We start from the raw sequence: 57,671 nt of genomic DNA, 5'->3' as shown, positions 1-57,671 counted from the left end.
AACTCGTTTATCTGGGCAAGCGTATAGACGCGATGATTATTCTCCAGCCGACCGGGAATCGGACCGCGTCCTTCGCTCGACATGAGCTTCAGGGTGGAATCGGGTATGGACGTCAGCTTGGAGACTTCGTTCGTAAGGAAGGGCCTCAAGCTCTTCTCCGACTTCGGAGGATACATGCGGGTGCGAAGCTGCTGCAATTGCTGTGACAGAAGGCCTGCGTGACGCATGATCTTTCCACCCGCGTCTTCCTTCTGACTGATCGTTGCTTCTACGTTTTTCGCTATCGCCATATTGCCCCCTTGGCGGGCATCCTTCGGTTTGCCGACTGTTGCCCGCCAAAGATACAACACGATTCTTGCCGCACGTCCAGTCGTTTAGAGTTAACAACGCCTTAACAGACCGCTCTTTCGAAACAGGGTTCGGTTAGCCAAAATCGAAATTTAACATTTGTTTTTATGTATTTAGAGAATAACTCTATAGGGAATCGATACCAGTTTGTTCGAGGGCTGATTATCCAGAACAACGATCTTCGGAAATACGTTCAGCGCGCTGTAGCTTTGTCCAGATGCACGCGACTCAGAGGTAGCTCAGTTTGTCTGAGCAGTTTTGCGGGGGCTTAAATAATAGTCACCTCTGTCATGCTGCGGCGTGTTATGCATCGTCCGAGGGGCGCTACGATGAAGTCGTTCTTTTTCATCACAAGATTGGCGGCGGCGTCGATGGGCTCACGCCGCCAAGCACTCTTTTGGTCAGATAGCCACCGAATGAAAAGCCTCACGCTCTACGGAACATTGTTTTCGCGGCTTTTCCGACATCCCGCCCAATTCGCCATTTTCGTATTCCCATTCCCAATCATTCGGAAACGGGGAGACGTTCTAGATGGAGGTGTCATGCGGCCTGCGATCGCAGTGCAGAAGTGTATCAAGCTGAGAAGAGCCTCTCGCCAAGCGTGAACACAGGTTTTGCCATTGCAGCCAAGGTATCTTCAATGTCAAGACGTATGCTTTCCCATAAGGGGTACTTATCGATGGTTGATCATCCAACTCAAAACCGTACCATGTGAAGAACTCTAATATCTCTATAGAGTTCTCATAAGAAATCATTTACCATGATTTCAATGGCTTACGATCTCGCGAGAATCAGCATGAGTGCACTGATGCGACCGGCTTTCGACGCCGGTGTCGCCTTGACGCGTCTCGATGAGCGCGTCGCCCGTTCACCCGTCGGCGCAGGCTGGATCGAACGCCAAAATTTCGCCGATGCCTGCGCCTCGCTGTGGATCGACGGCGAACTGGTCCATCTCGAAGACCTCGTTCTCCACGACGCCACTCGGGACATTCGCACACCCACCCATGAACTCACCATCGCTCGTGACGTCCTGCGCAGCCGCCGGCGGATCGCCGCGCAGCTGCCGGAGTGGGCTTTGTCCGCGGAGGGTAGCCGAACCTTGCGACAAACGTCGGACATCAATTCGGTGGGCGCCGACGTGGGGGAGCCGACCGGCGTCATCCGGCGCGCAGTCGCGGCAAATGCGGAAGGGGAGGGGGAAAGCAGTGACGAAGCCGAAGGGCTTCCCGGCGTCGATTATGCCTCCATTGATGCGGTGCTGGCGCGATCGGAGGCGGCGATCGAGGAGGCAAAACGTCCCGGCCGAGCCGGCGGAGGTCCCGCCGAAAAGGATCCAATGATTTATGATCTCGACTGGGACGAGGATGCCCGGCTCGACGAATGGCGCATCGTGCTGCGCCAGGCCGAACACCTACCGGCGGTGCTGCAGGCGATCGTCGCCCTCGATGCCTGGAACGAACTGTCGGTCCTGCAGCATGCGCCCTGGCTCGGCCGACTATTTGCTGCGTCGATCCTAAGGGAAGCCGGCATCACCACCGGCGCCCATCTCGCCGCCATCAATCTCGGTCTGAAAACCATTCCGGTCGATCGGCGCCGGCATCGCGATCGAGAAACCCGGCTGCTCGCCATCGCCCGCGGGCTGATCGCGGCCGCCGAGATCGGACTGAAAGAACATGACCGGCTGGCGTTGGCTCGAACACTGATGGAGCGAAAGCTGGAAGGGCGCCGGACATCTTCAAAACTGCCGGAACTGGTTGAGTTGGTGATGGCCAAACCGCTGGTGTCGGCAAAAATGGTGGCGAAGACGCTCGATGTGACGCCGCAGGCGGCGCGGCGGATCGTTTTGGAGCTTGGGCTGCGGGAGATGACCGGGAGGGGGAGGTTTCGGGCGTGGGGTGTAGTTTAGGCAGCTCAATTCTCTGTGGCCTCGCCCTCAAATCGGTCGCCGTCGCTGCCAGTGTGCTGGGCCAAGGTAAGGAAGAAGCCGCTATCCGCGTCATCAATTTGCTGGCTGGTGCCTGCGACGATCGCAGGCCATTCGGCAAGCTGTTTTTCTGGCCACATGTTTGTTGGCGCGCCGATCCGGGATGATCGAAATCCCTTTCGTTAAGGAGCTTTTCGACCGCCTCGGAATTCGTTCGGACGACGGCTTTGCCTCGATCCGTGATCTGGTCGATTCTGTCATGCAGTACAGGCGTGCAGCACGCCGTCGCGCTGGCGGGACGCGACTTGCATCGATCTGCAGACCGGCAAGGTAAGTGACAATAAAATTTGAGGAAGGGGCTACAGGCAGGCGCAAGGAGTCCCTAAGATCTATGCTTCACCCCAGCAGCACTTTGAGAGCCTTAGGGGCATCCGACGAACCAGGAGGCTGTACCATTGAGCATCGATATCACCCCGCAAGAGGCGATGAAACGCCTGGAACAGCACTTCGGCTCGCGTGAAGGTGTCCTAACGCACCAACTGACAACGTTGTCGACCTCCGGGCAGCCTGTCGACATCACGTTCTATCGACGCAAGCCGCTCGTGGATGTTCGGGTCAGCACCAAGCTAGGAGCCGCTCGACTCTATGGGCTGGAAAGCCGCCTTCCGAGGCTCTTGAGGAGCATCGAGTTTTCCAACGGTGCCATCGCCGGCCTCAGTGAGATCTGGACGGTGAACCCCATGCCGATGGAGGGATTCACCCGAGAGGAATTGGACTCAGTCGATCTTGCTCAAGCAGAGGAGCGCATGGGACCTGGTGGCGAAACGTTGAGGAAGATGATCCGCAAGACGTATCACTGCAAGAGCAGGGCCGAGGTCGACTATTACCTACGCCGCTGGATCGCGTCCTAGCGAGGCCGCGACGTTCACGGCGCCAAAATTTCACCTTGATTTCGGTCGAGCTGATCGCGGATCCGTTGCGGCATCTGCCATTGTGGCGGCGGCGGGTTTTGCTTCAACTCTGCTATGAGGCGCCGCTGATTTTGCAGTTCCTGTTGGCCCCGCTGATCGAGGCCGCTCTCGTAGGGGAGCAGGCGAGCCATCTCGGCTTCTGCTTCATCAAAAGCGCCGCAGTAAGCGAGAACCACAGCATACTGGCTACGGACCGGAATGACGCGACCCGCGAGCTTTAAGCCAAGGATTGTCGGCATCAGGTTTCTCTCGATGACGTCTCGCGCACCGATGTAGTCATGCCGTTCAACGAAGTCATCCACCAACTCCTGACCGACCCTGACAAATGAGTCCAATGAATGCGCCATCGAATAGAATTTGAGCGCGTGGACGTGAGCAAGGCCGGGATGATTTCCTGTCGCCTTAATTGCCTTCGCTTGTAGGTCCAGCGCGTCGGCTAGATGCTTGAGATCATCGGTATGGCTCTCATCGCCCTTCAGCAGCGGGAAAATTTTGTCCGGGTTGTTTCCCATCACGTCGCCAAGCCTAAGACCAAGCAGATCATAATATTCAACGATCAAATCGAGAGTCGCGGTGACGCAATCATCCACGAATCCCAGTTCGAAAAGCGCATGCGCGTAATTGTACTTCGCCACGCGGAGGTGCTGCGGGGTTTGTGGCAGAACGCGGCTCAGCTCGGCCATCGTTGCCCTGACGGCGAGGATATCCTTGGCGCGAGCGGCGAAAATCATACGCTTCATGCCGACGGCGAGACGTTCCGACAATCCGAGACTGTTCCGGCGAACGAGCTCGTCCATGCGATCGAGCTTGGCGCGAATGCCCGCGTCATCGCCCTCCTTGAAATGCGCAAAGGCCAGCCCGTCTAAAGCCCAGAAACGGTCCTCCGCTGGGACCTCGTCTGATTCCGCAACCTGATTGAGATATCCGGTGATCTCCTCCATGTAGCCCAACTCATGGAAGATTTCGTCTGTCGCCATTTCGACGAGCGGCTTGATATTGCTCAGCGCGACGAACATGCGGAGCAGTAGGAAGACGCGCTGACGATCGTGGCCTCTGGGGAGCGCCATCATAAGTAGATCGCGGATCGCTTCCTGCGCTTTCTTAACCGTATCCGCTCCGCAACGATCGAGGTGAGCACGACCCAACGGCCTCATGGCGTCGTGGACTTTGAAGCGATCCACGCCGAAAATTTGAATCGCGCCGGTGAGGCGCAGTCGTCGGAATGCGGTGGCAGCGGCGGACTTCTCCAAAGCGAAAGTCCCCTTGAGAACATCGCTGGCTTCGGATTGATTGAGCGGAACGTCGCTGAGGCTGAGCGCAGCGAGGACTTGACGTTCATCGTCACCGTAACTCTCGAACAACTCGGCCAGGATCAGCTCCTGGGCGGTTTCGACAATGTGCGTGCGTTCCTCAAGGGCGGCACAGAGCCGAATGACCTCTCCATCATAGTTGTTGGCGGCGATCTTCAGCGCGTTCTGCGTATAGAGCGGTAGCCCAGCCGTAAGCTTGAGCAGGCGCTCGTAGCTCGAATAATCACCGCGGCATCCGTGTGATGAGCCTTCGGCTGCCGCAGTTTCATTGGTCCAGCCCAAAAGTGGTTCCGCTTGAACGCCCAACGTCGCTTCAATACGAGCGACAGCAGCGTTCGGTTGCGCCAACAGGACGAAGTGTAGGTGGGGAGAGGCTTCGACCAGCGAAACCAGGTCGGCTGCGGGCACGCGATGTGCGTTGTCCAGCACCAAGGTGGCGGTAAGATTGGTCTCCGCGAGGTGACGCCCGATAGCGAAGAGGATTTCCGTGCCCGTCGCTCCGGGCAGCAGAATTTCGCCTAGCTTGCCGCTGGTCTTCCCGAATAGGCGCGCCGCGAGCTCACGAGCGACAGCACTGGCCAAGGCTGGCCCGGAAATGTCGGCGACGTCGTAGTACGCCAGCCTATCGCTCGTGTGCAGGGCGGTCTGCGAAACCCAGGAGGTCTTGCCGGCTCCAGAGAAGCCGGTGACCAGTCGAACGCGGCGCTCGGTAACGAGCGGAGGTTCTTTGTCTTGTGGTCGGTATTGAAGAGGCGGCGCCGGAAAGTCCTGCAGTTGAATCACCAACTGCTCAAAGAGCTCCGACAGCTCCTGCACGATAAAGGTATGGTTGGGGTTCGGTTCGATCCCCGCCGCGGCCGCCATTATCCTGCCCGCGAGCTTCCAGACAAGCGTTTCCGGAGCCAGAATTGAAAAAGGCAAAGTGCTCGCTGCCGCGCGGCAAGCCCCGAATCCATCCGAGACATTGTTCCATGGCGCGGGCAGCGCTTCCTCCGTCGCGGACAATTTGCCCGGCCAAAGCAGCACAACATCAGAGGGCCAAGCTTCGCTTTTGAGGCGATCCGCTAGCTGGGGACCTGGGGCAGTGTTGGATACGATCACGAACTCGGCCCTGCCGCTCCTTCGGCCCTCCGCATGCTCAGTGCGAATGGCATCGAACCGTGACAGAGCACCGTCTATGTCGCTGAAAATAAGGTGTGAGCTTCTTGTTTTGACCTGCGCATACACGCGCTTGTCCGAAAACACGAGTTCCACGTCTTCGTCATTCTCTACCACGATGTGGGTGACGCCGGTGGCGCCTGCTTGAAACAGGCAGGCCACGGCATAGAGATGTTGGTAGAGGAAGCCGCGATGGACGGCTTCGATACGCGCAAGCTGGCGGCTGTCCAGATTGAAATTTTCGATCTCGGTCGCGCTCGCCATGTGTTTCAGATGTTCCCGGCTAGGTAAAATATAATGCTTGGTAATTCTCTATCGCTGATTGCGAAGAGAGATGCAAATCATAGACAGTACTATCCATGACGCGACTGATTCGGACACGATGAAATCAAGCAGACAGTTGCGCAGAATGGCAGCGGGAACGACAATGCACCCAACGCATGCTCAACGACAGCGGGAAACCCTCGAACAACGATTTGAGTTGGATGAAGCCTTCCTGTCTTCCCCAAATACTGCTGCGCTCAAATCAGCCGTGATACGCGCCAAAGATCGCCGGAATGGCGACCCCGTTGTTCTCAAGTATTGGTCGAAGACCGGAACCGCGGTTGACTCAGATCTGCGAGAACTTTGGCGGCACGAAATGCGTCAAAGTGAGCGCGTTAGATCTTTCCCTCGCGCAGATGAAGTTATTGTCGATGTATCAGGCTCGGGAGAGTGTGACGACGCATTCTACATCATCATGCCGAGCGATGTTGCGCCTCTCGAATACGCCTCGCAGTTTCTTCGTTCCGACCACTGGTTACGTGGGCTACATGGAGCACGGCAACGGTCCTTCCTCTGGAAGAACTTGCGCCGTCTGGCGGAAGCCCTTGGGGCGGTGCATGGCCAAGGTTTGGTTCACGGGCGAATAGACCCCAGAGCTATCTACTCTACTGGTGCCGCTACCAAACCAGACTTCCGGCTCGGCGGTTTCGAGTTTTGTCTTCGAGTTGCGGAGCTCAATAGAGCGCCCCTGAAAGTGATCGCGAAAAGTCGTCCGGTCGGTTCGGTTATTTTCTCCTTCCTCGATGACTGGCGTGCTCTTGGCAATGTCGTTGCAGATCTGGTCGGCCTAACGGCGGGATCCCTTGCAGAGGAAGAGGTGCAGTTCATCGCAGGTCGAACGAAGATAGACCTTCGGCCATCTGAAATTGACCTGATAAGATTATTGTTTGAGCCGGAACGGAATCGCATTCTGGATGCTGTAACAGTTACGGGTCGAATTGACGCCATTCTCAACGAATTGGATGCAGAGGTATTTGCCGGGAATGGGCGCTATGTGCTGGCCCTTCGGCTTGGACAAACAAGTCGCCTCTCGGCAACATTGCATGCAGCCTCTGGTGATGCGTTCGACACCGACGATGCTGATTCTCAGGTCGATTTTGTTCGAGCCGATCTCGAAACGGGCGCCACGTTGACACGCACGCCGAGAGGCGATCTCCTGCTGATGACCGAGAGCCTGGTTTATGATCTTCAGCCATTGCGCGTTGCTGGAACTGATGAAACTTGGAACATAGCTTCTTGTAACAACGCCCGTTTCAGGGACGACGTCATTCTTGGCCGCCGCGAAACGATTGACCTTCCAGAGCACCGGGTCGAGATCATCCGGTTTGCGGCTGCGACGGGACGTTTGAATGAATTGCGCTCTGATGCTCTTGATTGGAGTGCTGCGTTCGAGATAGCCGCCGATGATGATCCCGGGCTCGTTGTCCGACGTGGCCTACTTCTCGCACAGATTGCCGAAGCGCTGTTTAAGGTCGCCGAAATCGCTCCAGTTGAGTTGGTGGGGCAGCGGCAGCAGGGAAACAAGCGGATCGTCGAGATTGCAGCGAGTGATTCAGAGCACCGGCTGCGTCTTTCCGAGGCGCTGAGCGTGGATGAACCACATAAGCTCTTGCGACGGTCGTTCGACCGGGAGGAGGCCGACGTTGATGCGGAATGGCAGCTAACTGAAGCGGCCGGCCTTGGGATGACGGTTCGAGCCGCTGCCAACGTTCGGTTCATCCGTCCAGTACAGAAGAACAACCGAAGGCTTTACGAATTCCAAGTTCTCGACGGTGTCCTTCCCCCCAATGCTCAACTCCATCTGCGTAGGGTTGATGAGACAGGCACAGAGCAAGTGCTTCGACGGCGGCTCAGGATGCTGACGGTGCTTTCGACACAGTCGGAACTTGCCAATATGATTCTTGATCCGCGGGCGAGGCTGCGGTCCTATGAGGACGATCCTCTTATCGAGGACGAGCACTTCGGCAAGCTGGACAAGTCGAAGCAGGACGCGTTGCGCTCGATTTGGTCAACCGGTCCGGCACAGTTGGTCGTTGGTCCTCCCGGTGTTGGGAAAACCAGGCTGGTCACAGAAGTGGTACGGAGAGCTTTAGCTGGAGATCCCACGATCCGCCTTCTCCTGAGCGCTCAGGCGCATCAGGCCTTGGATCACCTTGCGGCGTCAGTCCAGAAAATGTTGAAAAAGAATGGATTGACCGACGATGTAATTTTGGTTCGATCGAAAGCGGATAACGGCGCTGACCTTTCAGGAGCGCAAACCCCTGATCGGGCAAAGGCGTATCTGAAGGAGCTAAATGACAGCCCGCTCCTTAGGCGCGCGCCGCGCGCCATTCAGCAATCATTGCGTGAGCTTACCGCAGCTGCTGATGTCACAGGAAATCTACGGACAAAGCTCTCAGCGACTACCTTGCGCGAGCGGCGTTCATTCGAAGCACTCGTCCTTGAATCAGCGAACATCCTGTTCTCGACCACAAACTCGGGGGACCTCGCGCGATTGATCGAGGACGGCGTTCAGTTCGACTGGACGATCGTGGAAGAGGCTGCAAAGGCGACTGGACCTGAACTTCTCGCTCCGCAATTGCTTTCTATGAGGCGGTTGCTGATCGGGGATCATAACCAACTCCCGCCCTTCGATACGGACCGGATCGCGGCGTTCCTCGAGGACCAAACGCGAGTGAAGCGGGCTTTGGCAGAAAGTGATGCACTCATCGGCAACATATTCCGCGATTTCGGTTTGGATGATCTCCGGGATGCGATCGAGGACGATGCGGTGCTCAGCGAGGTCAGCGCTTCGGCGCGTCGCATGTTGTTATTGTTTGAGAGCTTGGTGACCAACGAGCTCGATCGGCAAAGGCGATCTGACCAGCGCCGGCGGCGTGTGGCGACGGAGCTCCTGGAGCAACACCGGATGCACCCAGCCATCGCAACCGTAATTTCGCAATGCTTCTACAAAGGCACGCTCGACACATCAAAAGAGCGCGAAAAAGAATTCTACAGCGAGGCGCCACCATTTGTGATTACGGACGAGCGGCTGCCCGCATCTCCGATTGTTTTCATAGACCTTCCTTACGTTCAACGAGAGGCGGGCGCCGAAGAACAGCGCCCCACCTATCACAATCCAGCGGAGCTGCAGGTCGTGCTCTCTGCCTTAGGAATGCTTAGAGCGGCTCCAACAAAACCGACCGAGCCTGCGACCCTGGCCGTTCTTTCGCCCTACAACGAGCAGGTCGAACGGCTGGGGCGTGCGATCGAGGATGGCTTGCAAAGCAAATTGACGAGCCTGATTGACTTCAAACCGGGAACAAACGCGCCAGGTTTTGAAAGCACAGTCGATTCGTTTCAGGGCAGCGAAGCCGACGTCGTCGTTGTTTCTTTGGTCAGGAACAACGACCATGTGGGGCGAGCTGCGCTCGGAATCTTACGTGATCGGCGCCGCATGAACGTTTTGATGAGCCGAGCCAAATGGAAACTCATTATTGTCGGCAGCATGGAATTCCTGCGCGTGCAGGGGCGTCGGTATCGTCGTCACGACAAAGATGATCGAACCGCTCCAGCTTTTCTGGCGAAAATGTCGGAGGTCTTCGACCAGTTGGCGAAAGAGACGCTTCCGGACGGGAAAACGCCTAAGTTCACTGCGGTGCCTTGGGACTCGTTCAGAACGGACGAAACGTCATGAGCGACAAGAGCGCCGTGCGTGTCGCGGTACCGGTAAAGCTAGCGCGTCTCAGGGTATGGGTCGACAAAGGTCGTCATTGGAGCGGCGTCGACCGCCTTATACTATGGGCGCTTACGGTCGAGCCTACTACCGCCGGTGAGCTTGCCAAAGTTGCCTGCATCCCGGCGCGATTGATTACGGAAATCATCCTTCGCATGATGCGGTATGGATGGGTGGAGTTGGCGGCTGCGCCTAGGGGCGCTTCATTCCGGGCCACCGAGGCAGGTCGTGAAGCTGTTGAGACATTCGAGACATTGCCGCCAGTCACGCGCCGAGTAGCTCGTAGGATTTCCTTTTCGATGGAGCCATTCGCATGGACAGCATATGGACTGCGCGATCTGAAACCGTACCGCCCTGCCGAGCTTGAGGTAATTGAGCGTGAGCACGATGTCCGGCGTCTAGTGATCGACGGGGGATGGGGGCGATTGTCTAGCTTGGAGCTTTATGCTGCCGCAGATCAGGTCGTTGCTGACGACGAGGAACTGTCCAGTATCGACTACAGCGCATCGGATGCCATCGACCAGTTTGCGCTATTTACCGTGATTGGCAAAAGGATCAAAGGGTTGCCACCTGATCCGCCGGAATCGCTTGTTGCGGCAATCAATCGGGCAGCAAGCGAGAAAAAGTCCGGCACGGCGATGACGATTAAGCCGCTGCAGCGGGCGGGAGCAGCAACCACAAGCAATGGCCGTATTCGTACCGTCGCACTCGAGCCGGATGACATTGTCTTGAGCGGAAAGGACCACAGAGATCGTCTTGTGGAAATTCTTCGGCAGGCGCGCTCCAGGGTGATCATGCACTCGACGTTCTTGCGCGAGGACGCATTTATCGAGCTACAAGAGGAATTCGCGAGGGCCGCGAAACGTGGCGTCGGGATTGACATCTTTTGGGGGGCAGATCGCAACGAACGAGATCGCCTTGCCAATCTCGAGGCTGCGATCGCGATCAACCACCGGATTACAGCGGACAATGCGTTGCGGGGTCGAGCAAGGGTACATTTGTACACGACCCGCTCGCATGCCAAGTTGTTGATCGCGGACGCCACAGGACGCGCGCCAGGTGACTATGTCGCCGTCGTCGGATCATGCAACTGGCTGTACAGCGGATTCAATCGCGTAGAGACGTCGATCGTTCTACGGCATCCTCTCGCCGTGGCCCGAGTAGCTCAGGAGTTTGCCGAACTTGTCTTTGGTATCACCACGAGTTCCGACACCGCGTCCGATTTGACTGCATTGGCTCGTACGCTTCGGACGCACCCTGCAGCCGATGGTGAAGCAGAGCTACAACTCCTCAGAGGGGACGAACATGCCGAGTTCATGCGTCTTGCACGTGAGACGGCCGACCAGATGATTATGGTCGGTGGCGACCGGCTCGGATTGGCGGCGGAAGCTCGCACGATTATTCCGATGATGGCCGCCGCTAAGCGGTCAGTCAAAGGGGTAATTTGCTACTCCAAGCCTTCTGGCCCGGTCACGCACAGAGACGCAAAGGACCTCGCGAGCATCGCGCACAAGGCTGACGTACGGCTCGTACAGATCGAAGATCGCGAGTTGCACGGGAAATTTCTTCTCTGGGATAACGATCATCTAGTGATCACGAGCCTGAATTGGTCTTCTGCAGACACCCGCTCAGACGCACCTCTGGGCGAAATCGGCGTCTACATTAAGAGTCCGGGGATCGCGGCGGATGTGCGGCGCCGGTTGATCGAGGGATGGCCATCTGTCGATCCGCTGACCCCCGTCACTAGATCACGAAAAAGAAGAGGCAAACGGAGGAAACGATCCTCACAGCGAAAATAAAACTTTTCGGGGCACCCTATTGGACCGAGTTCAATGAGTCCTTCGGACGATCGAGATTTTCACGTCGGTTCACCTCTGCTTTGTCTTCGACTGTGTTGTCCATCTTGTATTATTCGGTGGCAAGCGGGGTGAACATACTAAGCCTGAATCAGGTGATTGGGAGGGAATTTGAATAATCCGGGTGGGGCTGAGGGCCCGAAGCAGACATTTAGGTTCATTCGTGGTGGCGATGCCGATGATCGCGAATATGATTGGGGTGAGGGCTCTGAAATCGTTCGCAAGGCTCTGTCGGAGTCGTTGAACGCGAAAAATGTTGCATTCCTGCTTGGAGCGGGGTGCTCGTCGTTGCGTATAGACAATGCCGAGGTTGGTATTCCGACCATGGCGCCGCTTGCCGCGGAATTTACGAAGGTGCACGAGCAGGATGTAGTGGGGCTCCCTACCAATGCTGAGCGCAAGGCGCTCGTTGAGCAGCTAGGCATCGACATCGGCGCGGAGGAATATGCGCGCAATCTCGAACGCCTGATGGAGTTGCTTCACAGTCTGCGCTTTTCGCTGGGGCGAAGCTCGCTTGACGTATCGAAAAAGCAACTGATCATTGTCGAGTCGATCATCAAGAAGGTCCAGGCATTTCTTTGGGCCAAATGCACCAAAGGGGCTTTCGCCAAAGGCGATCGTGCCGTCCTGAACCTGTATGAGACCTTCTACCGCAAGCTCGTTCTCCGTGATCGCTCATTGCCTCGGCCCTGGGTGTTCACGACCAACTACGATCTTTTCAACGAGACAGCGATGGACAGGCTTGGCCTGCCATATGCAAACGGGTTCTCCGGCGTTGTCGAGCGCCGCTTTAACCCTGCGACATTCCGGTATGCACTGGCCGAACAACTCGATCTGACCAGCCGCAAATGGTCAGCGGTCGACGGTTTCGTCTATCTTTGCAAAATCCACGGCTCGATCAGCTGGACAGAGGATGATCACGGTCTATTCCCGATCAGGGAAGCCGCAGCGTCTGAAGAGCCTGGTAAGGTGATGATCTACCCCACGCCGGCGAAGCAGAATGCCAGCCTCGGATCGCCATACGCCGACCTTTTCCGGGAATTCCAGTCACGCGTCGTTCGCGAGCAGAGTGTTCTATTCACGATGGGATATGCGTTCGGTGACGAGCACATCAACAATATTATCTACCAGGCACTGACGATTCCGACATTCAGGCTGGTGATCTTTGTCGATCCCACTCTTGGGGGTGACATCGCCAAGCTGAAAGCCCTGAACGATCCCCGGATCTGGATCATCGGCGGCGAAGGCCCGGAAGCCGGGCGCAAGGCGCATTACTTCGACACCATTATCGAGCAGTTCCTTCCACAGCGGCCGAGCGAGCGCATTGACGATGCTGTGCGAAAGGTTCTGGAGGCGATGGCGCCTCCTCCAAAGAAGAAGGAGGAGGGGGAACAATGAGCCGCGACGATCGTAAACGGGCAATCGGCAAGGTGGTCTCGGTTGCGGCCGACAAATTTGTCGTCGAGATGCATGCCGGCACCGACAACTTCACGGTCGTCGGTTTCGATGATGTCCACTATGTGGCTCGCCTCGGTTCATTCTTGATGATCCCGGTGCAGACGGAATACGTCGTTGCCGAGGTGGTCGGGCTACGCGAGCGTGATGTAGGAAATTCCGACCGACACGCCGGTGATATGGACAAGGCGTCATCGGCAAAATTCCTGGATGTCGTGCCTGTCGGGATGCTTCCTCAAAAGCCGGGAGAGAAATTTCGGTTCGGTGTGTCCATATTTCCGTCCCTTTATGCCGATGCGCTCTATGCCTTGGATGCCGAGCTTGATCGGGTGTTCGAAACGGATGTTCCAAGCGAGCCTGCACCCAAGAGAGGCGAACTGCCGGCTATTCCTCCAGAGGCGACCCGGTTCCGCGCTTTGACGATCGGCCGATCCGTCATTTTCGACGGCTACGATGTGAAGGTTCGGATCGATGAGTTCTTTGGAGGCCACACAGCCGTCCTCGGAAATACGGGCAGCGGCAAATCTTGCACGGTCGCGTCCGTGCTTCAGTCGCTGTTCGATAAACCCGACGAGCATCACGCTCGTGGTGCAACGTTCGTGGTGTTCGACGTCAACGGGGAGTACGCCAACGCGCTAACTCCTTTGGCGAACGGTAGTGGGATTGGGGTTTCCCATATGATTCTTGACGGAACCGCTGCTGAGGGACGTTTCCGGTTACCCCACTGGTTTCTTGAGCAGTCGGAGTGGGAGTTGCTTTTGCAAGCGAGCGAACGCACCCAGGTGCCAATTCTGCGCATGGCGCTTGGTCTCTCCACGCTGTTTTCGGGGGGGAATGCCCAGGAACTCAATGGGATCAAGAATCACATCCTCGCGACGTGCCTCAGCCAGATTTTGCGTGACGACTCAGGGAGCCCGTCGAAGCACGATCGGATGGTTGGCCTTCTTCAGCGCTTCAAAACCCAGCAGATCAACAACCCGACGATTGCCCAATTCATCAAGATCAATTTTGGGCAGATGGCTAATCCGCAAGGGCTGACAAACTATCTGCTCGGTGGAGCGCAAGGTGGAGGGTTTATAATAGATGGGTTGAAGATGCCGGCTTATGCGTCTCTTCCATTTGAGTTTTCCGCCCTCGGTGAAGCGCTGGATCTCGCAATCCTTTATGAGGAGGCGCACGGGAACCGGCAGATTCGGGATTACTGCTCGCAAATGCTCACCAGGTTCAAATCGCTCGAAGAACGGACAGAGTATGCTTTCCTTCGACATGAGCTGCAGGGCGGTGGTGATGTTCCGTCTATGGGGACCTTTCTGTCGCGACTGCTCGGCCTGTCGCAGAATGGAGCGGGATGGCTAAAGCAAAATCAGATCGTGATCATCGACATGAACGCGGTCGAAGATGAAGTGGTGGAACTTGTGGCCTCGGTCTTGGCGCGGATGTCTTTTCGGCTTCTCCGGCAGGCAGACCCGCGAAATCGGTTCCCAGTGCACCTGCTGCTGGAAGAGGCGCACCGCTATGTTGCATCTACGCCGTCGCGCTATGCGATCGATGCCAGCCGTGTCTTCGAGCGCATAGCGAAGGAGGGACGAAAATATGGTCTTTTCCTCCTAGTCGCATCTCAGCGACCGAGTGAGCTGTCGAAAACAGTGCTTTCGCAATGCTCGAATTTTGTGATTCACCGAATCCAGAACCCGGACGATCTCTCGCATATTCGACAGATGACGCCGTTCATCTCAGACGCCGTCCTGAAACGCCTTCCGTCGCTGCCAAAGCAGCATGCCCTGGTTTTTGGAACCTCCGTCAATCTTCCAACGACGTTTAAGGTCCGCGATGCAGTTCCGCTTCCAGCGAGCGACGATGCAAAAATCCGTGATCTGTGGTTCCACGAACAGGGACGTTCGGCCCAGGTTCGCATCGCTGTGCCACCTGTCCAGAATGTTGGTGCGGGGGGCGTATTCGATTGATGATCGATGCCTCAAATCTGGAAGAGTTAGCGGCGGCGATAGAGGCCAGCTCCGACTACCGGGTACTACGGCGCCTTCGCCCGCGCGGGCCGGTGGAAGGATACGACGTTGCCGAGACACGCGTGGGCTTGATGGTCGACGTCGAGACGACAGGCCTCGATCCCGATCTGGACGAGATTATCGAGTTGGCAATGGTGCCTTTTCGGTATGCGCTGGACGGCACTGTTGTGGAGGTGCAAGAACCCTTCGACCGTCTCCGCGAGCCGACGAAGACGATATCGCCTGAAATCACCGCGTTGACCGGTATTTCTACCGCCATGGTTTCCGGCAAGTCCATTGATCCAGATGAGGTTGCCGCTTTTGCTGCATCGGCTGCTGTGGTGATCGCTCACAATGCCGCGTTTGATCGGCGTTTTCTGGAACGCTTCAGCCCAGTGTTTTCAACCAAACCATGGGCCTGTTCCATGTCGGAGATCGACTGGGCAGCTGAGGGGTTCGAAGGCACCAAGCTCTCGTACCTCGCGATGGCCCTGGGTTTCTTTTACGATCGGCATCGCGCCGCAAATGACTGCCTTGCCGCCATTGAGATCCTCGCACGAGAACTGCCGAGGGCGCGCACCCCGGCCCTCGTAAGGCTGCTTGATCGTGCACGTCTACCAACCTGGCGGATATGGGCCGAAAACTCGCCATTCGAATTCAAAGATCTCTTGAAGGCGCGGGGATATCGATGGAACGGCGAGGGGAACGGGAAGCCGCGATCTTGGTATTTCGATGTTGCTGACGCTGAAAAGGATGCCGAAATATCCTACCTTCTGCATGAAATATATCGATACGAAGCAGATATTAGAACTGTTCGTGTCACTGCTTACGATCGTTTTTCTAGCAGAGTCTAGGCGATGAATCTTCTCGATTTCATATTAACATGGGCATTCCCTGATGAGTCTGAGCGCGAATTGGCAGTGAGCTAAATCTATTTTTGTTGGGGGCATTTGTGACTAATCCAGCCGTGAGGCTTTCTCAGTTGCACGCTTGGCGTCACGAAACCGAATTGCGCAGTTTACAGCCTCGGCTCGATGCTTATTGGGCAGTCGATAGTAATAGGCCGGACGGTACCGACGCAGAGCGGGAAAACTATTACCGGCAGGTGGTGGCGCCTCACGAAGACGCCTTTCTCGCCGATTTCCCTCAAGGCGTGCCGGAAAGAACCGCCTGGGAGGTTATCTTGCGCGAGGGGAATTGGCGCTCCGTGCTCAAGAGTTGGCGCCACGGTGGGCAACAGATATTTAAGTTTGCGCCCGACTTGTTGGCAATGCTGGCCGATACTGACGTGAATGAGTTGCCCGTCCAGAACCTGCGAATGCCGTACGATACGTTCTATGTCGCTCTTGCACCGGGGCATTTTTTGCCCAACTACAATCGCGACTGGGTGGTCGATGGGTTCTATGTCACGGCTGAAATTTGCCTGGTTGACTCTCTCCGGTTGAGGCCCCGTCCTCCGAACGAACTGATAGCTGAGCAGAGAAAGCAATGGGCGGATCTTGAGCGAATCCCAGGCGCTCTGGAGAGTCTGCGTAAGGACGACTCCGAAAGTTTTGCAAGCTTTGATAGTTACATTGCGAAGCTGTTGGCCGAAAATGCAGCTGCCCAACAGCTTTACGACCGTTACCTGCTAGATCCCGATGCGGCGATGGATGAAATCGCTGCAAAGGTGGATATCCCCGGTTCGGGCGAGTGGCGCTCATATTTGATGTTCACGGTGAATTTCACGTTCCGTCGGCGTGATCTTCCTCCGGCGTCGCTTTCATTGACCGATCTTTTGGGCCAGCCAACGCTCCGTGCGCACTACGATTTTGTCTCGCACCGCAATACGGTTGCAGATGGCATCGAACGCGGTCGTCGATCGGCAATTCCAATGGATACCTTTCGAGAAGAAGACGGGCATCCTGATGATCTTCGCAACGTGATTTCCGACCCAACAGTTCTGGAGGAGGTCACGCGACTGGTGTTCAACCTCGTCTGCTATTTGAATTATCCCGAGCGCGATCAGGAAAAACGACTAAGCGATCCGCGGGTCCACGAAAAGGTAACGCGGGCGAAAGGCAAAGCAAGAAAATTGGCCGAAGCGCGAGCACGCCAGGACGGTTGTCGCTGGATTAATTTCTGCGGCTATCGAACGTCATTCGATAGGCGAAAGATGCTCGGCACTTCGGCCGTTGGCCATTGGCGCCGGGGACACTGGCGGAATCAACGGTTTGGGAAGGCGCTGACAGAAAGCAGGTTGCTTTGGATTCGGCCAACGATGGTTGGGGCCGACAAAGATATCATTGATAGCCGTCCGACGGTTTACGAGGTGTCCCAATAGCGGGCGCCTCGGTCGCTAAGCGGTGGCCTTTTGCTGTGTAGGGCCGATCGGGTGCGGAGCTGCTCGAACGCCACGACAAGCGCCGCAAGGAGAGGTTTGTTGGTTCAATCCGCCTTTACCGGGATGCAATAATTAGAATGCGGTCGATGGGGATGGTTTGTCGCGATGGCAGGGAAGCAGTTCAAGAGGACACTTAAACGAGCCATCGACCTGGAGACGATGCTTACGATTTCAAGCGATGCCTTGATGGGGATGCCCAAAGACGACTACCAGGTTGTCAGGCGGCTTGCGACCAGAGCCCGGCTGGATCGTCGACCGCGTTATGTTTGCGGCTTGTGCGGGCATGCGGTCTACGCTCCACGTGAAGGTCGAACCGGACAGCCTTACTGGAAGCATCATCCGGGTGGTCCTGAAGACTGCTTATGGTGGACCGGGACGCCATCCGGTGTGGACGTAGTCAGTGCGCGGCAGTTTGACGGCGCTCAAGAGAGTCCGTTGCATGCGAAGATCAAAAACATCGTTGCTGAACTCCTCTCAGAGGATCGCCGGACCAAGCCGGAAAGCGTGGTCGTCGATGCATACCTCATCACCGAAGGGGGCCGTCGGCGCCCGGATGTGCGCGCAGTTTATGATGAAGCGCCAATTGTCGTCGAAGTTCAACTCGCGACGACCCAGATTCCGATCATCATCCAGCGTGAAGATTTCTATGATAGCGAGGCGTATCGGCTCCTGTGGCTGACGTGGAATTTTGAGCCGCCGGCGACAAACGGACGACTTCTCAGTTCATTCGAAGACATTTTTTATTCGCACAATAAGAACCTGTTCTCGATGGATAACGAGACCGTTCAGCTCTCACGGCAACGGAACGAGGTCATTCTTCGCGCTTTCTGGGTCCGGGAGAATTTGTGGCAATCCAAGCTCGTCGGTCTTCATGAATTGAATTGGCTTTCGAGCGGCCGCGCTTTTGCCGTGGCACCTGAGACCCGTTGGCACGAGGACTTCTTAGCTCGTTGGCGTGCGGCAACTGGTGGCCATGGGACTCCGAGGCCCGAACGAGGGACGCTTCTTGCTGAACTGGCTGAAAAGCTATCGCTCATCGATGTCGACGACCGCACACTCGAGGAGGCTGATATCGACTCCTTGATCAATTGTTTGCTCTCCCTGCTTGACGGCTACCCGGTAGGGTCCCGTCAGAAGAACCTTATGGAGGTGTTGAATACATTTCTCAACGTGGAGCGGAGGCATCGGTTTGCGCGCCTCATCCGGCGATTTGCCGAGCTTGTGGATAGGAGAGACATTCTGGAAACAAAGAGCGTCCAGAGCAAGCTGGCGGTTGCGCTCAAGGCGGCGCAGGACGATCCACAAAGCTTGACGGGGCGTATTGCTCTGGCGCTCTTTCCAGAAGCGTTCGCCTCGAGGCACAAATCGATGGAGCAAAGGTGACTTCGATTCCTCGGTGAGGCGTTGATCCGTAAGCGGGGCGCCACCTTCGTCCACGCCACCAGATCGGTGATACCGGTTTCATCCTCGAGCGTGATGGACATAACGTCCCCGGAAACGCCGGGACGCTACCGAATGAGTACGGTGCGGCAGGTACACAACTACGCTAGTTTGATGCAGGAGCACGATGGTATACTAGATCTGTGAAAACGATATAGATGCCGCCGTTGTCAATCAGATTGATCTCATGTTCCGAACTATGTTCGCTGAACTTCAGCAACAGGCATTCGATGACGATTGGGCGGAGGACTTCCCCCCCGCCAGGTGAGTTCTCATTGGCAATCGACACTGGTAACTTTTCCCCAAACGATCTAAATATATTGAAGCACTTGGGGCCTAAATCTAATTCGTCTCTTACGTAAGGCGCAAATTGAGCTTGTCCTTCAACGCCTGCGGTCCCACGCAAACAGCCTCAATTTGCTCATCCGAAAACGAAAGTGTTTTCAGGAAATGAAGCTGGAGCAGCGCCTCCATCTTCTCGCAAAGCACATATAGCTGCATTCCATCAGCCGACTTGTGCTCCGATTTAGGGTCATAGTGCGTCAGGTAGTTTCGGGTGTCCACTATCAACCGGACAAGACGCTTTCTGTCTGCATCGCTTCCAAACCGATCCTTGAATGGTTCGAGAATCCGCTTCAGTCGGTTTGCAAGGCTGATCTCATTGGCGAAAGCCAGCTTCTGTCCAATCCACTCCTTGTGCGCGTCAGGAGCGGCCTTAATCAGAAGGTCCTTCAAGGCGCCGAAATCGGCGGGGGCCATCGCGGTTTCAGTCGAGGTTCGACGGTGCAGCGTTTCAACAGCCTGGGCGAGAGAAAGAAAACGTCCCTCCAGAAAAGTTTGTGACCCTGCTCTCGTTGAAAAATAGAGGTGCAAGACCGGCAGGATTACATCGTACAACTCGAACCAACTGGCGAATATCTTCTGGGAATTACCCTGAAGATCGAGGTAGCGATACAACATCCGGAAGCTGTCAATTTTGGGCGTCTTATCGAGGTGGTTTTTCGAACGGTAGTACAAGTCCATCTTGGCTGGTTTGGTTTTACCCTCGCCAATCGGTTCCGTGATGCCTTTATTGATCGCCCAGACTTCCGTCACCGACACCGTGGTGTCGACGGCGAAGGATACAAACTCTCGAAGCTTAGTAACGATGTTTGTAAAGAAGCTGGGCTTCTGCGGTTCCCGGGCTGATATTTTCAGATAAGCCGAGGCATTTATCTCTGCATGCTTCACGTCGGTCATGGACGGCATGGTGTGTCCGAAGCCAACGGACAACGTGAAATCATCGCCTTCATATAGGGTAATCGGCTCGGGGCGACGGTACTCGACCGAGTAAACGAGTGGGGTATTAATTAACGACAGGGAAAGCCCTGAAACACGAAGCCACTCCTCGAAGCCTTGGACAGAGGTGTACTGCTCGTCGAAAAGGATATCCTCATCGGCGTCGAATGCCACACCCAAAATTGCCCAGGATGCTTCGACTTTCGACTTGATGACACCGCCGAAACCGTAAGGCAGCTTGCGATAGAAGCAGTGCTCAAGAGTGAGCATGCCTTCCTTCTCAATCTGGCCGACCACGCGTCCGATGGTCATCGTCTCGTCCATAAGGTCCTCGACGGACCCGGTCGGGCCGGAAAAACTCCCAAGGATTTCGAGATGAACCTTTCCGGCTTCTGAAATCGTCAACGTTCCCGGTGCTCTGTAGTCCTCCTTGCCGGGAAGCCAAAAGAAGCCTGATCGTACCAAAGGCTCTTTAATGCGCATAAAACCCCTCTTCGAAAGCCTTTGGTCGAAGCACAGCCAACGGATAAGCCTGTTCGCCCCCGATCAACTTCAATGGCAGCCAATATAGGAAGCGCTCTTAGCGATTGCACCCCTATCAAAAAAGGAGGGCCGTCTCTGGGGTGAGACGCGAGCCAGTTCCTTCTTCAGCTGCCTGATCTCCTCAGCCTCGTCGTTGCAGGTACCTGCAGCGATATCAATGTCTGGAAGCGCTTCTTTGTCGTTCATGCCCTATCTTATTCTGATAAAAAGTATTCACAAACAATGGGCGGCCATGTGTCAAATCACGACGCATAGCAGGCACGACCGAATATAGGCGCTGATCCCACCCTGAGAGGGGATCAAGATCCTGCAACTACTATATAATCTGGCACCAAGTGAAAATCGGAATAGCAGGGTCTCAGGTTCACATCCCTTCAAGGCGAAGAAGACGTCAGCTATCGATACCATCCTGATGCCTGCCGCACAGAAGACATCGCGCCGGCGGTGGCGTCATATCGCCTCTGCACCGGTCGAAATCAAAGCAAGTCAAGCGGTTTTTCCGTCTCGAGCATTGCTCAGCTCCCCTGACCGGCTTCAGCGGTCGCCAAACCTTTCGCCCTTGCAGGCAAAACGTGTCTGCCCGAACTAAACGTGGAGCCTTGCTGTCGATTTGCGCGGGATCAAAGTTGGGGCTGACACGAGAATTTGGTTTTCGCGGACAACAGTTGTATGCGTGAGCAAGTCGAGTGCGTTGGCCGCGATCTGATCAAAGGGAACGCGCAGTGTTGTGAGTGGTGTCGAGAGATGGCTGACGATCGGGATATCGTTGTAGCCGACCAGGGAGACGTCATCCGGCACAGAGAGCCCCATCTTGTTCAATGCCGAGAGAGCGCCGATCGCCGTATTGTCGTTGACGGCAAAAATTGCAGTCGGTGGATTGCCAAGTGCCATGAGCTTCGCGACCGCTTCTGCTCCCGACTGGATACTGAATGTCGACGGGATGATCAGGCCGGGATCGATTGCAATTGATGCCTCTTCAAGGGCCTGCCTGTATCCGTCGACGCGTCCGGTCGCGCTGGATGCATAGTCTGGACCCGCAATCAAGCCTATCCGCTCATGGCCCAAATCCAGTAAATGACGCGTCGCAAGATAACCACCGAGCCGATCATCGCCCACGGCAGAGAGGCTGTGACGATCCGTTCTCAGCGCCAGTACAAAGGGGACACCCCGTTCTCTTAGTTCATCGGGGAAACTATCGTCATCGCGCGCGGTGGATAATATTAATCCATCCACACCTCGATTGAGAAGCGACTCCGCTGCCAAGCGGTCCGCCTGTGGTTTATCCTCGGTCGTCGCAACGATAGCAAACCGTCCGGTCCGGGCGCAGGCTTTGACGATTGCCTCATACAGCATCGCCATGACGGTATCCGTTAACCGCGGAACGATGACGCCGATCGTCATCGTGCTACCGCGCCGTAGGCTGGCAGCTGAAACATCCTTCACATAACCGAGTTCCGCGGCAATCTTGCGCACACGCTCGGCAGTTTCGCTGTCGGACCGCGGCAGTCGCTCATCGAGGATGCGCGAGACAGTCGATTTCGACACTCCCGCCGCAGCGGCAACACTGTGAACAGTCACACGCGGTTGTCGAGGACGCTCTTTTGATTCCATTGTCTTTTTTCCATTCCACGTCTGTTGCCGGGCGCACGCCGAGTACATTGCACGAAAAAGCGGTTGACTCCAGAACAATTTAGATCGATAACGGGAACGTTCCCATTAACGATCCCGTCTGCTGGTCAATTAAGGACAGCAGCTGATAAGGAGGAGAAATCAGATGCAACCCATGGATCTTCGCGGCCTCAGCCCGGCACCCGTCACCGCTTTCACGCGTGATGGTGAGGTCGACTACGCAGCCAATGCAAAAATCGCCAAGTGGCTTGCCTCGATGGATGGCGTAAAGAGCCTCGTCATTCTCGGCCATGCCGGCGAAGGCACGTTCCTGACTGAAGACGAGCGCCTGGAACTCATCCGCGTTTACGTGGACGCTGTTGGCGGTTCGCTGCCCATCATCGCCGGTATTACCGGGGAAGGTACGCGGGTGGCTGCAGTAGAAGCCAAGAAGTGCAAGGCTGCCGGTGCCACCGGCGCGCTCGTTTATCCTAACCACGGCTGGCTTCGCTTCGGTTTCCAGAAGGGTGCACCACAGGACCGTTACAAGGCGATCTGGGAAGAATCAGGCCTGCAGGAAATCCTGTTCCAGTATCCGGATGTGACCAAGGCGTCCTATGACCTGGATACGCAGCTGGCAATCGCCACCCAGCCCGGTGTCGTGGCGACGAAAAACGGCGTGCGCAATATGAAGCGCTGGTATGTCGAAATCCCCGAGCTGAAGAAGGCCAATCCGAACCTGCAGGTCCTCAGCTGCCACGACGAATGGCTTCTGCCAACGATGTTCGATGTCGACGGTCTACTCGTCGGCTATGGCAATATCGCGCCCGAGCTTCTGATCGATCTGATCAAGGCGGGCAAGGCACAGGACTATCCGCAAGCGCGCAAGATCTTCGAACAATTGCTGCCGGTGACCCGTGCGGTCTACCACCGTGGTTCACATATGGAAGGCACTGTCGCCCTGAAACTCGGCCTCGTACACCGTGGGGTTCTCGATCATGCGACGATCCGCGAGCCTTTGAAGAACCTCGGCGAAAAGGCGGAGCAGGAAATCTTTGCTGCCTTCGAGGCAGCCGGCATCGGCCGCGTCGAGCAGCTGCTGGCCGCTGAATGATCTTTTGCCGCCCCCTGCATGCGCTCGGGGCGGCAAGCCAAAGGGGCGGGCCTGAGCAAAGCAGCAGGTCCGCACCGGAACAAGTTTATCTCTGACAGGAACGCCGAAACATCGTAGCAACAACGCAGGGAGCGTATCCGTAGCCGGGAGCGAGAAAGGCGACGGGTCGAGGAGGAAATCATGAATATCATGCAGCCACAGATGGCTGACGCGACGGCTGTTGCCGATCCGCAGGCCGACATCAGCGCCCGACTGGAGCGCCTTCCTATCACAAGAGAAGTTTTTTGGGCGCGTAACATCGTTGGAGCGGCGACGTTCTTCGACGGTTATACGGTGATCGCCATAGCCTACGCGATGCCTGTTCTGGTCCGCGAGTGGGGGCTCACTCCATCTCAGACAGGAATGATCCTGTCGATGGGATATCTGGGGCAACTCATCGGCGCCATCCTGTTTGGCTGGCTCGCGGAAAAGATCGGTCGACTCAAAGTCCTGTTGTTCACCATTCTCCTGTTCGTCAGCATGGATGTTGCCTGCCTCTTTGCCGCGGGCGCGGGCATGATGATGGCGTTCCGCTTCGTGCAGGGGATAGGCACCGGCGGCGAAGTGCCCGTCGCCAGCGCCTACATCAACGAGTTGATCGGGTCGAAAGGTCGCGGTCGCTTTTTCCTGCTCTACGAAGTCATGTTCCTGCTCGGGCTCGTCGGCGCTGGTCTGATCGGCTACTTCATGGTTCCGGTTTATGGCTGGAAAGCAATGTTTGTCGTCGGTCTGGTACCTGCCATCCTGATGATCCCGTTGCGCTGGTTCCTGAAAGAATCTCCCCGCTGGCTGGCGGCGACCGGGCGGTATGACGAGGCCAACGCCATCGTGACACGTATGGAAGAAAGCGCTCGAGCCTCGGGAAAAGAGCTTCCCGAACCTCGGATCATCACAACATCCGTCAAGCGTAAGTCCGATTGGAGGGAACTCTTCCAGGGGATATACCTGAAGCGCACACTATCGATCTGGGCGATGTGGTTCTGCGCCTACATGGTGGCGAACGGGACGATTACGTGGCTGCCGACGCTCTATCGCCAGACTTTCAATCTGCCGCTTGAAACAAGCATTCTGTATGGTTTCATGACGTCAGCAGCGGGCGTTGTGGCCGCCGTCATTTGCGCATTGCTGATCGATCGGGTGGGCCGTAAGCGGTGGTATACGGGTGCGCTGCTTCTTGCTCCGGTACCTCTCGTCATTCTCGCGTGGCTTGGTGCAACATCGCCGATGCAGGTCCTGATCCTGGCGGGCCTTGCCTACGCCATCGTGCAGACGGTGACCTTCTCGCTGTATCTGTATTCGGCGGAAATCTACCCGACGCGCTTGCGGGCTATCGGCACAGGGACGGGCAGCGCCTGGCTTCGTCTCGGCTCCTCCGCCGGCCCGATGCTTGTAGGCTTCTTGATGTCCTCCATGGGCATCCAGTATGTGTTCGCGACGTTTGCCGTCATTCTGGTCACTGGTGCCGTTGTGACAATGCTGTTTGCGGTGGAGACCAAAGGCAAGGTTCTCGAAGAACTGTCTCCGTAAGAGAAAAACGGCCCGATATTAGCTGGATTCTGACCGTCCCTTGGTTCGCCAGGGACGGTTTCTGCTTGAATCGTTGTGGGTTCACATCTTTTCAAGGCCAAGGCCAAGGCCAAGGCCAAGGCCTAGAGGAGGATAGCAACTATTGTGTCCTTGCAACGGATGCGCGTTCAACAATCTGCGTTTGCAAGACCACATTGCGGGCTGTTTTCCTGTTGCCATTCAGTCGTTCCATGAGCAGTTTCGCCGCCGCTTCGCCGAGTTGATACACTGGCTGGCGAATGACAGTCACGGGCGGGGACGTCACGCTGGTCCAGTCCGCATCGTGAAACGAAACAAGTGACAGATCATCCGGAATAGAAAGTCCGATCACCCGGCACGTTTTGAACACTTCGAGCCCGATGACGCTGTCCGACGCGATGATTGCCGTCGGACGCTGCTCCGATTGGAGCATTTCGGTTACGATGCGGTGCGTAGCCTCTGGTGTTGTCGCACCAACGCGCACCCAATCGCTCATTTCCGGCAAACCCGCCTCTTGACCTGCGTGGAAAAAACCTTCGATGCGCCGTCGCACCGAGCCGGTATCGATGTCGGCCAGAGTGCGAAAAACATGGTTTGAGGTGTCGCAGGCTGTAAGATAGGCGATGCGGCGGTGGCCAAGTGTGATCAACTGGCGGGTAATACTCTCCGCCGCATTCTGGTCGTCGGCGATGACAGTGTCTACGTCCAGCGCCTCGCCGCACCGGTCGAGTAACGCGAGTGGCAAGCCGGACCGGATGGCTTCCCTGAGGTGATCGACATCGTTCTCCTTGGCAGGGGAGACAATCAAGCCATCGACGCGTTTGGCAAGCAATGTACGAATCGCGGCCTTCTCCGCCGTCGCGTCCTCGCCCGAATTGATGAGAATGACGGTAAAGCCCGCCTGCCGGGCGATATCCGTGATGCCGCGTACCGCGAGGCTGAAGAAGGGGTTCTCGATATCCCCCACTACGACGCCGATTGTGCCGGAGCGGCCCGTCGTCATGCTGCGGGCAAGCTCATTGGGGCGATAATCAAGGGAACTTGCGGCAGCTGTGACAGCCTCGCGCACCCTGTCGCTGACAGTTCCGTAGCCGCCCAGCACGCGTGCAGCCGTTGCCTTCGAGACGCCGGCCCTGCGTGCGACGTCAGCCACGGTGACGGAAGGGGTTTTAGAGAGGCTTTTATCCATAAACGGTAGCCTTACAAGAGAACTTGACGAGTGGCAAATGCGAAGATAACAATTGCCAATAATCAAAGAGACCGGTCTCTTTATTATTGAGACCGGTCTCAATAACAGAAAAAGACTTCCGACATGCGAACTGCATGGGCCGGGCAGGCGACGTCGTGTCGCTTTCCGGATGGGACCTGTGCGCCTTGAATACATCGCAGACAACGACACCAGAGGAGACGAAACCAATGCGATTTACCGAAGCCTTCACTTCCCCCTTTGCCAGAATCCGCGCCACCGCCATCGCGGTCACGCTTGGTGTCCTCGCAGGCGCAACGACCCCGGCGCTTGCCGACAATCCACTTGGCCTCATTGATCCCACCACCATCAGTGTCGGAACGATGGGTGACGCCAAGCCCTATGCCTTTACCACTGCCGACGGTAACTTTACCGGTTTCGACATCGAGCTTTTCCTCAACGTTGCCGGACGCCTCGGCTTCAGGAAGGAGCAGGTTGTCTTCACCGGTCAGGAATTCTCGGCGCTGATGCCGTCGGTCGCCAACGGCCGCTTCGATGTTGCGGCCGCCGCAATTGGCACGACGGCCAAGCGCAAGGAAACCGTTGATTTCTCCGATGGTTATCTTGCAGGTTTCCTCAGCGTGCTGACTTCGGAGCCTGGCATCACCGATGCAGCAGGCCTCAAGGGCAAGCGTCTCGGCGTCGTGCAGGGCACGCTGCAGGAAATCTATGCAGAGAAGAACTTTGCCGGCACCGATCTCGTCAAGTTCCCGGACAACAACTCAGCCGTTTCTGCGCTCAACAACGGCACGGTCGACGCCCATTTCCTCGATTTCGAGGCGGCAAAGGACTATTCCGCCCGTTACCCGGCGCTGAAGGTCGCGGTCAATATTCCGAGCTTCGATGCGCCTGCCGGCTTCGTCATCCGCAAGGGGAACGATGCATTGCGCGAGGCGCTCGACAAGGGCCTGAAAGAGGCCATGCAGGACGGCACCTGGAAGAAGCTTCATGAAAAATGGTTCCCCGGCACACCGATGCCGGCGGCATATCTTCCCAAGCAGTGATGCCGCCTTCCGGTCCGGCCTTCACCGGTCGGGCCGGCCTTTCTTTCAAGGGATATCCTGATGAACTGGCTTGAAAACCTGCGCCGCAGCTTCCTCGACTGGAATGCCATGGCCGAAGTGCTGCCGACCATGATCACGGTCGGCCTGAAGAATACGCTGATCCTGGCTGCGACCTCGACGGTGCTTGGCGTCGCCATCGGCATGATGCTCGCCATCATGGGCATTTCCCGCTCGCCATGGCTGCGCATTCCCGCACGTTTCTATACCGATATTTTCCGCGGCCTGCCGGCCATCGTCACAATCCTCCTCATCGGTCAGGGCTTTGCCCGCATCGGCCGCGAACTCTTCGGCCCGTCGCCTTATCCACTCGGCATTCTGGCGCTCAGCCTGATTGCCGGCGCCTATATTGGCGAAATTTTCCGGTCCGGCATCCAGAGTGTCGATCGCGGCCAGATGGAGGCGTGTCGTGCACTGTCCATGAGCTACGGTCAGGGCATGCGCCTCATTGTCGTGCCGCAGGGCGTGCGCCGTGTGCTGCCGGCCCTCGTCAACCAGTTCATCGGCAACGTCAAGGATTCGAGCCTTGTCTATTTCCTCGGGCTTCTGGCCTCCGAACGCGAGATCTTCCGCGTAGGACAGGACCAGGCGGTGGTGACGGGCAATCTTTCACCATTGTTGCTGGCGGGCGTGTTTTATCTCATCGTCACCGTACCGCTCACCCATGTCGTCAATGCGATCGACAATCGCTTGCGGATGGGCAAGCAGCGTCCCTCCGTCATCACCAGTGGGCTGGAAGAGGTCAGTGAACTCGACAGTGCGGCCCGCGCCTCCGGTGTCGCCTTCAAGGGTGGCAGCCTTGATGTGCGCCGTCTCGGCATGGCCTACGGCGACCTCGATGTGCTGAAGGGTGTCGACCTTTCAGTAAAGCCGGGCAGCGTCACCTGCATCATCGGCCCGTCCGGTTCCGGCAAATCCACCCTGTTGCGTGGGCTCAACCGTCTGGTCGAGCCGAAGAGTGGCGATATTCTCATCGATGGTGAAAGCATTCTCGCCATGAAGCCGGAAACGCTGCGCCGCAGGGTCGGCATGGTCTTCCAGCATTTCAACCTCTTTCCGGATCACACGGCACTGGAAAACGTCATGCTGTCGCTGACGAAGATCAAGGGCCTACCGGCAGCCGAGGCCGAGCGCATCGCCAAGGCAAGGCTTGCCGATGTTGGTCTTGCAAGCCGCCAGCATCATCGTCCAGGCGGTCTTTCCGGCGGGCAGCAGCAGCGCGTCGCCATTGCCCGTGCGCTTGCCATGGAGCCGGAAGTTATCCTCTTCGATGAGGTGACGAGTGCGCTCGATCCGGAATTGGTCAAGGGCGTGCTCAACCTGATGGCCGAACTCGGCACGCGTGGCATGACCATGGTCGTCGTCACGCATGAAATGGGATTTGCCCGCCGGGTCGCCGATCAGGTCGTCTTCATGGACGAGGGGCGCGTGGTGGAAGCCGGCACGCCGGAGGCGATATTCGATACCCCGCAGAGCCCGCGCCTTCAGCGCTTCCTTGCGGAAGTGCTCTGAGCGTCGGGAGGAGAAAAAGATGACACGAACGATACGATGGGGCGTACTCGGTTGCGCAGGAATTGCCGCAAAGGCGGTCATTCCCGCCATCCAGTCAAGCCGTCTGGGGCGCGTTGTCGCAATTGCCTCGCGTGATGCCGCCAAGGCGAAGGAGATGGCGGCCCGCTTCGGCATAGCCAGGTCCTATGGCAACTATGAGGATTTGCTTGCCGATCCGGAAATAGATGCAATCTACAACCCTTTGCCCAATCATCTGCATGTGCCCATGACGATCAAGGCGCTGGAGCAGGGCAAACCCGTTCTCTGCGAGAAGCCGATCGCGCTTGATGCCGCGCAGGCGGTGGAACTGGCGACTGCACAGAAGGCGGCGGACCTGCCCGTCGCCGAAGCCTTCATGGTTCGCCACCATCCGCAATGGAAGAAAGCACGTGCGTTGATCGCGGAGGGGCGCCTTGGTGAGGTCAGGGCCATCCAGACGATCTTTTCCTATTATCTCGATGATCCCGGAAATGTGCGTAACCAGGCCGATATCGGCGGCGGTGGTCTGTTCGACGTCGGGTGTTATGCCATCAACACGGCGCGTTTCCTGTTCGACGCGGAACCGCTGCGGGCAATCGCTCTCATAGAATGCGATCCCGTCTTCGGCACGGACCGGCTGACGAGCGGGCTGCTAGCGTTTCCGGAGGGAAAGCAGCTTGCCTTCACCTGTTCCACGCAACTGTCCCTCACGCAGAAGGTGACGGTGCTTGGAACGCGCGGACGTCTGGAAATTCCCATTCCTTTCAATGCACCCGCCGATGAGCCGACTGTCCTCATCTTCGACGATGGCCGTGATCTGGCCGGCGGCGGACGCGAGGAGATCGTGATCGGCCAGGTCGATCAGTATCGCGAACAGGCCGATGCATTCGCTGAGGCGGTTCTTTCCGGAAAGCCACTCGTGACGGGGCTTGGCGACGCGATCGCAAACATGAAGGCGATCGACGCCCTTTTCCGCTCCGCCGCCAGCGGCCGCTGGGAAGAGCCCTGACTGCTTCACACCATCCCTATGATAATTGATTGAAAGCCAACCCCATGACCGACAACACCATCTCTTCAGCCGTCATCATCGGTGCCGGTATCTTCGGCGTTTCTACCGGCGTGCAGCTTGCGCGGCGCGGCATCCAGGTCACTATCCTCAATGACGGCCCGCCCGCCAACGGTGCCTCCGGCCGTTCGCTTTCCTGGCTAAACTCGGCGCGCATGCGCTCGGAACCCTATCATCAGTTGCGTATGGCCGGCATCGACCGGTATCGCACACTCGCGGCGCAGAACCCTGATGCGGAATGGCTTCGCTTCGATGGAGGGCTGACCTGGGATGCGGATGATGAGCGCAACGAGATCGACGCGGCCTATCGCCACGAGGTTTCGCTTGCCTATGATGCGCAGCGGCTTTCCGCAGCAGAAGTCGCCGGCGTCGCGCCCGGGCTCGATGCAAGTGCAATCACTCCGCAGGGCGCCATCTTCAATCCTGGCGAAGGCTGGGTCGATCTGCCGAGGTTGATCGGAGTGCTTCTGGAAGAGTTTTCCACACTCGGAGGCGTTCTGGTAATGGACCAGGGTGCCGCGCGGGTCGTGCTCGAGGGTGGTCGTGCCGTTGGTGCGGAAACCGCAGAAGGTCATCTCCATCGGGCCGATGCTGTTGTGCTCGCGACAGGCCCGGCCGTGCCGAAAATGGCTGCGGAAAGCGGACAGACAATCGGCGACGGGACACCGGTCGCGCTTCTCGTGCAGACCAAACCGCTCGCCCATCCCCTGCGCGCTGTCCTCAACACACCGCGCGTCGCTGTTCGCCCCGCGCCGGGTGGCTCCTTCTCGCTGGATGCCGACTGGGCGGCCGATGAGGGTGTGACAGTGCGTGCGGACGGCACCTATGAGATCGATGACAGCATTGTTGCCGAGCTTCTGGTGGAGGCTGCCAAGGTGATGGAAGGCAATCCGCAACTCGAAGTCGCTTCGATCGGTGTTGGCGGGAAACCGATCCCGGGCGACGGCGAGCCGGTGATTGGAGCCATCAAGGCCATTCCCGGCTATTACGTCGCCTTCAGCCACAGTGGCGCAACACTCGGTCTCATCGTGGGCGAGTTGCTTGCTTTCGAGATTGTTACAGGAACCGAACATCCCATGCTCGCGACCTTCCGACCGGAGCGTTTTTCCTTGAGTTAAGTCAATTTCAGGCGGATATTAAGATGATGCGCCCCGGCCTCGTGCTCCTCTGGAATGCCGATGATCTGTTCGTTCGTGAAAAGGCTACGCTTCGTACCTTGACCCTCTCAATCGACAAGATCTTACTTCAAAATGGACTATTTTAACGGGGTAATAGTCAGCGATGCCGCTGAACAGCAAGACAAATGTCAATAACGCACCTTCAGGCTCCGCTCTATCGCTCGCTCCTTTTCATGAAAGGGCGAATAGACGACAATGAGATATCTGTGTTGCTAATGCGTGGAGCGCATACTCAAAGATTAGACTGTCAGCGTTCAAACATCGCCTGCATCGTCTGCCGCCCCTCGCTGTCCGACACCCACAGTTCCGTCCCGGTATCTCCGTGTCTGGCATTGACGGCAAAAGTAGCACCATCAAACAATGGTGCCGTGGCGCGGAAAGTGAAGCATTTGGGCAAATTGCGGTTCGCCATCTCATACGCCATGCGCAGCATCAGGTTCGCCTGTAGTGGACCATGGACGACCAAGCCGTCGTAGAATTCTTCGTTGATGCAATAGTCGCGATCATAGTGAATTCGATGGCCATTGAATGTCACAGCCGAGTAACGAAACAAAAGGGTCGGCGTACCCGCAACGAATTGCTGTCTGTCGGCGGGAGGGTATTGGTGTACGGTGGATGCGGCGCTGGTTGCTTTGGGCATTTCTATTGCGCGATAGACGATGTCATGTCGTTCGTTCAGCGCAACCCCGCGAGATGTCGCGTATTCGTGCGTCACGGTGACAAAAAACAGAGATCCAGATCGTCCTTCTTTGAACACCACGTCGGTGACCCGTGACTTGCGTTTCACTTCATCACCAACAATAAAAGTGCCTGAATAACGGAGTTCACCGCCGGCCCACATCCGTCTGGGCAGCAGGATCGGTGGGAGGAAGCCACCTCTCGCTGGGTGACCGTCGGGTCCGAGAGATGACATTTGGGTGATCTCAGGTGACAAGCACCAATGTATTCCGATGGGTGCCTCGTCACCCGGTGACAGGTCTGGTTCCTCATCGAGGATAGCGGCCAGCGAATTCGCCAAACGCGGTGTGATCACATCAGTCGTTTCTCTCGAGGACCCAATCCAAGTCCTGAAATGCTCGATATCATATTGACGTGGCATGTGAACTCCAAAAAAGTAAGTTGCTTAAATTAAGCAGCATTTACGTACAGGACGATCTTTGAAAAAATCACGGTCAGACTATGCTGACCAACGCTTCGACGAAGATTTTACCGGTTGATCGTCAAGACTACAGAGCCGGTCGTGCGGCGGCCTACGAGATCAGTATGTGCTCGTGCAGCTTCAAGCAGCGGATAGGTATTGCCGACATTGATCTTCAATGCCCCCTTGGCAATCATTTCGAAGACAGCCGACGCACCTGCTTTGAAATCCGCTGCATCGGCTGTGTACTGACTGACGGTTGGGCGCGTTACAAATATGGATCCCTTGTTCCGAATTTCGGGGAGCGAGACCGAACCGACGTCTCCCGATGGCCAGCCGAATGACGCAAGGAGCCCAAATCTTGCAACGCTGTCGAGTGAACCCGCGAAAGTCGCCTTGCCGATTGATTCGTAAACTACAGAGCACTTCTTTCCTTTGGTAATTTCGTAAACCTCTTTCGCGAAGTCGTTTTCCTGCAGAATCGGGAAATCGACGCCTAACACCTTACCGAGCTTCAATTTCTCCTCGGAGCCAGCAGTGCCGATAATGACAGCCCCGAGATATTTGAGCCATTGTACCAAAATTTGCCCGACGCCCCCCGCGACGGCATGGACTAGGACGAAATCACCAGCTTCAATCTTGCGTAATCTTGTGGCCAGATACCAAGCGGTGAGGCCGCGAAAGATCGCGCCCGCTGCAATATCTGCTGGAATTGTCTGGTCGGGAAGACGAAATACGCGCTCGGCTGGCACCGTGCGCATCTCCGCGTAAGCGCCTGGATTGAACCACGAATACACAACGCGGTCGCCCATCTTCAATCCGTCGATACCAGCGCCTACAGTTTCGATCGTCCCGACGGCACTATAGCCCAACCCCATCGGCGTCTGTGCGGACATCTGACCAGAGCGAAGCTGCGTATCGATGAATTCGACGCCTACTGCCTCCTGTCGAATAAGTACCTCACCAGCTAAGGGAGGGGCTGCCTGGAACTCCTCCCACTCAATGACTTCCGGTCCGCCCTGTTGACGCACGATTGCTCGTTGATAAATGTCTACCAAAACGAAATCCTCCACTAACGTTTCAAACTGCTTCATACGGTCAGTGACCGTTTGAAAACGTTAAGCTATTTGGAACGGCATCAAAAGTATATAAATGGAAGATATTGTTTTGTTTTATCAATCAATATGCGGGGCCCATTCATTAATCTATTTAATGAATGAATACCTCTAATAATTGCGTTTGTTTGGGCGAAACGTCGACCCTACCATCCTCATACCGGATAAGCGGAAGCGCTATCCGGCGGTAACCGGCACGGCGGCCATGAGGAGTTCGGCAGCTGATCGGTAATGTTGTGGCATTATAGACCTACAAATTTCGGGAGAGACGCATGGCACCGACAGCCAAAACGAGTGAGCCAAAAGCATCCATTGTGAAGATCGCCGGTGCAAGTTTCATCGGGACAGCAATAGAGTACTACGATTTCTTCCTGTTCGGCACCGCAGCCGCTTTCATCTTCAATAAGATATTCTTTCCCAACCTTGATCCTTTGCTCGCCACGCTTGCTTCCTTTGCGACATTTGGCACTGCCTTCATCGGCAGGCCGCTGGGGGGCATGATATTCGGCCACTTCGGCGACCGTATCGGACGAAAGCGGATGCTCGTCGTCAGTCTCTTGATCATGGGCGGTTCGACGGTGATGATCGGGCTTTTGCCAACCTACAGCCAGATAGGAATCATTGCACCTGTCTTGCTCGTCATTGCACGTTTTCTGCAAGGCCTCGCCGTCGGCGGCGAATGGAGCGGAGCGGTGTTGATGGCTGCTGAACATGCACCTGCAAACCGGAGAGCATTTTACTCATCCTGGACACAGTCGGGAGCACCGACGGGCCTTGTTCTTGCGACCGGATCTTTCTGGCTGGTGCAGCAACTGCCCGAGGAGCAGATCATGAGCTGGGGTTGGCGCCTACCATTTCTCGCTAGCGCGTTTCTGGTTGGTCTCGGTCTGTGGATACGGGTGAAGATTTCCGAAACACCTGCGTTCAAGGTTATAAAAGACGCGGGTATGGAGGAGAAATTTCCTGCAGGACAGGTGTTCAAGACTAGCTGGCGGCCTCTGCTCCGCGTCATTTTCGCGATCTGCGGATGCAATGTTCTCTACTATATCGTCAACGTCTTCATCATCAAATACGGCGTGGACAATCTCGGCCTTACACGTGACGTCCTGTTGAAAGCGATTTGTTTGGGTTCACTCATTCAGATCGTTACCATCCCTGCAGCCTCATTGCTTGCAGATATGGTCGGAAGAAAGCCTGTTTTGCTGGTCGGCAATCTTGTGCTCGGTTTAGCCGCTTTCCCGATCCTCTCGCTGGTCGACCAAGGCAGACCCGAGGCAGTCTACATGGCGCTAATCCTGTCGATTTCCTTCGTGCATGCCATATGCTTCGGCCCGCTTGCGGGATTTGCAGCTGAGCAGTTTGCAACAAGGTTGCGCTATAGCGGCTCTGCTATGGGGATCCAGATCGGTGGCCTTATTTCCAGCGGACCGGTACCTTTTGTCGCAACCGGCCTGGTCTCATGGGGCGGAGGCTCGTGGCCGCTTGGCATTTACATCATTGTTGCAGCCGCCATTTCATTCGTCGCAATTCTGACGGCGCGCGAAACATTCCGGGATGGAAGCACTGCGGAGTACGAAAATCGGACGCCCCAAAGATCTGCCGTCCATGCAGTGACCTGATCAACGCAAACACTAGGTCCGATATGTGACACTGCCGATGAAATACCAATCGCTGATCGTTCGTATGAGCGATTGGTTTAAATTATTGAAACAGTATTGTGAGCTGTAGCGCATTTATTGTGCTGACCAAATCGTTTGAGATGATCAGAGCCAATCTGGCCTCGATGGAAAATACGAGTTGGAGATGAAGATGAAGGCATGGCTTTTAAGAGATTTCGGGTTAGATAACCTTGAGTTGGGCGAGGTTCCGACACCTGAGGCCAAGCCTGGCGAGCTCTTGATCAAGGTCGGTGGAGCTTCGCTGAACTTCCGTGATCGGGCAATCGTGGAAGGCTTTTACGAACCGCATCTCGTACCCAAACCGCTTATCCCAGTGAGCGACGTTGCCGGTAACGTTTTTGCGGTCGGTGACGGCGTTACCCGTTTTAAGGTCGGTGATCGGGTTAATTCTCATCCTTTATTCGCGATGGCTCGACGGTGCTCCCAGCCCAGACGAGCCCATCTACCTGCTTTGGCTCGCCGCTTCCCGGCGGTCTCTCGGAATATATGATCATTCACCAAGACAGCGCAGTTTCCGCACCGGAAAACATGACCGACGAGGAGGCGTCGACGCTGCCAATCGCGGCTTTAACGGCATGGTACTCGCTGGTCGATTTCGGGGACCTTCAATCAGGAAAGACCGTGCTGGTACAGGGCACTGGCGGTGTCTCGATCTTCGCCCTCCAGATCGCTTCCGCCTTGGGCGCTAACGTGATTGCTACATCGAGCCGTGACGAAAATCTTGTGCGGGTCAAGGAAATTGGCGCGAAATCTGTCGTCAATTACCGAACTGATCCCAACTGGCATGAAAAGGTTCTCGATCTGACTGATGGAAAGGGCGTTGACTTACTTCTCGATGTCGCTGGAGGCGAGGGCCTCAATCAGTCAGTGCTGGCGACGAAGGTCGCCGGAAAAATCGCCAAGATCGGCTTCCTGGCCGGCCAGTTGACGACCTGCAGCTCATGCCTGTCATCTTCCGTCAGACACAATTCGCGGCATTGCAGTCGCGCCACGAAGCTCCTTTGATCGGATGAACCCGTTCCTGACCAAGCACGAAATTCGGCCGATCATCGATCACGTACATGATTTCTCTCAGGCATGGGACGCCTACGAGCATCTCGCACGCGGTGCATTCGGAAAAGTTGGCATAAAAGTTGCCTGACGGCCCTACCACGACAGATGGCAAGGCGGCAGGCATTCGAAATGCCCACCGCTATGCACAGTCCTTATTGGGCTGTCCAGCCGCCGTCGACTCTGAGGCTCGTACCAGTGATCATCGCAGCTGCGGATGATCCCAGGAAAAGTGCGGCAGCTGCGATATCATCAACGCTTGCCAACTGACCCATCGGGATTTTGGAAAAGAGGTAATCTTTTTTTTCCTGCGTATCGACGATCCGGCGCACGAGCGGTGTGTCGACGAAGGTCGGAGCGATGCTGTTCACACGAATTCCGTGCGGGGCGATTTCGACAGCGAGTGCTTTCGTCAATCCTTCCAGCGCGTGCTTGCTCATGCAATAAGCAGATCGGTCCGGTGAACCCACATGCCCCATCTGTGATGTGATGAATATGACGCTTGCCTTTCGGGCGCGATCGGGGTCTTGAAGCATCTTTCGTACTGCTGCCTGCGTAACGAGAAAGGTGCTTCTGATATTCAGATTGCAAACAGCGTCAAGATCGGACTCTGACGTCTCGATGAACGGCTTTGGAATGTTTGTACCTGCATTGTTGACAAGAATGTCAATGCCATTGGTTGCGGCGATCCGCTGCTGCATGTCGGCTGCGTTGGTGACATCGCATTCCCAAACGATCGGAACCTGACCGCTCTCCATTTCGATACGGCGGGCAACCTCGTTCAACGACGATAGTGTCCGCGCCGATAGTATGACCGAAGCGCCCGCTGAGGCAAACGAGAGCGCTATTTGTTCGCCAATTCCTCCACTTGCACCGGTGATGAGCGCGACCTTCCCGTCAAGCCTAAAATCATGTTGGTTCACGCGTGTCTCCTCCCGCACAATGCTTAGATCGATCCCTAGACCGTTTCCGAAGTTCTTCTCTCCCATTCATGGGTAGTCAAACTCAACTCATTCGGCAATTCGATTTATATCGCGGATTGTTAGAAATAAATAATCAGTTAATCGATAGGCCTGACTCGTCGGTCAGCTGAGGTATTGCGGATCATTATACAAAAAAGCCAATCAAACGCTCTGTTATTTGAATTTGAAGAAATAATGTCATTCGTCTAGCTCTTTGGTGTCATGCGACTGGATCGGGAGCGATGGAACATGGACACCCCTTTGACGATGGAAAGACAACACGCTTACACAGCGGCCGGCAAAACATCGACCGGCAAGGGGCCATTGGCGAATGTCCGGGTGCTTGATATCGCGACATTCGTTGCCGCACCTTTTTGCGGAACTATCATGGGAGACTTCGGGGCTGAGGTCATCAAGATCGAACAGCCCAAAGGCGGCGACGCACTGCGTCAGTTCGGCACGCGCACCGAATGCGGTGACAGTCTTGTCTGGTTGAGCGAGGCTCGCAACAAGAAAGCGGTGACACTGGATCTAAGGACACCGAAGGGTGCGGACATGTTCCGGTCGCTGGTAGCCGAATCCGACGTCGTGCTTGAAAATTTTCGGCCTGGCACTCTGGAAAAATGGGGGCTGGGATACGAGGATCTTCGCAAGATAAACCCCAAACTCGTGATGTTGCGGGTTAGCGCCTATGGGCAAACCGGGCCGAAGAAAAACGAGCCTGGTTTTGCCCGAATAGCTCACGCTTTTGGCGGATTGTCTTTCCTCGCCGGAATGCCGGATGGTCCGCCGGTCGTACCAGGCTCAACGTCGTTGGCCGATTATATCTCTGGAATGTGGGGCGCAATCGGCGTTCTGATTGCGCTGAAAGCCCGAGATGAAAATGGGGTTGGCCAATTTATCGACATTGGTCTGTATGAATCCGTTTTCCGGCTGCTTGACGAAATCGCACCGGCCTATGCCAAATACGGATTTGTTCGAAACCGCCTTGGTCCAGACACTGTCAACGTGACGCCACACAGTCACTACCAGACCAAAACCGGTGATTGGGTCGCGGTAGCCTGCACAAGCGACAAAATGTTTGAGCGGCTGGCCGTCATGGTTGGACGACCCGAGCTCGCCAGCGATCCCAATTTTAAGACATCGGCCGCAAGATATTCCCGCATCGACGAGGTCAACGCCATCGTGAGCCGATGGTTTGGCGAGCACGACTTGGAAAGCGCCATGATAACGTGTGAGAAGTTTGGCGTGCCTTGTGGGAAAATCTATTCGATTGAGGATATCTTCAATGACCCTCAATACGAGGCTCGTGGCAACCTTATGACGGTCGATGATCCTCGCGTTGGTGAACTGGTGTTGCCGGCAGCCGTGCCTCGACTTTCTGAGACACCGTCGGGTTTTCAGTTCGCGGGCCGTGCTCTTGGCGCAGATAACATTGAAATTTACGGAAAGCTTCTCGGGTTGGATGCCAACGATGTGCAAGCCTTATTGGATGAGGGGGTAATTTGATCTCACTGTAGAAAAGAAAGACCGGTTTCGACGATCGTCACCAGTGAGGATTTTCGTGCTGAAGCAAGAGGCAAGCAGGTTATAGGCGCGCTCGCAGCCATGAATAGGGAAGAGGATATCAGGATGGACCAGAACCAAAAGGCAGACGTCACCCACTACGATATGTTCATCGGAGGCAAATGGGTACAGAGCGCCAGCGCGGAGAGGTTTGAATCCACCAACCCGTACGACCGAAAGGTGTGGGCAACTTTCCCTCGTGGCAACGGCGAGGACGCTGCTCGCGCTGTTGCTGCCGCAAAGGAGGCATTCCATTCCCACGAATGGGCGAAGATGAGTGCGACGAAACGTGGACATCTTCTGCGCCGTTTCGCCGATCTCATTGCGAAGAAAGCGGAGCATCTAGCCAAGATCGAAACAACCGACAACGGCAAGCTGATCAACGAGATGCTGGCCCAAGTCAAATATGTTCCTGAGTGGTTCTACTACTTTGCCGGTTTTGCGGACAAGCTTGAGGGCAAGGTCATACCGATCGACAAGGCAGACACGTTCAACTTCACGCGCCGAGAACCCCTGGGTGTTTGCGTTGCAATTACGGCGTGGAACTCCCCGTTGCTCCTTGCCGCATACAAACTTGCACCAGGCTTGGCTGCAGGCAACACCTTCGTACTCAAACCGTCAGAATTCACCTCTGCTTCTGCGATCGAGCTTGCCAAGATTGCCGAGGAAGCCGGACTGCCGGCCGGGGTTTTGAACGTTGTCACTGGCTTCGGGGCGGAGATAGGACAGCCGCTGGTCGATCATCCGGATGTCGCCAAAGTCGCTTTCACGGGCAGCGAGTTCGGCGGGCAAAAGGTATATGAATCCGCAGCACGAGGCTTGAAGCGCGTGACGCTTGAGCTTGGCGGAAAGTCCCCGAATATTGTCTTTAACGATGCTGACCTCGACAATGCGGTCAAAGGTGCTATTTCGGGCATCTTCGCAGCATCTGGTCAGACTTGTGTCGCAGGATCGCGGCTTCTGGTTCAAAAGTCCATCTATGACGAGTTCATCGAACGCGTGGTTAACTTCGCGCGTACTGCCCGGATGGGAAATCCGTTGGACACGCACACTCAGGTAGGACCGGTGACGACCGAACCGCAATACAAGAAAATCCTCGAATACATTGATATTGCCAAGAGTGAGGGCGCTACGACGCTTCTTGGCGGAGGACCGGCTTCCCGCCCGGAATGTGGCAACGGCCAGTTCGTCGAACCAACTATTTTCGGTGACGTGAACAACAATATGCGCATCGCCAGAGAAGAGGTCTTTGGCCCGGTACTATCTTGTATACCCTTCCATGATGAGGAAGAAGCGATCTCGATCGCCAATGACAGCCCGTATGCTCTCGCGTCGGGGGTATGGACCAACAATCTGCGCCGGGCGCTAGTAATGTCGGAGCGTTTGGAGGCAGGTACGGTTTGGGTGAACATGTACCGGGCCGTCAGTTACATGTCACCCTTCGGCGGCCACAAGCGGTCCGGTGTCGGCCATGAGAACGGGCTCGACGCCATTTATGATTATACCAAGACCAAGAGCGTCTGGATGAGTACGTCGACAGAAACGCCCGACCCATTCGTGATCCGCTGAGGGCACGATTATGTATGATGTGATTATCATTGGTGCCGGTTCGGCGGGGTGTGTCTTGGCGAACCGCCTTTCGGCGGACCCCGGTAAAAAAGTGCTTCTGATTGAAGCCGGTCCTCCCGACAACGGTATATGGCTAAAAGTTCCGGCTGGAACCCCTCGCCTTTATGGCGACAGCAGAGTCAACTGGCGCTTTAGCACAGTACCCGAGCCTGGTCTGGACAATCGACGCATCTACTGCCCCCGCGGAAAAACGCTTGGCGGCAGCAGTTCGATCAATGGATTGGTGTACATGCGCGGGGTTCGATCCGACTACGATTATTGGCGGCAGCTTGGAAATGTCGGCTGGGGATGGGAGGACGTTCTTCCTGCGTTCAAGAAAACCGAGACATTTGAAGGAGGGCCGTCTGACCTGCGTGGCGCAGGCGGTGAACTCGGCGTGTCACGGCTGACAGAACCGCACAAGAGTTCGCGCTTATTTGTTGATGCCGCGGTGGCGGCCGGCTTGCCGTTCAACGCCGATTTCAATGGCGATCAGCAAGAGGGCGCTGGCTTCCTTCAGTATACGACCAGAAATGGTGTGAGAAGCTCGGCGGCATCCGCCTTTCTGGACCCTGTCCGTCGGCGGGCAAACCTTCGGGTTCTGACCAGTACCAACGTCCACAAGCTCCTTATGGAGGGGCGGCGCGTCACAGGAGTTCGGTGCGAAACGAATGGAAGAGAAGAAGATTTCTCAAGCCGTGAAGTCATCTTGAGTGCTGGCGCAATCGGTTCTCCGCAATTGCTGCTTTTGTCCGGGATAGGGCCTGAAGCTGATCTGCGTGGCCACGGCGTGGACGTTGTCCACGATCTGCCCGGTGTCGGGGCAAATTTGCAGGACCACATCTACGTCCATATTCTGTCACGCGTGCTCGCGGAGTATTCGATCAACTCGTATATACGCAAGTCTACCTCTGTCCTGAAAAGCTGGATGCTGTTGCCGCAGGTACTTCAATACGCGTTCACCCGGACTGGTTTGTTGAATTCGGCTGCGGCCCAGGCAGGGGTTTTTGTGCGCTCGAACCCGGAAGCCGTTTCCCCGGATATTCAAGTGCAGTTCAGGCCATTCAGCATGTTCATAACGCCCGAGGGAGCATTTGGATCTGAAGCCGACCCAACGGTTACAGCGTCATGCACGGTGTTACGTCCAAAATCACGTGGCAAGCTCTCTCTTGCCTCGAAAGATCCAACGGCGAGCCCGCAAATCCTGTTCAACTACCTAAAGGAAGACGCAGATCTCGATACGCTGGTTGCAGGGGTGAAATGGATCAGGAGAATTTTTTCTACCGGTCCGTTTGCGGACATTGTTCGCAAGGAAGGATTGCCAGGCGACGAAGTTAGGTCCGATGGCGATCTCGCAGCCTATATCCGAGCGAATGCTCAGGCCATGTATCATCCGGTCGGAAGTTGCAAAATGGGTTCCGATGCGATGTCTGTCGTCGATGATCGCCTGAGGGTGCGCGGATTGAGCGGGCTCAGGGTCGTTGACGCCTCCATCATGCCCGCGATCGTTTCCGGCAACACCAATGCGCCAACGATCATGATTGCACAGCGTGCTTGTGAGATCATCGCTGAAGATTGGCGTTTGCAATCTGGAACGAAGCCGGCTGCCTTGGCGGTAGGTTAGAACGCACCGATCAAGCGGCCGTTCGGCGAGTGTGCTTTGTCGCGCTCCTCCTTTTACTCGCAGGACGCTGTCTGTCACCATCTTCTGCTGATATGTGTTCTCGAACCAACTGTGCCAGACGTGCTGCCGCCGGAGGGAATGCCCTGCCACGCAGTTTGATCAGCGAGACCTGACGAAAAAGCGGCGGATCTACAATTCTTTTGACCTCGTATTGGTTGCTCTTGACTTTCGGCAGCGAGACGCCGGTTAGCACCGCGATCCCCAGCCCAGCCTCGACCATCGAGATAAGTGTCTGAGCCTGCGAGAACTGATGCTTCGTATGAAGTCGAAACCCTTGCTCGTTCATCGATTCCTCAAGCAGTGATCGCAGGGCGCTGGCAGAATTTAAGACTAGAAGAGGTTTGTCAGCAAGATCCTGCAATGTGATCTCCTCACCAACCAAATCTCCACTTTGAGACGCTGGGACGAGCGCGAACAAGGGGTCATCGAACAATGGTTCGAAATCGAACTCTGGATAAGGGACCGTAGGCCCTATTGCGAAATCCACCTCTTCCTCACGCAAGGAGGTGAAAAGCTCTGTAGGATTGAGTTCGCGCAGTACGATTTCGATTGTCGGATAGTCTTTCTCGAACATGGCAAGAATTTTGGAAAGCCGGGTCGCAGCAATCGTTGGGGAGCATGCCAAAGCGATGCGGCCCTTTCGAACGTCAGCTGTCTCATAAATCGAACGCAGACATGCCTGCACTCCCTGCATAGCTTGCTTCGCACTCACCAGCAGAAGCTCACCTTCTTTCGTCAGCTTGACCTGCCTCGTTGTCCGGTGAAACAAAGCGACGCCGAGCTGTTCCTCCAACTGTTTGATCTGTGTGCTGACTGCGGATTGGGATCTCAGGGTTTCTTCTGCTGCGAACCTGAAACTTTTATGCTCGGCAACCAAGATAAACGTGTGGAGTAGCTTGAGATTCACGTTTCCGAACAGTGATTTCGCAGTGTTGGACATGAGAACTCCTCTTTTTGCGCCTATTATACACATAAACACAATAATAGTTCGAATAAATTAATTTGATAGAATGATGATGCTCGGCTACCCGTCTTGCATGTTTTCTCGAACACGAGAGATGCCATGAAGCGGAGAGAGTTTGGAAATTTCCTCGAGGATTTTACCCCAGGGAAGCGGTTTGAGCATTGGCCAGGTCGGACGATAACCGAGGCCGACAACATCCAATTCAGTTTGATGACGATGAACCGGCACCCATTGCACTGCGACTCTCATTTCGCAGCTCAGACCGAATTCAAGAGCCAGTTGGTCAACAGTGGCCTTACACTCGCGATCGTCCTCGGAATGACGGTCGACGACATCAGCTTCAACGCTATCGCCAACCTCGGATGGAAAGATATCACTCTTTCCGCTCCAGTCCGTCCCGGCGATACGATCTACGCCCAATCCGAGGTGATCGACGTCCGACAAAGCCGGTCGCGGCCCGGGCAAGGCATTGTCACAACGCAAACACAGGCCTGCCGACAAGACAGCACCGTCTTCATGACATTCACGCGGATGTGCCTAGTGCCGACGAGAGCGGAAGCCTCGGCAATGGCCGAACGCAGCGCGAGGGCTGAACAGTGATCAATTCAATCTTGACAGGTGCCAGGGTCATCGAGAGTTCGGCTTTTATTGCAGCTCCATTGTGTGGTCTCCTTTTGTCGCAGTTTGGTGCAGACGTCATTCGCATCGACAATATAGGCGGTGGTATCGATTATAATCGCATGCCACGTCTCGATGGCGGCCGCAGCTTGTATTGGACAAGCTTAAACAAGAACAAGCGCTCCATCGCGATCAATCTTCGCAGTACGGAAGGGCGTGAAATAGTCCGAAATCTGGTCACTGCGCCAGGACCGCAAGGCGGAACGTTGTTGACCAATGTCGCAGCGTCTTGGTTGAGCCATTCTCAACTATCGGCCTCCCGTCAGGACGTAATTTCCTGCACGGTCGAGGGAAACTTCGACGGCAGCACTGCGGTTGATTACACAGTTCAGGCGGCGACCGGCTACCCTTATATGACAGGAAGCGCAGAGGGAGAGCTGGTGAATAATCCGCTGCCCGCCTGGGATGTAATTTGTGCGCATCACGCAGCAACCGCGACTATCGCGGCGATCGTCAACCGGATAGCAACCGGATCGGGCGCTGAGATTCGGATAGCGCTTTCAGACATTGCCTTTTCGACCCTTTCGCATCTGGGGATGCTGACCGAGGCGACGCTGCTGCCACAAAGCCGAGAAGCGACGGGCAATTTCATTTTCGGTGCGTTCGGTCGTGATTTTGAAACTGCAGACGGCCGCCGTGTTATGGTTGCCGCGATTTCGTCGCGCCAATGGGCAAGTCTCGTTGATGCCTGTCAGGCTCATACGCGACTCGAACAGGTCGAACGAGAATGTCAGGCTAATTTCGCCCGCGAAGAAGATCGCTTCCTGCACCGGGAGAGCATCGCTGCCGTAATTGAGGATTGGTGCAAGGCCAAGGCATATTCCGAAGTTGCAGAAGCCTTCGACGGACACAAGGTGTGTTGGGGAACCTATCAGACCATAAAAGAAGCCGCTGCAAGCGATATTCGTGCCTCCGTATCGAATCCGATGTTCCAAGAGGTGATGACACCAGGTATCGGAAATCATTCCGTGGCGGGATCTGCCATTCGCGAGAGCGCTCACGGTCCTGCGAATGTGCGTCCGGCTCCGTATCTCGGAAACGATACGCGAGAGGTATTGGGGCAGGTTCTTGGCATCGGCACGCAGGGATACGACGACCTGATCAATCGCGAAATCGTCGCCGGACCCGAAAAGGATCCATATTATGCCGGCTGACCTATCCTTTATTGCGCCGCTTTTTGTGCCTGCAACCAGGCCCGAACGCTTCCTGAAGGCAGCCCAGAGTGGCGCAGACGCGATTATCATCGATCTCGAAGACGCTGTTGCGGACGAAGACAAGGAGCGAGCGCGGGATAACTTGGATAATATCCCAGAACTTGACGTGCCGTATATCGTTCGCGTCAACGGTGTCGGGACAAAGTGGTTTGAATCTGATGTGAAAGCCGTGAAAGAATGTGGCGCGGCTGCCGTACTGCTGCCGAAAGCTGAACTATCCTCGATGACAAACCAGATCGCCGACTGGCTGTCACCACTGCCAATACTCGGCTTGATCGAGACACCGCTTGGCGTAACGCAGGCAGGTGAGATTGCAGGACAAGGACTGGTTGCCAGGTTTGTGTTCGGTCCGGCGGATTTTTATGCCGAGATGGATGTTGAACCAAATGCAGCAATGACTGCGCATATCATGCGTGGACTGACACTGGCTTCAAAAGCTGCCGGCATCGGCAGGCCAATCGCTGGACCGTGCTTCGACTTCAGTTCAAAGCAAACGCTCGTTGAAGAATGCTGCCAAGACCGGTCTTCCGGAGCTGCTGGAAAGCTGTGCATTCACCCGACTCAACCACGCATCGTCATAGCCGAGTTTTGCCCAAGCCAAAAAGAAGTTGAGTGGGCGGAGCAAGTGTTGGCGGCCAGCAGTAGTGGTGCTGTTGCCGTAGGCGGACAAATGCTTGATGGACCCATTTTTGCGCGGGCGCAATCGATCATTGCGAAAAGCCGAAAGGCAAAAGCGCCCGGTTCAAACGCCAACTGACGCCAGACGGCACAACCGTTAATAGGCGTGCGGTATGCTGCCGCGCGCCTCGTCGCAAGGCGATTTGTAAACAGAGGAGAGATCGGTGCCAATTTCAAAGATTCTCGTCGCCAACCGATCCGAAATAGCGATCCGCGTTTTCCGGGCAGCGAACGAGCTTGGGATAAAAACCGTTGCGATTTGGGCGGAGGAGGACAAGCTGTCTTTGCACCGCTTCAAGGCGGACGAGTCCTATCAGGTGGGCAGGGGTCCGCATCTTGCCAAGGATATGGGGCCGATCGAGAGTTATCTCTCGATCGAGGAGGTTATCCGCGTGGCGAAGCTCTCCGGGGCGGACGCGATCCACCCCGGTTACGGCCTTCTGTCTGAAAGCCCCGAATTCGTGGAGGCCTGCAATAAGGCCGGCATTACCTTTATAGGGCCGACGGCGGATACGATGCGCCAGCTCGGCAACAAGGTGGCTGCGCGCAATCTGGCGATCTCGGTCAACGTCCCCGTTGTTCCCGCTACCGATCCGCTGCCGGACGATATCGCCGAGGTGGAGCGCATGGCCGAGGAAATCGGCTATCCCGTCATGCTGAAGGCCTCCTGGGGCGGCGGCGGACGCGGCATGCGCGCCATCCGCAGACGAGAAGATCTGGCCCGTGAGGTGACGGAAGCCAAGCGCGAGGCGAAGGCCGCCTTCGGCAAGGACGAGGTCTATCTCGAAAAGCTGGTCGAGCGTGCTCGCCACGTCGAAAGCCAGATTCTCGGCGATACGCATGGGAATGTCGTGCATCTGTTCGAGCGTGATTGTTCGATCCAGCGCCGCAATCAAAAGGTGGTCGAGCGTGCGCCCGCGCCCTATCTCACCGAAGCGCAGCGCCAGGAACTGGCTGCCTACTCCCTGAAGATCGCTGCCGCGACCAATTATATCGGCGCCGGCACGGTTGAATATCTGATGGATGCCGATACCGGCAAATTCTACTTCATCGAGGTCAATCCGCGTATCCAGGTGGAACATACCGTCACGGAAGTCGTGACCGGTATCGATATCGTCAAGGCGCAGATCCATATTCTCGAAGGGGCTGCGATCGGCACCGCGGAATCCGGCGTGCCGCGCCAGGAGGATATCCGTCTCAACGGCCACGCGCTGCAGTGCCGTATCACGACGGAAGACCCGGAACATAATTTCATTCCGGACTATGGCCGTATCACCGCCTACCGTTCCGCCTCTGGCTTCGGTATCCGTCTGGATGGCGGTACTTCCTATACCGGCGCTGTCATCACCCGCTATTACGATCCGCTGCTCGTCAAGGTAACGGCCTGGGCGCCGCAACCGGATGAGGCGATCAACCGCATGGACCGCGCGCTGCGCGAATTCCGTATCCGCGGCGTGGCAACGAACCTCACCTTCCTCGAAGCCATCATCGGTCACGACAGCTTCCGCAACAATACCTATACGACCCGCTTCATCGATTCGACGCCGGAACTGTTTGCGCAGGTCAAGCGTCAGGACCGCGCCACCAAGCTTCTGACCTACCTTGCCGACGTGACCGTCAACGGCCACCCGGAAACCAAGGGCCGCGCCAGGCCGTCCGAAAAGGCGGCAAAGCCCGTCGTGCCTTATATCGATGCGCCGACGCCCGATGGCACCAAGCAGTTGCTGGACAAGCTTGGCCCGAAGGGCTTTGCGGACTGGATGCGCAATGAAAAACGCGTTCTGGTTACCGATACGACCATGCGTGACGGGCACCAGTCACTTCTGGCCACCCGCGTTCGCACCCATGATATCGCCCGCGTCGCCAACGTTTACGCCAAGGCGCTGCCGCAGCTTCTCTCGCTGGAATGCTGGGGCGGTGCGACGTTCGACGTTTCCATGCGCTTCCTGACGGAAGACCCATGGGAGCGTCTTGCGCTGATCCGCGAAGGCGCGCCGAACCTGCTGCTGCAGATGCTTCTGCGCGGCGCGAACGGCGTGGGATACAAGAATTATCCGGACAATGTCGTCAAATATTTCGTCCGCCAGGCCGCAAGGGGCGGGGTCGATCTTTTCCGCGTCTTCGACTGCCTGAACTGGGTGGAGAATATGCGTGTCTCGATGGATGCGATTGCCGAGGAGAACAAGCTCTGCGAGGCGACCATCTGCTATACCGGCGATCTGTTGAATTCGGCGCGTCCGAAATATGATCTCAAATATTATACCAACCTTGCCGCCGAGCTTGAAAAGGCCGGAGCTCATATCATCGCCGTCAAGGACATGGCGGGCCTGTTGAAACCGGCCGCCGCCAGGGTTCTGTTCAAGGCGTTGCGTGAGGCGACCGGCCTTCCGATCCACTTCCACACCCACGATACCTCGGGCATTTCCGCCGCGACTGTTCTTGCGGCTGTGGATGCGGGTGTCGACGCCGTCGATGCCGCAATGGATGCCTTCTCCGGCAATACCTCGCAGCCATGCCTTGGCTCGATCGTGGAGGCACTTTCGGGATCGGAACGCGATACGGGTCTCGATACCGAATGGATCCGCCGCATTTCCTTCTACTGGGAGGCTGTGCGCAACCAGTATGCCGCCTTCGAGAGCGATCTCAAGGGACCGGCCTCGGAAGTTTATCTGCACGAAATGCCGGGCGGCCAGTTCACTAACCTCAAGGAGCAGGCCCGTTCGCTGGGTCTCGAGAGCCGCTGGCACGAGGTGGCGCAGGCCTATGCCGATGCCAACCGCATGTTTGGCGATATCGTCAAGGTGACGCCATCCTCCAAGGTCGTCGGTGATATGGCGCTGATGATGGTCAGCCAGGATCTGACGGTGGCCGACGTTGAAAACCCTGACCGCGAAATGTCTTTCCCGGAATCGGTGGTGTCGATGCTGAAGGGCGATCTCGGACAGTCGCCGGGCGGCTGGCCCGCAGCCCTGCAGAAAAAGGCACTGAAGGGTGAAGCACCCTATACGGTGCGTCCGGGCTCACTGCTGGCGGATGCCGATCTCGATGCCGAACGGAAGGTGATCGAGACCAAGCTGGAGCGCAAGGTCGATGATTTCGAGTTCGCGTCCTATCTGATGTATCCGAAGGTTTTCACGGATTTCGCGCTGACAGCCGAGACCTATGGCCCGGTTTCGGTGCTGCCCACCCATGCCTATTTCTACGGCATGGAGGATGGCGAGGAACTGTTTGCCGATATCGAACGCGGCAAAACGCTTGTCATCGTCAATCAAGCCTCGTCCGGCACGGATGACAAGGGCATGGTGACGGTGTTCTTCGAGATCAACGGCCAGCCGCGCCGCATCAAGGTGCCGGATCGTGCCCATGGCGCTTCCGGCTCCGCCGTGCGCCGCAAGGCAGAACCCGGCAATGCCTCCCATATCGGCGCGCCGATGCCGGGCGTGATCAGCCGGGTCTTCGTCAATCAGGGTCAGGAGATCAAGGCCGGCGACGTGCTGCTTTCCATCGAGGCGATGAAGATGGAAACCGCGCTTCACGCCGAACGCGACGGCAAGATCGCAGAAGTTCTGGTGCGCCCCGGCGATCAGATCGATGCGAAGGATCTTCTTGTGGCATTTGGAGATAGGTGACGAGATGGAGAGAGCGTGTCAGAAGGCTATTGATCCAGATCCGAAGAGATGGGGTGAGACCATTCGAGCTGTGCGAATATCTGCTGGATACGGGCTGGCCGAGATGTCGATTGCGACCGGACTTACCGCCACGGAAATTCATACGATCGAAGAGGGCGGCGATGCTCGCGAAGAAACCCGTGCTCGATTGTCGAGCGTCGTAAAAAACCTCGCGAGGTTCTAGCCAACTACCACCGTTCATCGTTCCCATGAAGGCTGCTCGTGTTTGACGGGCGGCCTTTGTGTTTTGGCGGTACCTACCCGACACAACCAATTATGCAAATAAACAGAAGGGTTAAAGCTATTATTGAAATTGTCTGAAATCTAGAAGCCGAATAGAACTTTTGTCAGGTGCCGTACATCAATGCGGCAGAGGAGGAACTAATGCTTCAGCGAAGGGAGATCGCTGCAGGCAATCGATCGGAGACACGCTACACGTGCGAGGTCTTGCCTGGTCGCTTGCAGCTATCGGAGGATTACCACCAAATCAGGCGTGTGCTTGCGCAACTCGGAGGGGTATTGCTCCTCTATAAAAGCGCGTCGGCGAATACGCAAATCGGGATCAGTGTATCGATCAAGGAGCACTCGCTTGCTCTAAAAGAGGCGATCGACAACCTCGCTGCATGCCGAACGTCGCGTGAACTCGAGCCCGTTGTGGTTAATTGCCGAGAGGCCGCCACCCTTTTGCTCGAAGCCTGCACCCGCATCGAGGCCGGTCTGTCCTCTTCAGGTCTCCGGTTCCATAAGGCGTTTGATGCGTTGGATTTGCTCAAGCGAGCATATCGTCTTTTGGCCGTTGCCGCCGACGATCAGGCGGGGATGCCTATGGTTTCCTATTGCAACTGCTGTGCCGGCATTGGTCTCGCGACCCGGCAGGCATTTTAGTAAATGCGGAGGCGAAATGAGCGACTATTCCATGTGGGTGCTAGAATATGGCCAGACCAGAGAAGCCCCGAAAAGCGCAATTGTTTATGGCGCACACAATCAAGGCAGCATCCGGTTGCCATATTGCTATACGGTCATAAAGGGCCACGGCCACATCGCCATGATTGATGTCGGCTACAATTACTATGATCACTCGAAAGCATTCGTTAACCGGTTTGGTCCGACCGACTGGCATAGCCCAAAACAAGCGCTGTCGCTGATCGGGTTGGCGCCCGAGAACATCGACACGATCTTCCTAACCCATGCACATTTCGATCACATGGGTAATCTGGACGACTTTCCCAACGCTCATCTGTACGTCCAGGAGGAAGAGGTCGCCAAGCAGGTATGGGCTATGTCGTTACCCTCGCGGCTGCAGTTTGTTTCGACCGGAACAGATCCCCAGGACATTCTCAAATGCGTTGATCTCGTGCGGCAGGGCCGAATTACCATGCTCGATGGTGACCGGGAAGATGTCTTTCCTGGCATCGATCTGAAGATCACGCCGGACACTCATTCACCGGGTCACATGTATGTGGTGGTGCGCAATGACGGTGCCAGTCAATCTCAGGACAAATGGGTCTTTGCCGGGGACCTCGTCTACAGCAAGTTCAACCTGCGCAGTCCCGGCACACTGGTCGGTCAGGAGTGGATCTACGCTCCGGTTGGCCTTGCGACCGGCAGTAACACGAAATGTGTGCTCGCGATCGAAGAGATGATGAAACAGGTCGATTACGACGAGAAGCGCCTGATTGCTGTCCACGAGGCTGATCTCGCGCAGCAATTTCCGTCGCGCATCGTGGAGGATGGGCTTCGCATCATCGAAATCTGCCTTGGGGATGGGGAGTCATCCAGGATTTAGGGGAATGTCTTCAGCAAAGGGAGGAATGTATGAAGAAGTCACTCGCAGTTGTAGCAGGGTTGCTGTGCACGCTTGGTCTGGGCGTCGTCGACGCTACGGCAAAATCGTCAGACGGAAAATGGAAAATCTATCTCAGCATGAGCTACGTCGGAAACGACTGGCAGACCGAGTCGGGAAATATCGTCAAAGCCATGGCGTCCAGCAAGGATCTCAAGGACAAACTCGACTTCGAGGTTCAGGTCGCAGGAACAGACGCCCAGAAGCAAATACAGCAGATCAACGCGATGGTGCAGTCAGGCGCTGATGCCATCATCATGTTTCCGATCTCGCCGACAGCATTGAATGCCACGATCAAGAACGCATGCGCGAAAGGTGTGAAGGTCTTCACGTATATTGCGGAGGTGACCGAGCCCTGCGCGTACAACCTCGTCATCAACGAGATCGACGCTGGCGCAATCCCTGCCGAATGGATGGCCAAGCAGATCAACTACAAGGGCAATATTGTGATGGTGACGGGCGTTCCGGGAACGTCCGTCGATACGAAGCGCAATGAAGGCGCAGAAAAGGTTTTCAAAAAATATCCCGATATCAAGATTATCGCTCGGGTGGTTGGCATGTGGAGCCAGGCAACAGCTCGTTCCGAGCTTACAAAGCTGACGGCGACAGTTCCCTGGGATCAGATCAACGGTGTTTGGACACAAACCGGCTGCTACGCAGCGGGCGCCTTGCAAGACGAGGCCGGTATTCCGGACGACAAGAAGGTTCCGTGTTCCGGTGAAGCGTCGAACGGCGACCGCGTGCAGATGCTGAAGACCGCCGAAGGCATCGAGGGCGCGACCGACAGCTATCGGCCGATGGGATATCCGGGCCTTACCTACGCGGCCCCGCTCTTTTATGGAGCGATGCAGCTCAAGCGGGCTGTTGAATTTCTTGAGGGTGGCAAGGAACCTGCCCACATGGACGTACAACCTTTGCCGTATTTCGTTAGTGATAGGGAAAAGGATCAGCTGAAACTCTGCAAGGAGGGGACCTGGAAAGAAATGAACGAGGGTTGCAACGTCTTCCAGCCATCGCTGATCAGCAATCCCGCCTGGTTCTCCGGTCTCTTTTCGCCAGACCTGCCGCAGATCGGTGTTCAGGCGGCTTTGAACGCCAAGCCTGAATATTAAGCGATCCTTGATCGAGCGGGCCTGCGTCGAAGGTGAAGCAGGCCCGTTTTTGACCCTCTTTCTCATTCGTCTCACTTGAGGTGAAGTCATGACCGCCCAACAAAACCACACTCTCAGGGTTGAGGGGATACAAAAGCGCTATGGTGCGACGCTGGCATTGGATGAAGTAAATTTCACCGTGTCTAAGGGCAAGGTCCACGCTCTCCTTGGCGAAAACGGTGCCGGAAAATCCACACTCGTCAAGCTCCTGAGTGGTCTGGTCCGATCGGACAAGGGTACGATCGCACTGAACGGCAAAGTATTGGAGCTTAAGAATCCGAGAGACGCGCATTCCAGCGGGATTCGCACGGCTTTCCAGGAACTGACGCTTTGCCCGGATTTGACCGTGGCGCAAAACTTTCTGCTGCCCAAACAGCCAAGCTATGTGTGGGGAACGCTAAAGCTTCGCGAAGGCGAACGCCTCGTCCAAGACGCACTTACTTCCCTCGGCATAACAAGCGTCGATCCTTCCGAGGAAGTAAAGACGTTGGATCTTGCAACACGGCAGAAGCTCGAAATAGCGCGTGCTGCCTATCATCGGCCGCACCTAGTTCTGCTGGACGAGCCCACGGCGAGCCTTTCCGGACCAGATATCGACTGGCTACATCGGATTGTCTGCGATCTGCGCGATAATGGCTCGACCATTCTCTTCATTTCTCACCGACTTCCCGAGGTAAGGCGCTTTTGCGACACGATGACCGTCTTGCGCAATGGACGTTCGGTTCTCGACGGCCCGGTCGACCAATCGAGCGATGATACGATTATCGAGTCGATCATCGGCCGTTCTCTGTCGAAAGCATTCCCGGCAAAACTCCCGGCACCAAAAGACAACCCGGCCGCTTCTCCTGTTCTCGAGGCACGGGAGGTTTGTACGGGCAAGGCAGTTTCAGGCGTTTCCTTTGAGCTTCACAAGGGTGAAATTCTGGGCGTAGCCGCTCTTCAGGGGATGGGCCAACAGGAACTCTTCGAGGCACTCTTCGGCGCTGTCGAAATAACGAGCGGGATTTTGCATGTCCATGGACGCCAAACCAAGCTTTATTCTCCGCGTGATGCACTTTCACCAGATGTCGGTATCAGCCTGGTTCCAGAAGAGCGAAAGACCGATGGCCTGTTCCTGACAATGAACGGAAAAATCAATGCGACGTTGCCTGTACTTTCGAATTTCTCGACGCTCGGTGTGCTCGATACGAGACGAGAACTGAAATCGGTCAAGCGACTGTTTGAGCGAGTTCAGGTCGCCGATCGAGCTATCTCCCAACCCATGTCGGCGTTCAGTGGCGGGAATCAGCAGAAGGTCGCGATCGCCAAGTGGTTGATCACTGAGAGCCCAATACTTTTGATGCTGGATCCCACACGCGGTGTCGACGTCGGGACAAAGCACGAAATCTATCTGCTGATGCAAGAGTACGCGAAGGCAGGAGGTGCGGTGCTTTTTTACTCGACGGAAATCGAAGAGGTCGTTCACCTCTCCACTCGCGTGCTGGTCATGTATCGGGGAAAAATCGTCTCCGAGTTGCGAGAGGATCGTTCGGAAATATCTGAGCACGCGGTCATGAATGCCGCGCTTGGAAACAGTGTCTCGTTTGCGGCCGGGAGTGTCCATTGATGGCGATGATGCGGGCAGCAGAAATGAATACACAGCCCATGGGCGTTTCCGTCACCAAACGTCGGGGCCGATCGTTATTTGATCATCTCAAGCAACGGTCGGATTTACTCGCGCCAGTGGCATTGCTGGTCCTTCTCTTGGCGATGCAGATCACTTTTAGTCCGACCTCGTTCGGCTACTTCGATCTAAACTACATTTCTGCGGGAGGATGCGCTCTCGCGCTTGCGGCATTAGGCCTGACGATCATCGTCATTGGCGGCGGACTAGACCTGAGTGCCGGCGCGACGATCTCACTCGTCAACATCATTCTAGCGACGCAGATGCAGGACACTGTGGCGTCCCAGGTGAGCTTCGGTTTCTTGGCACTTCTCATTGGAGGATTGGTTGGCGCTTTCAATGGCTTCTTTGTCGCTGTCTTTCGCATCCCTTCGATCATTGTAACGCTTGCTTCGATGTTCATCGTTCAGGGGCTCACGTTGCTCGTTTCCGAATTTCCGACCGGAACCGTGCCCGAAGGTTTCAAGGAAGCTTTGGCAGGCAGCGCGATCCCGAGCATTCTTCCGATGCCGATTGTCATCATCGCAGTGTGCGCTTGCATTTGGCTCTTGCTGCGCCACAGCCGCTTCGGAACCGCTCTCTACGCAATAGGCAGTGATGCGGAAGGCGCAAAATACGCCGGTGTGTCCGTGCAGTGGACCAGGTTCTTTTCATTCGTGATCGGCGGAATTTTCTACGGCGCTGCTGGCGCGTTTATCACTGCGCAGACGGGGGCAGGCGATCCTCTCGTGGGCAATCCCATGCTTCTTACAATCTTCGCTGCGGTCCTGGTTGGCGGCACCTCGCTTGCCGGTGGGCGAGGAACAGGTCTGGGTGCGATCGCTGGGGCATATGTCTTGCGGACGCTCTCGAACATCCTGCTTGTAGTCGGTGTCTCATCCTACTACGGAACCCTGGTCGAGTCGTTCGTTCTGCTGTTCGCGACGATGATACAGATGCTTGGCAAGCGCGGATCGATGCAAAGTCTGCGTGACCTCACAGGCACGTTCAGATCGTTGTGGGTCAGGCAGAAGCTCATGCCGGCCGCCAAGGTCACTCTTACCGAGACGAGTGTGAAAATCGCGACGGGGCTCGCCATCAAAGGCGGACCGGCCAAGGCGCGCTTTGATCTCTTGCGCATGTCTGCTCCGGCAATCCTGGGACTGCTAGCGGTACTGATTGCTACGATCCTAACTTTTGGTCCCGAACGGGTCGGGAGCCACTACTTCCTGTCGTTGCTGGTTCTATCAAGCTTTTTGATCGTCTTGGCCTTCGGACAGGCGGTCGTGATCATTTCGGGTGGTCTCGACCTTTCCTTGCCCTGGACTATCGCATTCTGCGCTATCCTGATGACATCATTGGCAGGAGAGGGATTGCCGGCAGGTGTCGTAATTCCTTTGGTTCTGATGACCGGCCTCGCGATTGGAGCGTTCAATGGAATCCTAGTTGCCTTGTTCGGGCTTCCGGCCATCGTCGTAACCCTTTGCACCAATGGGATATTGCAAACTGCGGCGCTCATATACTCCAATGGAACCCCTTCCGGCTTCGCGCTGCCGGTCGTTCAATGGTTCATGACCAAAAACGTGTTCGGCACCAAGCCTGTCGTCCTCTTTCTCGTCGTTTTTGTCGTGGCTGGCATCTTCGCTCTGACACGCACGTCGTTCGGCCGGAAGCTGTTTTCCATCGGCAGCAATCGCCGAGCTGCCTATCTGTCGGGCATAAATGTGCCGACGACGACGATCCTTGCGTTCATGGTCAGTGGGGGGTGTGCGGCGCTTTGCGGTCTGTTTCTGGCCGGATTTGACGGTCAGGCAACGCTCGGGATGGGCGATCCTTATCTGCTCCCATCCATTGCGGCCGTCGTTGTCGGCGGCGCGGCCGTAACGGGGGGCAGGGGGCATTTTCTGAGCATAACGCTCAGCGTGCTCTTCCTGATTTCGCTGCAAATTTTGCTTGCAGGCTCCAATTTACCGAACGCGGTGCGCAGCATCGCCTTCGGAACCGTCATCATCGCGGCGGTCATTTCATTGCGCGAACGTCGCAACAGCTGATCACCAACTCGCCCCAATGCATTTCTGGAGGAATATAAATGCTTAATGGTAAAATAGTCATTGTTACGGGTGGTGCATCGCCACGCGGGATCGGGCGCGCGACTGCCCGGCTTCTGGCCGCTCAAGGTGCTGCGGTCGCAATTATTGATCTAGATGAAGGCAAAGCGCAGGAGGCCGCGGCCGAACTCGGTGATAAGCATCGCGGCTATGGGTGCGACGTGACCGATCCGGAGGCGTGCAAGACGGTTATCGGGCGGATTGAATCCGATTTCAGTGATGTATTCGGGATCCTGACTTTTGCAGGCATCAGTCGTTCCACCCCCTTTTTCGACGTCAGTTCAGACGAGTTCGATGCCGTTATGGCGTGCAATGTCAAAGGCACGATGAACATTTGCCAAGCGGCCATGCCTTTGCTGGTTCGCAACGGTGAGGGCTCGATCGTGCTGGTCGGGTCGATCGCAGCCCAACGAGGCGGTGGCATCTTCGGCGCCACGCATTACAGTGCTTCGAAAGGCGCTGTACAGTCCTTGGCCAAAGCGATGGCACGCGAATTTGGGCCTAAAAACATACGCGTCAATGCGATCGCGCCCGGTCTGATCGAAACCGATATTTTTGAAGGTAAGCTGACAGAAGAGCGCAAGACGGATATTGCCGCGACCATTCCCATGCGGCGCGTCGGACAACCAGTTGATGTTGCCGGTGTCTGTGCATTCCTGATGTCAGATTGGTCGAATTACGTGACTGGCGTCACCCTTGATATCAATGGCGGGCTTCACATTCACTAGTCCTGAAGAGTTAGATCGAATGTGGCCTGCCCACCGCAGGTGATAATATCTTAAATCGAGCAACCGGTATGCGTGGTAAGCAACCGGTTGTTTGTTTTGAAATAATATAACAAAAATTTGCCAATTGGACCGCTCACTCGGATAGCTGGAGCGTCCTATTTAAAGACTTCGTTACATCACCCTGCAATGGAAATGGCCGACTTGGCACTTGGTGAAAAGTGCTGACCGCAGTCTCTCGTTTCAGGCGATTTCCGATTCCTGCCACAGCAAATGGAGCGTGACGCCGGCTCGACGGTATCGCGTGGAGGGCCGTCCCATTCGCCGGAATAGTCGATGCTCAAGAACGTAGTCCTCGTCCAGGCCCGGAGGTAGCGGCCAGACCGCAAGCCCGGCTTCCTTTGCCCGAAGCAGGTACGTCGAAACCGATGTCTTGCTCATCTTCAGCCGCTCGGAAACGGCACGTATCGATAATCCCTGCTCGAACGTAAGCCGCAGGATCGATCGGATATCCTTCACGTCAGTATGTCTCGCTTGCTTCCGCCTGGCCATCATGTCCTCGCTCAAACCAGGAGGGCAAAGTGCCAGATCGGCGCTCACGAAAATCGATCTAAATCCGCCGCGATAACTGTCCGCGACATACTGAAACCCGTACTCTGGGGCTTCAAGGCCTCGGAGCTGTTGCCGTCTTGCAGAGTAGTCTCATAAGCTTCATCGCTCCCTTGCCCACACTGAAGATGCTGGAGGCGCAAGGCGTATCAAAACGCCGCCTGGTCGCAGTCATGGCCGCGGTATTCGCATCGGGACCGGCCAAACGCAACCTATCCTCTCGCGATACTTGGCTTGGGCGTCTGGTCCACTATCGCGCTCTCTATTGTGGGAGCCCTGATCGCCTCTGCTTCTACTTACTGGGTTTTCGCAAGATGTCTCTCTGACGAGGCAAAGCCCCCTCTGGGGTCACTGGACGAGTGCGTAGTGCGGGTTTCACAAAGTCGCGGACACGCATTTCAGTAAGTCGCGGACACCAATTCCATTAAGTACGGGACAGTGATTTCAGTAAGTCGCGGACAGCTATAGCGACGGATTTAGATCGATTTTCGTGA

At 56.2% G+C, this 57,671-nt stretch carries 41 protein-coding genes and 1 pseudogene (1 of these 42 running past the window's edge); 31 read left to right on the top strand and 11 right to left on the bottom strand.

The window, feature by feature from the left end; all coding sequences use genetic code 11:
* Positions 1–290 carry the start of a plasmid partitioning protein RepA gene (gene repA / locus I3J13_RS19895; protein WP_162729542.1) on the bottom strand. The gene continues 934 nt to the left of window position 1, outside the view, so 290 of the gene's 1,224 nt are visible here — the first part of the coding sequence; it begins with the start codon at positions 288–290; its stop codon lies off the left edge, out of view.
* An 818-nt stretch (positions 291–1,108) separates the two neighbouring features.
* On the opposite strand from repA, the gene I3J13_RS19890 reads away from it, so the two are divergent.
* Both I3J13_RS19890 and I3J13_RS19885 read left to right on the top strand, forming a co-directional pair.
* Complete coding sequence (locus I3J13_RS19890) at positions 1,109–2,254, top strand: RHE_PE00001 family protein (protein WP_196379934.1); 1,146 nt, start codon at positions 1,109–1,111, stop codon at positions 2,252–2,254.
* Positions 2,255–2,727: 473 nt separating this feature from the next.
* A complete protein-coding gene (locus I3J13_RS19885; RefSeq protein WP_196379933.1) occupies positions 2,728–3,183 on the top strand; it encodes a hypothetical protein in 456 nt (151 codons plus the stop codon).
* 14 nt (positions 3,184–3,197) lie between these two features.
* Here I3J13_RS19885 and I3J13_RS25785 read toward each other — a convergent pair whose 3' ends face one another.
* Positions 3,198–5,975 (bottom strand): ATP-binding protein, encoded by a 2,778-nt coding sequence (locus I3J13_RS25785; protein ID WP_236001040.1) that lies wholly within the window; start codon positions 5,973–5,975, stop codon positions 3,198–3,200.
* 145 nt (positions 5,976–6,120) lie between these two features.
* Here I3J13_RS25785 and I3J13_RS19875 point away from each other — a divergent pair, with 145 nt between their 5' ends.
* The 7 genes from I3J13_RS19875 to I3J13_RS19845 all read left to right on the top strand — a co-directional run bounded on the left by I3J13_RS19875 (position 6,121) and on the right by I3J13_RS19845 (position 18,830).
* Positions 6,121–9,711, top strand: a complete 3,591-nt coding sequence (locus tag I3J13_RS19875; protein ID WP_196379932.1) for an AAA domain-containing protein — start codon at positions 6,121–6,123, stop codon at positions 9,709–9,711.
* Positions 9,708–11,549, top strand: coding sequence for a phospholipase D-like domain-containing protein (locus tag I3J13_RS19870; protein ID WP_196379931.1), 1,842 nt, complete (start codon positions 9,708–9,710; stop codon positions 11,547–11,549). The genes I3J13_RS19875 and I3J13_RS19870 overlap by 4 nt, the downstream gene beginning before the upstream one ends.
* Positions 11,550–11,717: 168 nt before the next feature.
* Positions 11,718–13,004 carry an SIR2 family protein gene (locus I3J13_RS19865; protein ID WP_196379930.1) on the top strand — a complete coding sequence of 429 codons (1,287 nt, stop codon included), beginning with the start codon at positions 11,718–11,720 and terminating at the stop codon, positions 13,002–13,004.
* Positions 13,001–15,025, top strand: a complete 2,025-nt coding sequence (locus I3J13_RS19860) for an ATP-binding protein (RefSeq protein ID WP_196379929.1) — start codon at positions 13,001–13,003, stop codon at positions 15,023–15,025. The genes I3J13_RS19865 and I3J13_RS19860 overlap by 4 nt, the downstream gene beginning before the upstream one ends.
* Positions 15,025–15,918: a 3'-5' exonuclease gene (locus I3J13_RS19855; protein WP_196379970.1), complete on the top strand. Its 894-nt coding sequence runs from the start codon at positions 15,025–15,027 to the stop codon at positions 15,916–15,918. Before I3J13_RS19860 ends, I3J13_RS19855 begins: the two co-directional genes overlap by 1 nt.
* 98 nt (positions 15,919–16,016) lie before the next feature.
* Entirely contained in the window at positions 16,017–17,387 is a 1,371-nt protein-coding gene (locus I3J13_RS19850) for an AcrVA2 family anti-CRISPR protein (RefSeq protein ID WP_196379928.1), read from the top strand.
* Between the two features lie 165 nt (positions 17,388–17,552).
* Positions 17,553–18,830: a DUF6035 family protein gene (locus tag I3J13_RS19845; RefSeq protein ID WP_196379927.1), complete on the top strand. Its 1,278-nt coding sequence runs from the start codon at positions 17,553–17,555 to the stop codon at positions 18,828–18,830.
* Positions 18,831–19,241: 411 nt separating this feature from the next.
* Here I3J13_RS19845 and I3J13_RS19840 read toward each other — a convergent pair whose 3' ends face one another.
* From I3J13_RS19840 to I3J13_RS19830, 3 genes are all read right to left on the bottom strand, one after another.
* Positions 19,242–20,648 (bottom strand): ApeA N-terminal domain 1-containing protein, encoded by a 1,407-nt coding sequence (locus I3J13_RS19840; protein ID WP_196379926.1) that lies wholly within the window; start codon positions 20,646–20,648, stop codon positions 19,242–19,244.
* 69 nt (positions 20,649–20,717) lie between these two features.
* Positions 20,718–20,894 carry a hypothetical protein gene (locus I3J13_RS19835; protein ID WP_196379925.1) on the bottom strand — a complete coding sequence of 59 codons (177 nt, stop codon included), beginning with the start codon at positions 20,892–20,894 and terminating at the stop codon, positions 20,718–20,720.
* A 399-nt stretch (positions 20,895–21,293) separates the two neighbouring features.
* Positions 21,294–22,319, bottom strand: coding sequence for a LacI family DNA-binding transcriptional regulator (locus I3J13_RS19830; RefSeq protein WP_113082333.1), 1,026 nt, complete (start codon positions 22,317–22,319; stop codon positions 21,294–21,296).
* A gap of 163 nt (positions 22,320–22,482) precedes the next feature.
* Between I3J13_RS19830 and I3J13_RS19825 the strand changes: the two genes are divergently transcribed.
* Together I3J13_RS19825 and I3J13_RS19820 are read left to right on the top strand one after the other, a co-directional pair.
* Positions 22,483–23,430 (top strand): dihydrodipicolinate synthase family protein, encoded by a 948-nt coding sequence (locus I3J13_RS19825; protein WP_196379924.1) that lies wholly within the window; start codon positions 22,483–22,485, stop codon positions 23,428–23,430.
* 180 nt (positions 23,431–23,610) lie between these two features.
* The gene (locus I3J13_RS19820) at positions 23,611–24,996 is read left to right on the top strand and encodes an MFS transporter (RefSeq protein ID WP_196379923.1); all 1,386 of its coding nucleotides are present in this window, start codon (positions 23,611–23,613) and stop codon (positions 24,994–24,996) included.
* Positions 24,997–25,135: 139 nt separating this feature from the next.
* On the opposite strand, the gene I3J13_RS19815 is transcribed toward I3J13_RS19820, so the two are convergent.
* Entirely contained in the window at positions 25,136–26,203 is a 1,068-nt protein-coding gene (locus I3J13_RS19815) for a LacI family DNA-binding transcriptional regulator (protein WP_196379922.1), read from the bottom strand.
* A 227-nt stretch (positions 26,204–26,430) separates the two neighbouring features.
* On the opposite strand from I3J13_RS19815, the gene I3J13_RS19810 reads away from it, so the two are divergent.
* Genes I3J13_RS19810 through I3J13_RS19795 form a run of 4 tightly spaced genes read left to right on the top strand, consistent with a single transcriptional unit; the run spans position 26,431 to position 31,035 of the window.
* Positions 26,431–27,264 (top strand): ABC transporter substrate-binding protein, encoded by an 834-nt coding sequence (locus tag I3J13_RS19810; RefSeq protein WP_196379921.1) that lies wholly within the window; start codon positions 26,431–26,433, stop codon positions 27,262–27,264.
* A gap of 60 nt (positions 27,265–27,324) precedes the next feature.
* Positions 27,325–28,833 (top strand): amino acid ABC transporter permease/ATP-binding protein, encoded by a 1,509-nt coding sequence (locus I3J13_RS25985; protein ID WP_196379920.1) that lies wholly within the window; start codon positions 27,325–27,327, stop codon positions 28,831–28,833.
* Between the two features lie 19 nt (positions 28,834–28,852).
* Complete coding sequence (locus tag I3J13_RS19800; RefSeq protein WP_196379919.1) at positions 28,853–29,860, top strand: Gfo/Idh/MocA family protein; 1,008 nt, start codon at positions 28,853–28,855, stop codon at positions 29,858–29,860.
* A 44-nt stretch (positions 29,861–29,904) separates the two neighbouring features.
* Positions 29,905–31,035 carry an NAD(P)/FAD-dependent oxidoreductase gene (locus tag I3J13_RS19795; protein ID WP_196379918.1) on the top strand — a complete coding sequence of 377 codons (1,131 nt, stop codon included), beginning with the start codon at positions 29,905–29,907 and terminating at the stop codon, positions 31,033–31,035.
* Positions 31,036–31,342: 307 nt separating this feature from the next.
* Here the strand turns inward: I3J13_RS19795 and I3J13_RS19790 are convergent, their stop codons facing one another.
* Both I3J13_RS19790 and I3J13_RS19785 read right to left on the bottom strand, forming a co-directional pair.
* Positions 31,343–32,194 carry an HTD2 family dehydratase gene (locus I3J13_RS19790; RefSeq protein ID WP_196379917.1) on the bottom strand — a complete coding sequence of 284 codons (852 nt, stop codon included), beginning with the start codon at positions 32,192–32,194 and terminating at the stop codon, positions 31,343–31,345.
* Between the two features lie 107 nt (positions 32,195–32,301).
* Entirely contained in the window at positions 32,302–33,327 is a 1,026-nt protein-coding gene (locus tag I3J13_RS19785) for a quinone oxidoreductase family protein (RefSeq protein ID WP_196379916.1), read from the bottom strand.
* Positions 33,328–33,620: 293 nt separating this feature from the next.
* On the opposite strand from I3J13_RS19785, the gene I3J13_RS19780 reads away from it, so the two are divergent.
* The 3 genes from I3J13_RS19780 (at position 33,621) to I3J13_RS25675 (ending at position 36,032) form a co-directional block, all read left to right on the top strand.
* Positions 33,621–34,967 (top strand): MFS transporter, encoded by a 1,347-nt coding sequence (locus I3J13_RS19780; RefSeq protein WP_196379915.1) that lies wholly within the window; start codon positions 33,621–33,623, stop codon positions 34,965–34,967.
* 190 nt (positions 34,968–35,157) lie between these two features.
* Positions 35,158–35,517: an alcohol dehydrogenase catalytic domain-containing protein gene (locus tag I3J13_RS25680; protein ID WP_206696255.1), complete on the top strand. Its 360-nt coding sequence runs from the start codon at positions 35,158–35,160 to the stop codon at positions 35,515–35,517.
* Positions 35,514–36,032: a zinc-binding dehydrogenase gene (locus I3J13_RS25675; RefSeq protein WP_206696254.1), complete on the top strand. Its 519-nt coding sequence runs from the start codon at positions 35,514–35,516 to the stop codon at positions 36,030–36,032. Before I3J13_RS25680 ends, I3J13_RS25675 begins: the two co-directional genes overlap by 4 nt.
* A gap of 200 nt (positions 36,033–36,232) precedes the next feature.
* Here the strand turns inward: I3J13_RS25675 and I3J13_RS19770 are convergent, their stop codons facing one another.
* Entirely contained in the window at positions 36,233–37,000 is a 768-nt protein-coding gene (locus I3J13_RS19770) for an SDR family NAD(P)-dependent oxidoreductase (RefSeq protein ID WP_338081650.1), read from the bottom strand.
* 288 nt (positions 37,001–37,288) lie between these two features.
* On the opposite strand from I3J13_RS19770, the gene I3J13_RS19765 reads away from it, so the two are divergent.
* The 3 genes from I3J13_RS19765 to I3J13_RS19755 all read left to right on the top strand — a co-directional run bounded on the left by I3J13_RS19765 (position 37,289) and on the right by I3J13_RS19755 (position 41,837).
* Complete coding sequence (locus I3J13_RS19765) at positions 37,289–38,548, top strand: CaiB/BaiF CoA transferase family protein (RefSeq protein ID WP_236001038.1); 1,260 nt, start codon at positions 37,289–37,291, stop codon at positions 38,546–38,548.
* A gap of 123 nt (positions 38,549–38,671) precedes the next feature.
* Complete coding sequence (locus I3J13_RS19760) at positions 38,672–40,174, top strand: aldehyde dehydrogenase (protein WP_196379913.1); 1,503 nt, start codon at positions 38,672–38,674, stop codon at positions 40,172–40,174.
* Between the two features lie 10 nt (positions 40,175–40,184).
* Complete coding sequence (locus I3J13_RS19755; RefSeq protein WP_196379912.1) at positions 40,185–41,837, top strand: GMC family oxidoreductase; 1,653 nt, start codon at positions 40,185–40,187, stop codon at positions 41,835–41,837.
* A gap of 10 nt (positions 41,838–41,847) precedes the next feature.
* Here I3J13_RS19755 and I3J13_RS19750 read toward each other — a convergent pair whose 3' ends face one another.
* Positions 41,848–42,837 carry a LysR family transcriptional regulator gene (locus I3J13_RS19750; protein WP_196379911.1) on the bottom strand — a complete coding sequence of 330 codons (990 nt, stop codon included), beginning with the start codon at positions 42,835–42,837 and terminating at the stop codon, positions 41,848–41,850.
* Between the two features lie 93 nt (positions 42,838–42,930).
* On the opposite strand from I3J13_RS19750, the gene I3J13_RS19745 reads away from it, so the two are divergent.
* From I3J13_RS19745 to I3J13_RS19700, 10 genes are all read left to right on the top strand, one after another.
* On the top strand, positions 42,931–43,461 hold the full coding sequence (locus I3J13_RS19745) for a MaoC family dehydratase (RefSeq protein ID WP_338081649.1): 531 nt from the start codon (positions 42,931–42,933) through the stop codon (positions 43,459–43,461).
* Positions 43,458–44,693 carry a CoA transferase gene (locus I3J13_RS19740; protein ID WP_196379909.1) on the top strand — a complete coding sequence of 412 codons (1,236 nt, stop codon included), beginning with the start codon at positions 43,458–43,460 and terminating at the stop codon, positions 44,691–44,693. The genes I3J13_RS19745 and I3J13_RS19740 overlap by 4 nt, the downstream gene beginning before the upstream one ends.
* Positions 44,683–45,510 carry an HpcH/HpaI aldolase/citrate lyase family protein gene (locus I3J13_RS19735; RefSeq protein ID WP_196379908.1) on the top strand — a complete coding sequence of 276 codons (828 nt, stop codon included), beginning with the start codon at positions 44,683–44,685 and terminating at the stop codon, positions 45,508–45,510. Before I3J13_RS19740 ends, I3J13_RS19735 begins: the two co-directional genes overlap by 11 nt.
* An 85-nt stretch (positions 45,511–45,595) precedes the next feature.
* Entirely contained in the window at positions 45,596–49,060 is a 3,465-nt protein-coding gene (gene pyc, locus I3J13_RS19730) for a pyruvate carboxylase (RefSeq protein WP_196379907.1), read from the top strand.
* A gap of 558 nt (positions 49,061–49,618) precedes the next feature.
* Positions 49,619–49,984, top strand: coding sequence for a hypothetical protein (locus I3J13_RS19725; RefSeq protein ID WP_196379906.1), 366 nt, complete (start codon positions 49,619–49,621; stop codon positions 49,982–49,984).
* Positions 49,985–50,000: 16 nt separating this feature from the next.
* Complete coding sequence (locus tag I3J13_RS19720) at positions 50,001–50,885, top strand: N-acyl homoserine lactonase family protein (protein WP_196379905.1); 885 nt, start codon at positions 50,001–50,003, stop codon at positions 50,883–50,885.
* 29 nt (positions 50,886–50,914) lie between these two features.
* A complete protein-coding gene (locus I3J13_RS19715; protein ID WP_196379904.1) occupies positions 50,915–52,054 on the top strand; it encodes a sugar ABC transporter substrate-binding protein in 1,140 nt (379 codons plus the stop codon).
* A gap of 88 nt (positions 52,055–52,142) precedes the next feature.
* A complete protein-coding gene (locus I3J13_RS19710; protein ID WP_196379903.1) occupies positions 52,143–53,699 on the top strand; it encodes a sugar ABC transporter ATP-binding protein in 1,557 nt (518 codons plus the stop codon).
* A complete protein-coding gene (locus tag I3J13_RS19705) occupies positions 53,699–55,786 on the top strand; it encodes an ABC transporter permease (protein ID WP_196379902.1) in 2,088 nt (695 codons plus the stop codon). The genes I3J13_RS19710 and I3J13_RS19705 overlap by 1 nt, the downstream gene beginning before the upstream one ends.
* Before the next feature lie 38 nt (positions 55,787–55,824).
* A complete protein-coding gene (locus I3J13_RS19700) occupies positions 55,825–56,571 on the top strand; it encodes an SDR family NAD(P)-dependent oxidoreductase (RefSeq protein WP_196379901.1) in 747 nt (248 codons plus the stop codon).
* A 255-nt stretch (positions 56,572–56,826) separates the two neighbouring features.
* Here the strand turns inward: I3J13_RS19700 and I3J13_RS19695 are convergent.
* Positions 56,827–57,120: pseudogene (locus tag I3J13_RS19695) on the bottom strand (IS21 family transposase); the annotation flags it as partial.
* Positions 57,121–57,671: the final 551 nt, after the last annotated feature.

Origin of the sequence: Agrobacterium leguminum, assembly GCF_015704895.1 — a bacterium.
In the GTDB taxonomy this organism is placed as follows: domain Bacteria; phylum Pseudomonadota; class Alphaproteobacteria; order Rhizobiales; family Rhizobiaceae; genus Agrobacterium; species Agrobacterium leguminum.
Note: the sequence above shows the minus strand (reverse complement) of the source record. Positions and strands in the feature narration are given on the sequence as shown.

What these genes read in the sequence shown, in the direction of transcription:
- I3J13_RS19815 (WP_196379922.1), bottom strand. Translation starts at nt 26,203, where the DNA reads ATGGATAAAAGCCTCTCTAAAACCCCTTCCGTCACCGTGGCTGACGTC.
- I3J13_RS19715 (WP_196379904.1), top strand. Translation starts at nt 50,915, where the DNA reads ATGAAGAAGTCACTCGCAGTTGTAGCAGGGTTGCTGTGCACGCTTGGT.
- I3J13_RS19780 (WP_196379915.1), top strand. Translation starts at nt 33,621, where the DNA reads ATGGCACCGACAGCCAAAACGAGTGAGCCAAAAGCATCCATTGTGAAG.
- I3J13_RS19825 (WP_196379924.1), top strand. Translation starts at nt 22,483, where the DNA reads ATGCAACCCATGGATCTTCGCGGCCTCAGCCCGGCACCCGTCACCGCT.
- I3J13_RS19870 (WP_196379931.1), top strand. Translation starts at nt 9,708, where the DNA reads ATGAGCGACAAGAGCGCCGTGCGTGTCGCGGTACCGGTAAAGCTAGCG.
- I3J13_RS25680 (WP_206696255.1), top strand. Translation starts at nt 35,158, where the DNA reads ATGAAGGCATGGCTTTTAAGAGATTTCGGGTTAGATAACCTTGAGTTG.
- I3J13_RS19755 (WP_196379912.1), top strand. Translation starts at nt 40,185, where the DNA reads ATGTATGATGTGATTATCATTGGTGCCGGTTCGGCGGGGTGTGTCTTG.
- I3J13_RS19830 (WP_113082333.1), bottom strand. Translation starts at nt 22,319, where the DNA reads ATGGAATCAAAAGAGCGTCCTCGACAACCGCGTGTGACTGTTCACAGT.
- I3J13_RS19800 (WP_196379919.1), top strand. Translation starts at nt 28,853, where the DNA reads ATGACACGAACGATACGATGGGGCGTACTCGGTTGCGCAGGAATTGCC.
- I3J13_RS19710 (WP_196379903.1), top strand. Translation starts at nt 52,143, where the DNA reads ATGACCGCCCAACAAAACCACACTCTCAGGGTTGAGGGGATACAAAAG.
- I3J13_RS19750 (WP_196379911.1), bottom strand. Translation starts at nt 42,837, where the DNA reads ATGTCCAACACTGCGAAATCACTGTTCGGAAACGTGAATCTCAAGCTA.
- I3J13_RS19720 (WP_196379905.1), top strand. Translation starts at nt 50,001, where the DNA reads ATGAGCGACTATTCCATGTGGGTGCTAGAATATGGCCAGACCAGAGAA.
- I3J13_RS19735 (WP_196379908.1), top strand. Translation starts at nt 44,683, where the DNA reads ATGCCGGCTGACCTATCCTTTATTGCGCCGCTTTTTGTGCCTGCAACC.
- I3J13_RS19795 (WP_196379918.1), top strand. Translation starts at nt 29,905, where the DNA reads ATGACCGACAACACCATCTCTTCAGCCGTCATCATCGGTGCCGGTATC.
- I3J13_RS19860 (WP_196379929.1), top strand. Translation starts at nt 13,001, where the DNA reads ATGAGCCGCGACGATCGTAAACGGGCAATCGGCAAGGTGGTCTCGGTT.
- I3J13_RS19890 (WP_196379934.1), top strand. Translation starts at nt 1,109, where the DNA reads ATGATTTCAATGGCTTACGATCTCGCGAGAATCAGCATGAGTGCACTG.
- I3J13_RS25985 (WP_196379920.1), top strand. Translation starts at nt 27,325, where the DNA reads ATGAACTGGCTTGAAAACCTGCGCCGCAGCTTCCTCGACTGGAATGCC.
- I3J13_RS19835 (WP_196379925.1), bottom strand. Translation starts at nt 20,894, where the DNA reads ATGAACGACAAAGAAGCGCTTCCAGACATTGATATCGCTGCAGGTACC.
- I3J13_RS19700 (WP_196379901.1), top strand. Translation starts at nt 55,825, where the DNA reads ATGCTTAATGGTAAAATAGTCATTGTTACGGGTGGTGCATCGCCACGC.
- I3J13_RS19820 (WP_196379923.1), top strand. Translation starts at nt 23,611, where the DNA reads ATGAATATCATGCAGCCACAGATGGCTGACGCGACGGCTGTTGCCGAT.
- I3J13_RS19840 (WP_196379926.1), bottom strand. Translation starts at nt 20,648, where the DNA reads ATGCGCATTAAAGAGCCTTTGGTACGATCAGGCTTCTTTTGGCTTCCC.
- I3J13_RS25675 (WP_206696254.1), top strand. Translation starts at nt 35,514, where the DNA reads ATGATCATTCACCAAGACAGCGCAGTTTCCGCACCGGAAAACATGACC.
- I3J13_RS19765 (WP_236001038.1), top strand. Translation starts at nt 37,289, where the DNA reads ATGGACACCCCTTTGACGATGGAAAGACAACACGCTTACACAGCGGCC.
- I3J13_RS25785 (WP_236001040.1), bottom strand. Translation starts at nt 5,975, where the DNA reads ATGGCGAGCGCGACCGAGATCGAAAATTTCAATCTGGACAGCCGCCAG.
- I3J13_RS19810 (WP_196379921.1), top strand. Translation starts at nt 26,431, where the DNA reads ATGCGATTTACCGAAGCCTTCACTTCCCCCTTTGCCAGAATCCGCGCC.
- I3J13_RS19785 (WP_196379916.1), bottom strand. Translation starts at nt 33,327, where the DNA reads ATGAAGCAGTTTGAAACGTTAGTGGAGGATTTCGTTTTGGTAGACATT.
- I3J13_RS19790 (WP_196379917.1), bottom strand. Translation starts at nt 32,194, where the DNA reads ATGCCACGTCAATATGATATCGAGCATTTCAGGACTTGGATTGGGTCC.
- I3J13_RS19760 (WP_196379913.1), top strand. Translation starts at nt 38,672, where the DNA reads ATGGACCAGAACCAAAAGGCAGACGTCACCCACTACGATATGTTCATC.
- I3J13_RS19845 (WP_196379927.1), top strand. Translation starts at nt 17,553, where the DNA reads ATGGCAGGGAAGCAGTTCAAGAGGACACTTAAACGAGCCATCGACCTG.
- I3J13_RS19855 (WP_196379970.1), top strand. Translation starts at nt 15,025, where the DNA reads ATGATCGATGCCTCAAATCTGGAAGAGTTAGCGGCGGCGATAGAGGCC.
- I3J13_RS19705 (WP_196379902.1), top strand. Translation starts at nt 53,699, where the DNA reads ATGGCGATGATGCGGGCAGCAGAAATGAATACACAGCCCATGGGCGTT.
- I3J13_RS19875 (WP_196379932.1), top strand. Translation starts at nt 6,121, where the DNA reads ATGGCAGCGGGAACGACAATGCACCCAACGCATGCTCAACGACAGCGG.